Consider the following 57,671-nt stretch of genomic DNA (forward strand, 5'->3'; position numbering starts at 1 on the left):
ATGACATCAAAAACTCTTTTGCTCGCTTCGGTCTCGCTGCTTTTGCTGTCCACGCATGGGGCGGCTTTAGCGCAAGACGTTGCCCCAGCAACGACGGGATCAGAAAAGGTTGATGCTGCCGTTACTGCCAAGGAAGATGACGGCACAGTCGTGGTCGTAAAAGGCTATCGCGCCAGTCTGCGTTCCGCCCAGCAAATCAAACGCAAGTCCGATTCCATCGTGGATGCCGTCGTGGCTGAAGACATCGGCAAGCTGCCGGATGTGAACGCTGCCGAATCGCTGGCACGCCTGCCGGGCATCCAGATCAGTCATGGCAGCGACGAAGGTAGCGGCGTGCTGGTGCGCGGCCTGCCGGATGTCGCCACAACCGTTAACGGCCGTGATATTTCGACGGCCGAACTACGTCGTGTTCAGCTTCAGGATTTCCCGTCGGGCGCCCTGGCTGGGATGGAGGTCTATAAGTCGGGCACGGCCGATCTGCTGGAGCCGGGACTGGCGGGCCTGATCAATGTTCGCACCCGTCGTCCGTTCGATTTCAAGGGCTTTGAAATCGACGGCGCTATTCGCGAGACCTATAACGACCAGAATGACAAGTTCAACACCAACGGCAACCTCCTAATCACCGATCGCTGGAGCACCGGTGTAGGTGAAATCGGCGCCTTGTTGAACGTCTCCTACACGGAGCAGGACTATCGCAACGCCGTACGCTGGGCCACCGGCTACATAGCAACCGGTACCGTGGACGGACAGACCGCGAGGTATCCAGATGCCGTCGGCGTTTATATGGATACGGGCCATCGCTGGCGTCCATCGGCCAATGCTACGCTGCAATGGCGGCCGAATGAACAGGTCGAACTTTATGCCGATCTTTTGTGGCAGGCCTACCGTGCCGAACATGCCAATGACTGGGCGCAGGCGCCCTTATGGAGTGGCACAAAGACCAATGTGGTGTTTGAGGAGGGGACCGATAAGATCTCCAGCATGACGAATACGGGGGGCGAGCCGATCTCTTTCTATCGCTCGACCGGCTATGACCGGACGGACACGCAGCAGATCGCGGTGGGAGGCAGCTACACATCTGGCAGCCTGAAGCTCTCGACGGACCTGGCCTATACAAACAGCGTCTATTCGAACTCATCATGGAGCCTCGATTCGGCGCTCAAGGAATCCTATCCCATCAATGTCAATTACAATGCTGGTGGCGGCGCCGCATGGAGTGTTGTTGGGCTGGATGTCTCAGACCCCGCCAACTATATCTGGCGCGGCTATTATGAGAGTATTTACAAGGTGGGTGGCAACGGCATCCAGTGGCGCGGTGATGCAGTTTACGATACCGGCTGGGGCATCTTCAAGCAAATCAAGGCCGGCCTGCGTTACTCCGATCGCAATGCTTTCCTCGAAAGCAATTCCAGATATGGCTGGACGCTGCCGCTCGCCATCCCGATGAGCGAGGTTCCTGTAGGCGATTTGTTCATGACGCAGGACACCTTCCGTGGCAGTGAGCAGGGCTTCCGCAACTATTTGCAGCCAACCCGTGCAGGCATCGTTGATAATCGCCAAGGCCTGCTTGCCTTGACACGTGAGGCTCTGGCGGAAATGGGGGATACGGGTGGCGTTGCGAACTGGCAGGCCGACTTAATGCCTTATGTGTCAGGGTTCCGAGCGAAGGAAGCCACGCGCACGGGCTATGTTCAGGGACGGTATGAGGGGCATTTCTTCGACTCAGATGTCGATGGTAATATCGGCGTTCGCGTTGTTAATACGATCGGGAAAAACTATGGTATCTCTACCATAACATGGGATGGTGTTACCACCGTTTCTGAAAGCTCCATGAAGCAAAACTATGTAGACGTCCTGCCGAACGTCAGTATGCGCCTGCGACCGAATAACGAGACGCAAATCCGTCTGGGTATCACTAAAACACGGACGCGTCCCGATTTCGGCCAACTGAATTCGACGACAAGCATAGGGGAGAATAAAGGCGAAGACTCAAATCTTTACGCCGCAAAAGGGTCTTCTGGTAACCCGGACCTGAAGCCGCTGACCTCGACCAATTACGATATCACGTGGGAATATTATCCGTCAGCGAATACGTCTTCGAGCGTGGCGGTGTTCTATCATGATCTGTGGGGTTTTATCAGCAATTATCCTGTAACGATTCAAGATCCTACCTACGGCACAATGCTTATTAGTCGTCCGGAAAACGCCGGTAGCGGTAAGATCAAGGGCATTGAGGTTGCGGGCCAGACGTTCCTAGACTTCCTGCCGGGGGCGTGGAACGGTTTTGGTGTTCAGGCCAACCTGACCTATATTGACGCTTACAACGAACTCCCGGAGTCACTGGGTGGTCAAGGGCAGATGGTGAAGATACCGGGCGTATCAAACTGGAGCTATAATCTGGCTCTGTTCTACGAGAAAGACAAGATTTCCACGCGTCTGTCGTACAACGGCCGTTCGCGCTGGATCAATTCTTACGATAACCGCAGCGGTGGCTGGGAAGGCGAAGGCACCGAAGCCGTCAATCGTCTGGACTTTTCGTTCAGCTATTCGCCCAGCGATGCCTATACCATCAACTTCGATGCCTCTAACATCCTGGCGGAGCCTTTCCATAACTTCCACGAATATGAAACCGGCTCGAGGTTCGTTCGCGATATCCGCGACGAAGGCCGCTACTACGGTCTGTCGGTGCGTTTCAAGTACCAATAGCACGCATGATGAAGCCGTGGGTGGTTGACAAGCCACCCACGGACTTCTTTCATCCTTGCTCGCCACGTTTTTTCAATCTCCTAGCCAAGAGAATTTCATGACCAGAAAACTGCCCGTACTGGCGGTCGCCGCACTTGCCCTCACATGGTGCCTCGGCGCGCACGCAGGCACCTTGAGCGCCACAGGCGCCCTGAAGGCCGATCAGCCGGGAGCGCCGATCAACCGCTATATCTATGGCCAGTTTTCCGAGCATCTCGGTCGTGGCATTTATGACGGCGTCTGGGTAGGGGAGGACTCCAAGATTCCTAATGTCCGCGGTATCCGCACGGATGTCGTCACGGCGCTGAAAGACATCAAGGTGCCGGTTATCCGCTGGCCGGGCGGTTGTTTCGCCGACGAATACCGCTGGCGCGACGGCGTAGGACCGCGCGACAAGCGTCCTTCGCGCAAGAACAACTGGTGGGGCGGCTCTCCTGAAAGCAACCAGTTCGGCACCCATGAGTTCATGGACTTTGCCGAGCAGATCGGCGCCGATCCCTATGTGTCGATCAATGTCGGCTCGTCCGACCCGACCGAAATGCGCGAATGGATCGAATATATGACCTCGCCCGGCGATGATACGCTGGCGCAGGAACGGCGCGCCAATGGCCGCGACAAGCCCTTCAAGGTGCCGGTGATCGGCATTGGCAACGAAAGCTGGGGCTGTGGCGGCGAAATGACGCCGGAATATTATGCCAATGAGTACCGCCGCTTCTCCGCCTTCTTCCACAAGAATGATGACAATCCGGCTATCCGCGTCGCGTCGGGCTCCAATGCTGATGACACCAACTGGACCGATGTTGTGATGAAGGCGGCGGCCCGTCGCATGGACGCTATCAGCCTGCACTACTACACCCTGCCGACCGGTGACTGGGGCAAGAAGGGCGCTGCCACAGGCTTCAGCCAGCAGGACTGGGTGGATACGTTTGCCAATACGCTGAAGATGGACAAGATCATCGACGATCACTCAGCCATCATGGACAAGTACGATCCGGAGAAGCGTGTCGGTCTCTATGTCGATGAATGGGGCACGTGGTATGACGTCGAAAAAGGCACCAATCCGGGGCACCTCTACCAGCTCAACACCCTGCGTGATGGCGTGCTCGCGGCGGCCAATTTCAACATCTTCCACCACCACGCCGACCGTGTCCGCCTGACGGCGATCGCCCAGACGATCAACGTCCTGCAGGCCATGATCCTGACGGAGGGCGACAAGATCGCCCTGACGCCGACCTACTATGCCTACAAGATGTACGTGCCGTTCCAGGATTCGACATCCCTGCCGCTTGATATCACGGCGCCTGAGTTTACCCTGGGGGGCAAGACCATCCCGGCCTTCAACGCTTCGGCGGCGCGCGGCAAAGACGGCAAGATCTATATCGGTCTGGCGAGCATGACCCCGAAAGACGAGGTCGCGCTGACGATTAATCTCGGCACCCTCAAGGCGAAGTCTGTCTCGGGACAAGTTCTCACCGCGGAAAGGCTGGATGCGGCGAACCCGATCGGCGCGCCCGGCGTCGTTGTTCCGGTCGATTTCAAGAAGGCGAAAATCACAGGCGGTAATCTTGTGCTGACGCTGCCCGCCAAGTCTGTCGTGGTTCTCACGCTTGAATAGGTTGGCCGACTGAAATTTGGCGAACCTTGCCGAATACCGCCGGGGTCACTCCCTGATCTCGGCGGAAAGACGTCTCGTGTGTGTCGGGCGGGATTCCGCCCACCTTGACCTCTTCCATCCTGTGCACCGATAGGGGCGCAAGCCTGCTTCCTCAGGCACGTTCCGCTATCGGTGCTTTTTTTGGCGCTCTTTTACAACGTATTTTGGTTGGTCCTCATGCTTGCTGCCTCCGTTATGGCTCGCCATGTCCCCGTGCCTTTGACCCGCGTTTATGGGCGCCTCTTGTGGGGCCTCCGCCGGGCAGGGATACTGGCTGTTCTCGTCGCTGGCGGCGCCACATCGGTGATGGCGCAGGTGTGTCCCACCGTCACCGCCGCACAGGATATCGACGTGCGACCCGACTATACCCGCATGGGCAAGCCGTTCGAGGGATGGGGCACGGCGCTGGCCTGGTTCGCCAATGTGACGGGCGGCTATCCTGATCCGGTGAGAAACCGGCTTGCTGATCTTCTCTATGGCGAGCAGGGACTGCGCTGGAACATTGCCCGTTACAATATCGGCGGGGGCAATGCGCCGGATATACAGCCCTATCTGCGCAAGGGCGCCGATCTTCCCGGTTTCTGGCGCAGGCCCGCAGGCGCCACCGGTCAGGACTGGTGGCGGCCCGACGAGGCGGCGATGTGGGACTGGTCCGCCGATGCCCGCCAGCGCTGGTGGCTCGACGCCATTCATGATCGTGTTGACAACAAAGTGCTTATTCTGGAGGCGTTTTCCAACTCGCCGCCCTATTTCATGACGCAAAGCGGTTTGGTGTCCGGCAATGACAACAGGCTGGACAACAATATCAAACCCGGCGCTTCCAGCGCTTTTGCTGACTACCTTGTCCGCGTGACCGCCAGGCTTGAACAGAGCCACGGCGTCCATTTCAGAACCCTGTCGCCGGTGAATGAGCCGGCGACGCCTTACTGGCACGCCAAGAATACGCAGGAGGGCTCGCACTGGACGCCCGAAGCGCAGCAGGAGGTCATTGTCGCGACCGCAAAGGCCCTGGGGAAGGCTGGCCTAAAAACGCGGGTTGCGGCGATGGATGAAACCGATTCCCTGACCTTTATCCGGAACTGGCAAGCCTATACGCCTGAGACCAGAGCCTTGATCGGTCAGCTTAATGTCCATAGCTATGATACGTTCGGACAGACCGGTGTGCGGGACATTGCATCGTCATCCAACATACGCCTGTGGATGTCGGAAAACGATCTGTCACCGCAAAATGTGCGCCAGGACTTCGACGATATGCGTCCGCCCCTGGCGCTGGCGGAACGCATTACGCTTGACCTGAAGAAGTTGAAGCCCGTGGCGTGGGTGTTCTGGCAGGCTGTTGAGAATGTGTCGCCCGATCCACAGCACAGCTCCAACTGGGGCCTGATCAAAATGGATTATTCCGTGCCCGATGAGGGCGAGCACACCCTCACGATTTCGCGTAAATATTACGCCATGGCCAATTTCAGCCGCCATATCCGGCCGGGTTATCGTCTGTTCGAGGTTGCGGATATGGACACGACAGGCGCGGTATCGCCGGACGGCAAGACCGTGGTGTTTGTCCACGTCAATGCTGGCCCCTATGCCAGAAACCTGAAACTGCCCAGCCAAAATCTGCCCAGCATGAAAGTCGGGCAGGCCCATCACGTCGAGCTCTATGTAACGGATGCGGCGCATGAGGCGGCGCGCCTGTGTGGAGACAATCTGACAGCTTCGGGGATGTCGGTGCAGGTGCCGCCGCAATCCATTTCAACCCTCGTCATTACGCAGGCGCCGTCCTGATCCCTTGAACAGAAACCATAAAAAGGAAACGCCATGAAATCTCGCAACACGCTACGTCACATACTGACGTGCGCAACGGTTCTGGGCACCCTGCCCATTTTGTCCGCGACCGCCGTCATGGCGCAGGCCCCTGCGCCGGCGCTTGCCGAATGGCAGCAGCCGGACGTGGTCGCCGTGAACCGCGAACCGATGAAGGCCACCTTCTTCAACTATGAAACCCGCGAACTGGCGCTGAAAGGCGACATGGCGGCGTCCACGCATTATCTCTCGCTCGACGGAACCTGGGCCTTTGCCTATTCCAAAGGCGTCGATAACCGCCCGAAAGACTTCTATCAGGCGGGATATAATACCTCGGCATGGGGCCGTATTCAGGTGCCGGGCATGATTCAGGCGCAAGGTCATGGCGCTTATGGCCTGCCGGAATTCTGGAACATCAAGTATCCGTTCCCCACGGATGAGCCGCGCGTGCCGGGTGATATGATCGAGATCGGTTCCTATAAGCGCGACTTCGAGGTGCCGGCCGATTGGCAGGCAAAAGATATCTTCCTGCACATCGGCGCGGCGGGCGCCGCCTATTACATCTGGATCAATGGCGAGAAGGTCGGCTATTCCGAGGACTCGAAACTGCCTTCGGAGTTCAACGTCGGCAAGTTCGTAAAAGCTGGCAAGAACACGATCGCCATAGAAGTCTACCGTTACGCCGACGGCTCCTATCTGGAAGATCAGGATTTCTGGCGTCTGTCGGGCATCGAGCGCAGCGTCTATGTCTATGCCGAGCCTCAGGCGCGTTTGCGCGACTATACCGTGACGACGCTACTCGATAAGACAACCTATAGCGACGGTCTGTTCACACTGGACGCCGAGTTCGCCGGCAAGCCCGCCAAAGGACAGGTGACGGCCACGGTCTATGACGGCGATACAGCGGTTTTGACCACGCAATCCGCCATCAGGGGCGGCGCCTCGGCGGTCCTGAAGGGCACGATCAAAGACGTCAGGCCCTGGTCGGCTGAGACCCCGAACCTGTACCGTCTGGTGATCGAGTACAAGGACGCCAAGGGCAAGCTGATATCGGCCACCTCACGCAAGATCGGCTTCCGAACGGTTGAGATCGCCGACGGTGAAGTGCGGGTCAATGGCAAGCGCATCATGATCAAGGGCGTCAACCGCCATGAGCATGACCCCGATACCTATCGCGTCATCTCCGAAGACCTGATGCGCAAGGATATTGAGCTGATGAAGCAGGCGAATGTCAACGCCGTGCGGACCTCTCATTACCCGAACGATCCGCGCTGGTACGACCTGGCGGACGAATATGGCCTCTATGTCTACGATGAGGCCGATATCGAATCTCACGAATATATGGATACGGCCGACAGGCTGGGCAGCCCGAAGCGCGAAGAGATTCAACTCGGTTATAAGCCGCACTGGGAAAAGGCGCATCTTGACCGTATCTCGCGTATGGTCGAGCGCGACAAGAATGCGCCCTCGATCATCATCTGGTCGCTGGGCAATGAGGCCGGCACGGGGCCGAACTTCGAGAACGCGGCGAAATGGATCCGGAAGAACGATCCAAACCGTCTGATCAGCTATCTGGGGCAGGGCACGCTGGTCGAACGCCATGCTCCGAACGCTTACGTCGATATCTATGCGCCGATGTACGACGATATCGAAAAAATGGTCGACTGGGCCGAGGACCCGACGCGCACTCAGCCGATGATCCAATGCGAATACGCGCACGCCATGGGCAACAGCCTCGGCAATCTCGAAGACTACTGGCAGGTTATCCGTTCGTACAAAAAACTGCAGGGCGGCTTCATCTGGGATTGGGTCGATCAGACCGTCCACGCCAAAGACGACAAGGGCCGGCCCTATTGGGCGTCTGGCTTTGACGTCAACCCGGCGCGTGGCGACAACAGCGTGGTTGGCGATGGTGTGGTCAATGCCGATCGCGTGCCCGATCCGGAATACTGGGAATTGCAGAAAGTCTATTCCCCGGTCGTCTTTGAAGGCGATCCGACGACGGGTCAGATAACGGTCGTCAATCGCTACGATTTCAAGGACCTGTCGGATTTCGATTTTGAGTGGGTTTTGACCAACGACGGCAATCTGGTCACATCGGGCACCGTCGATGCCGCCAGCGTCAAGGCCGGTACATCCGAGGCCGTGCCGATCACTTTGCCGATGCTGAAGGTCGCACCTGGAGCGGAGCAAATCGTCACCCTGCGTGCCAAGGCAAAGGCAGGCGCTATCAAGGGCGTGGCGGCCGGAACGGTGCTCGGTTTCTCACAGTTCATCACGCATAAAGCCGAAGCCGAACCGGCGCAGGGCGTGGCGGTGAAGCCGGTAAAATCAGGCGATGACATCGAACTGAGAACCGCCACGGCGACGCTTGAGGTCGACGTCAAGACGGGGCTTGTGACCTACAGCGCCGGGGGCAAGACCTTGCTCAAGGGCGGCGCGCCGAACTTCTGGCGCGGCCTGACCGACAATGACGAGGGCTCGGGCGTGGAGAAGTCGCACAGAATCTGGAAGACCTTTACCGAACAACGTCAGGTCCGCTCGGTGGACGTCAGCGCAAACTCGGTGAAGGTGCTTTATAATTTCGGCACCGGCGCCGTCCATTGGTCCACGACCTATCGCATGACGCCGGACGGGGCTCTGAACGTGACCTCGACCTTTACGCCGTTGCGCGATGACCTGCCCGATCCGTTGCGTCTGGGCCTGCGCTTCGATACCGATCCTGCCTTGAGCGATATCGAATGGTATGGCCGCGGTCCGCAGGAATCCTATATAGATCGCCAGACCGGCTATGCCATCGGCCTCTATACGGGCAAGGTCGCCGATCAGTATCACGACTATAGCCGCCCGCAGGAAAGCGGCAACAAGACCGATGTCCGTTGGGTGAGCCTCAGCGACACGGCTGGGCAGGGCGTCAGGGTCACGGGCGATCAGCCCCTCTCGGTCAACGCCCTGGCGTTTCCCTATGAGGATCTCTATATCCGCCCGCGCGGCACCTGGAAGTCATCCGAAATCCATCCTCATGGCGATGGTTCCCTGCTGATCGATCTGGTGCAGACCGGCGTTGGCGGGGACACTGGCTGGAGCCTGGATGGCCGCCCGCATGCCAAATATCGCGTCCGTATGGAGCCGCAGACCTACAGTTTCACCGTGCGGCCGCAATGAGCGCTCACCAGAAAACAGCGTAAAGCGCGATCAGAATAAGGATGACGCCCAGCGCCATCAGGTTAAACAGCCGGGACGTTCTGAACGTTCCGGCTGTTAGCTGCCAACCGGGAAAAAGTTGCTTATCCGGAAGCAGTTTTGACACGCCGACGCAGACGGCGAGGGTGATCCAGAACACCCAGCCGACGCGGTTGAGGAACGGCATGAAGGGTACATGCTGGGTAAGAAACTGCCAGTCCATGCCGCACCATTGCGGATGCTGGTGCAGGTGATTGGCGGTGAAAAAGAAGGCGGACATGGTGACGCCGCTTATGATCCCTGCAAGAGCGCCCGCAGGTGAACATCCGCGCCAGAAGAGGCCGAGAAGGAAGATCACCACAATGCCCGGTGCGAAAAATCCCGTCAGGTTCTGGCCAAACTGGAAAACCTGATCGAAATCGCCGAGCAAGGGTTTGGCGACCATAACCGCGATCAATAGGGCGCCGACCGCCGTGGTCCTGCCCACAATCATGAGTTGCCGGTCGGTCAGGGCGGGAAACGCCGGCTGGACGAGATCGAGCGTGACGATCGTGGCGATGGAATTGATCTTGGAGGCGGATGAAGCCACGATGGCCGCGATGAGCGCGGCGAACACCAGACCAAGCAATCCGGGCGGCAGCAAACTCATCATCGTGGGGTAGGCCATATCCCCTCTGGCCAGACCGGGCGCCAGAAGAATGGCGGTCATGCCCGGAAGAACCACGATCAACGGCATAAGCAATTTCAGATAGGCCGAAAAGGCGATGCCTTTCTGGGCCTCGGTCAGGGACTTGGCCGCCAGCGCCCGCTGGACGATGTACTGGTTGAAGCCGAAATAGGACAGGTTCAGTATCCACATGCCGCCGATCAGGACAGCGATGCCGGGCAGGTCCTGATAATAGGGGCTTTCCTTTGGAAGGATCATTCTGAAATGATCGGGATGCCGGCTCATCAGATGACCAAACCCCTGTAAGGCGCCGTCAAGGCTCCAGTCTCCGCTGATCGTGCAGAGTGTCATGGCAAGGATGACCAGACCGCCTGCAATAAGGATGGCCACTTGCACCACATCCGTCTGGGCCGAGGCTCTCAGCCCGCCCCTGATCTGATAAAGCAGGGCAAATACGCCCAGCCCGACAAGCGCCGTAACGGTGTCGATCCCGGTGATCGTGGAGACGGCCGTGCCGCCCAGCCACAGAATTCCGGTCAGGTTGATCAGGACATATTGGCAAAGCCAGAAAACGGCCATGAGATTTTTAACGCCGGAACCAAACCTGAGCTGAAGAAAGCCCGGCATGGTCATGACGCCGGTGTGGAAGAAAACCGGCAGGATATATTTGCCAACCAGGATCAGGGTGAGGGCGGCCATCCACTCATAGGAGGCGACAGCCAGTCCGATCCGGTAGCCTGACCCCGACATGCCGATGATTTGTTCGGCCGAGATATTGGCGGCGATGATGGAGGTGCCGACCGCCCAGAAGGGCAGTTGATGACTGGCAAAGAAATAGCGCCCGGTCGTCATGGCTTCAGCGGGCTTAGCGCGCGAAACACTTTGCGCCAGAATAAAGATGACGGCCATGTAGACCACCACGATGCCGATATCCAGGCTCGACAGGGATTCCAGTGTGTGAGCTTGCGGCATCAGGGCGTTCATCAGGCGGTTGGGGCAGGTTGAAAAGCTTATATTTGCTATGAGGTTCGGCTTAACGTTATACTGGAATACAGATAGCGGGATACTGACTCATGGCTGAGAGTGTAGCGGAAAATAAAAAAAATCAGGCGCGGAATGTACCCAGCGAAGGCATTTTCTTTCAGGGACGTTTGCACGGTGCGCTGGCGCATCGTCTGGCGGTCGACATCCTGAAAGGCAACTATAAACCTGGCGATATACTGCCTCATCAGATCGATTCGGTTGAGAGCCTCAATTCAACGCGCACGCCTTATCGTGAGGCTATACGCATACTGGCGGCAAAGGGGCTGGTGGAGAGCCGCCCCAAGCGCGGAACTCAGGTCTGCGAGCGGTCGCGCTGGAACCTGCTCGATCCCGAAGTCATGGGGTGGATGTTTGAAACGACGCCGACGGATGCCTTCATCAAGGCGCTTTTTGAGTTGCGGCTGATCAATGAACCCGCCGCCGCCGAGCTGGCGGCGGAAAGGCGTACGCCAGAACAACTGAGCCAGATGTACGCGTCTTTGATGATCATGAAGGAAGAAACCCTTCATACCGAACGTGGCCGTATTGCGGACCTTGAGTTTCACAAGCAACTCTTGCTGGGCACACAAAATGAACTCCTGATCTCCCTGAACAGTTCCATAGGCTCAGCGATCGCCTGGTCGACAAAGTTCAAGTCCTCCGATCCGATTGGCTCGCGCGACAGTTGGCCCGATCATCTGAGAGTGTATGAGGCTGTGGCCGACAGGGATAGCCGTGCGGCGCGTTTTAGTATGGAAGCCCTTGTACGCACAGCGCTTGAGGATACGCGCCGATCACAAGGCTGGAAGACGGCCTCGTTGTCGCTCGAGGCGCATACGTAAGCAGGCTATCCAGTTGACGCACCTGATCTGTCAAATCAACATCCGCCAGAGCCAATTCAAGCTTTGGATACGAGCAACAGGCGGCGTTGGCTGAACTCGGCCAAGAGGCACTGAACAAACCTCTTTTAATTGTAAGATAAATGGGTCAGAATTTCTCGTACCACCTTTATAAGGTAAAGGAGGACATGATCTCGGGACGGTCTTTGGCGACAAGTGGTCATTGTCCCGAACGTTGAGCCGATTAGCCCGACATCCAGCTCTATTCCGGTAATGTTCTGGATGGCGCGGTCTTGCTGCATCGGTGCTAAATCTAGTCAAATAAGCTGACCAAACAATTCAGCACACCATAAAAACAGGGACGAATTCCGAAAGAAAATGACATCCGTAATGAAAGTGTGTGTTGTGGCGAGCGCCCTGACCTTGTCGAGCCAGGGACTGTATGCGCCCGCCCACGCCGAGACAACGCGTTGGACGGCAGCCAGGGCCAATAGCTGGTATGGTCAGCAGCGCTGGCTGGTTGGGTCGAATTTCCTGCCGACCGACGCGATCAACCAGTTCGAGATGTGGCAGTCAGATACCTTCAATCCGGCCGAGATCGACAAGGAATTCGGCTACGCCGAAGGGATCGGCATGAACACCATGCGCATTTTTCTGCATGATCAGCTTTGGCAGCAAGATCCGGAAGGGTTCAAGGCGCGCATCAATGTTGTGCTCGATCTTGCCGCCAGGCACCATATCAAGCCGATGCTCGTTCTGTTCGAACTCATGCTGGGACCCAAATCCCAAACTGGGGACGCAGCACGCGCCTGTGCCGGGTGTGCACAATTCCGGCTGGGTGCAATCGCCAGGCAGTGCCGGACTGATGGACGAAGCCGGTTGGGGCAAGTATGAAGCCTACGTCAAGGGCATTGTCGGTGCCTTCGCCAAGGACGACCGCATCCTGGCGTGGGATGTCTGGAACGAGCCGGATAACCGCGGCGGCGGTAACTATGACCAGTTGCCTGAGGATGTGAAGACGGCTCAGGTCGCGAAGTTGCTGCCGCAGGTTTTTGCCTGGACGCGCGCACAGAACCCCGACCAGCCGCTGACCTCCGGTGTCTGGCACAATGATGACTGGTCGCCCAAGGGTAGCCTCAATGCCGTGGAGCGCGTACAGATTGACCAGTCAGACGTCATCAGCTTCCACAGCTATGACTGGCCGGAACGCCTGGAGGCGCGCATCAAGTCACTGCAACCCTATGGTCGTCCTCTGATCATGACGGAATACATGGCGCGCGGCAACGGATCGACCTTTGACTCCGCCCTGCCCATGGCGCGCAAATACAATGTCGGCGTTATCAACTGGGGCTTTGTGCTGGGCAAGAGCCAGACCAACATGCCGTGGGATTCGTGGGAACGGCCTTACACCAAGACGCCGCCGACCCTGTGGTTTCACGACATCTTCTATCCGGATGGCAAGCCCTATCGTCCGGCTGAAACCCAGCAAATCAAAGCAATGACCATCGAGGCAGAAAAAGCCTTCAAGACGAAATAAAGAGAGCTGGGAGATAGAAGACCTTCCGCTTTTTAGGTGGTGCGGGCGCATATCCCGACCGGCTCGATAAAGGCCGGGTGAGTACCTTTCACGACCTAGGCGTGACCGCCGTGACTTGGTTTGGCGCTGCGAGCCTTTCCAATAGAGGCGCCTGGGATGCGCCATCAGTTCACATAACGACGTCGTGGATCGTAAGCGCGGCCTCAAAACCGTCAGAAAGATTGCGCAGAGAGACTTTCCCACCGTGTAGCTGTGCGATCTGCTCGGCCATGGCCAGGCCCAAGCCGGTGCCGTTAGGCGCAAAGGCTGGGTTTGGTGGTGGTTGTCGGGCGCTGTCGCCGCGCATAAACGGTTGGGTTAAAGACGCGATCTGCGTTTCTGGAACACCGTGACCATGATCGCGCACGCGGATTTGCCACCCGTTCGGCGTTTGTTGACAGGTGAGCTCAATGGGCGCCGCGCCGTAGTGAAGGGCGTTCTCGACCAGGTTGATCAGGGCGCGGCGAAGCGCCTCCGGCCTTGCGTGCAGGGTTCCATTCGGCACCGGCGCCGCGATGATCACACCTGCTTGGCCATAGTCTGCCAAAACAGGTGTGAAAAGCTCTGGCAAGCTGACCTTGATAACAGGCTCAGCCCCAAACCCGCGCGCGTACATCAGAAATTGCGACATAATAGCTTCGATGCGGTCGATCTGGCGCTGGGCGCTTGCTGTCAGGGCCTCGTCGTCGCATGTCATCATCTCGAAGGCCAGTTTTAGCTTGGCCAGGGGCGTGCGCACATCGTGCGAGATACCGGCCAGGATCAAGCTGCGCTCGGCGTCGGCCCTGGCAAGCCGGGCTGTCATATTATTGAAGCTGCGCGACAGGTCGGCAATCTCCAGAGGGCCGTCTTCTCGCAAGGGCGGCGCCGGCGCCGCCAGACGGTAGCGCTCGGTTGCGTCGCGCAACGCATTAAGCGGCCGCAGCAGACGATGGCTGAGCAACGCCGCCGCCACCAGGGCCAGCCCGAAGGTCGAAGCCGCCCCAGCCAGCAAAAGGCCGGTCGGGCCGAGGAGGGGGGGGGATTTGACGCTGATCCAGTAAGGGCTACCGCCCAGCCAGACATGTATCCACAGCTTGCGGCTGTGATCGGTCCGCCACGAGAGATCGGTCTTATCTCCCATGGCTTTCACAAGGGCCCGCATGAAGACCCGCTCCACCATGCGCGGCGGCGGGCCCGTGTCGTCGGGTGGTCGTTCGCCGGTCCATATTTCGACATAGGAGGATTTTGCCATGTGCCCGATCAGGCGTTGCCGGTCTGTTTCCGGCACCTCGGACAGGGTTTCGGACATCGAGGCCACGTTTTCGGCCATGATGCCGGCCACGCGCTGCAACTCCGGCCGCAGCACCAAAAGGGTGAAGAGCACAATGCTGAGAATCTGCGCCACGCCAACGATCAGGGCGGTCAGGGCCACGGTCTGGCCCCACAGACTGTCGGGGCGAAGTCTTGACCACAGGCTTTTCATCTGTCCGCCTTTGCAAACACATAGCCGTGGCCCCAGACGGTCTTGATCCATTCCGGATTGGCCGGATCGGTTTCGATCAGGCGTCGCAACCGTACGATCTGAACATCGACGGCACGATCGGTCACGTCAGCGTCGCGGCCCATCGCCAGGTCGATGATCTGCGCGCGCGACAGGGGCCGTCCGGCGTGTTGCAGCAGCACCTTCAGCAGGGCGAATTCACGCGTGCTAAGGTCTATGGCCTCGCCGCTGCGGGTGAATTGCATGCGGCCGAGATCGAGCACAAACGGTCCAAAAATCACCCGACCTTCGCCGCTGTCGAGGTGGGCCACGGCAGGTCTGCGGCGCTGGATGGCGGTGATGCGCGCCAAGAGTTCGCGCGGCACAAAGGGTTTAGGCAGATAGTCGTCCGCCCCCATCTCAAGTCCCAGAATACGGTCGATCGGGTCGCCTTTAGCGGTTAGCATGATGATCGGCGTATCGAAGCCGGCAGCGCGCAGACGGCGGCAAACGCTCAGTCCATCCTCGTCAGGCATCATCAGGTCAAGGATCAGGACATCGGCCGGCTCACGGGCGAGCGCGCGATCAAGGCTTTTGCTATCAGGCACGGTGCGGACGTTGAAACCGTTTTCGCTCAGATATCGCTGGAGCAATCCGCGCATCTCCGCATCGTCGTCAAGCACGATCAGGCGGGCGGGGGAAGTCGTCATGCGCAGGGGTCCTCAATGGTCAGCCGCGACTTTAGCGTAAGGGAGAGCTTCCGACATTTGCGAATATGTTACAAGGCGTTACAGGTGGCCGGTCTCGCACCATTGTGTAACATCTCGTGGGTTTTGCGTCGTTTTTGCGTAACCTGCTGACCCTAGCCTCGTTTGTGTCATCCACGACAGACAAGGAGAGAATAAAATGAAAAAGGCATTGATCGGGGCTTCAGCCGCCCTTCTGGCTACGCTGATATTTGCCGATACCGCTGCTGCCGCCACCGGCCACGTCCGTGCCCGAGGCGCTAATGGCGTTGCGGCAGCGGGGACGAAAAACGGTAACAGCTATGTCCGCGCGCGCGGCGCCAGGACCAATGCCGATGGCAGCGCAACGGCCACCAGCGGCGGCGCCTTTAAGACCAATACCGGCGCCTACGGCACGCGCGGTTCGACCACCACGGTCAATCCTGACGGCTCGGCCAGCCATTCCGGCAGTGCCTACACCACGGGTGCCAGGGGCACGGCCAGCACGTCGGGCGGCTTTACCCGCAATGCCGACGGGACCGTGTCCGGTGCCCGCAACACCGACGTCACAAATGCTGCCACCGGCAATAGCTATAGCGGTAGCACCAGTTATGACAGCGCGACCGGCGCGACTCATAGCGGCACCTGCAGGGATGCCTCCGGCGCCACCATCGCTTGCCCCACGCGATAGGCGCCCTTGCCCCTTGCGTGTTTCCCCCTCACGCAAGGGGCCCATTTTTAGTCCGGAGTTTCTCGATGAAGATCGTCATTTTCGCGCTTCCAGCGCTTTTTCTGGTCACCAGCGCCGTCGCCGCGCCCGCCGCAACAAAGGTGCAGATCGAGCAGATGCTAAGCCGTGCCTTGGAAGCGGACACCAACCATGACGGCATGCTGACGCGCGCCGAGTGGCAGACCTGGCGCTCGGCCCAGTTTGCCCGTTTCGATCGCAACGGGGATGGCTATCTGACGGATGCCGACGTGCCGGCCATGGCCGCAGGCCAGATGGCGCCTAAAATGCAGGCAGCAAGAGCCGCGTTTGACACCAATCACGACCAGCGTCTCAGCCGTGACGAGTTTGTCAGGGGGCCGATGCGGGTGTTCGACCAGATCGACCTGGATCATAACGGGGTCATTGATGGTCACGAAATTGCACGAGCGAAGGGGCGCTGATCATGGGACATAATCTATATGACGGCGCCTTTATCTGGGTGACCCTGGCCTTTGTTGCGCTGGAAGCGCTCTACATCGCTTTTGTGCGCAAGGAAGCCTATGACGTGCGCCAGACCGTCGCGTCTCTGGGTGTCGCCGTCGGCAACACACTGTTGCGGCCGCTTACCGCGCTGTTGGTCATGACTGTCTTGCCTTTTGCGGCCCGGTTCGCCCCATAGCATCTGTCCATGACCGATCTCTGGGTCTGGATCGCGGGCTTTATCGGCTTCGAGTTCCTTTATTACTGGATGCACCGCTACAGCCACACCATTCGCTGGCTGTGGGCCTCACATGCCGTTCATCACTCTGCCAACAGTTTCAACCTGCCGGCGGCGGTGCGGCTCGGCTGGACCAATGCGCTCTCCGGCGAATGGCTGATGTTCCTGCCTATGGTCCTGCTCGGTTTTCCGCCCTTGATGGTGGTCCTCCTGCTGACGGGCAACCTCATCTATCAGTTCTTCCTGCATACTGAACTGTCGCCGAAATGGGGCGTGCTGGAACATGTTCTGAATACGCCGGCGCATCACCGCATCCACCACGCTTCCAACCCGCAATATCTCGACCGCAATTTCGGCGGCGTGCTGATTGTCTTCGATAAGTGGTTTGGCACCTTTGCCGTCGATGATCACAGCGAGCCCGTCGTCTTTGGCCTGACGACCCCCATCCACTCGTACAATCCCTTCGTCATTTCTCTGCGCGAATGGGGGCGCATGTTGGGTGATGTCACACGCTCTAAATCCCTGGTAGAGGCCGCCGGCAATTTGTTTGGCCGTCCGAAATGACGCACACATCCATAGGAAAGGAAAATCCGATGAAACCTATTTTGGCTGCTCTTATTGCCGTATCGCTGGTCGTCACGGCTGGCGGCGTTACGGCCGGTCCGCTGCGTGACCGTATGAACGCCAAGTTTCAGGACAGGCTTCAGGCCAAACAGGCAGAAGAAGGACGGCCCATCGATGTGCAGTCGATCCTGCCGGGGGCGCGCAAACAGACCCTGTCCTATGGACCGGACGCGCGTCAGGCGATCGACGTTTATACGCCGCCCAATACGCAGGACGCGCCGGTGATCGTCATGGTGCATGGTGGTGCGTGGAAGGTCGGCGACAAGGCCAATGCGGCCGTCGTGGAAAACAAGCTCAAATACTGGCTACCCAAGGGATATGTTTTTGTCAGCGTCAATTATCGCATGCTGCCCGATATCATGGCCTATGAACAGGCCAGTGATGTGGCTGAGGCCCTTCGCTATGTCCAGTTCCACGCCGGCGGCTGGGGCGCCCGGTCGGACCGCCTTATCCTGATGGGGCACTCGGCCGGCGCTCATATCGTGGCGCTTTTGTCATCCAACCCTGCCCTGGTCGGGCAGAGATGGGCGGGCACCATCGTGCTGGATTCCGCCGTGATGAGTGTGCCCGAGCTTATGTCACACCGTCATCTCGCCTTCTATGACGAGGCTTTCGGTGCCGACAAGGCCTACTGGTTGAAGGCTTCGCCGATCGAGCAGTGGACAGCCGACGCTGTGCCAATGCTGGCCGTGTGTTCGACGAAGCGCAAGGACAAGCCCTGTGATGAGGCGAAGGCGTTTCAGACCAGGGTGACGCGTGCCGGACACGCCATGCCGCTCCTGCCGCAGGACCTGACACATGAAGAGATCAATCGTAGCCTTGGCCTGTCGTCGGCCTATACAGCGGCCGTCGATCGCTTCATGGCAAGCCAACTCAAATAAAATTGCGGTTATCCTTTACACCGCAAAGCCAGCGTGATGTTGGTGACAGGCCTTATTCTGAGGGTAATTTGACCGATAGAGCTTTACCCTGGTAGGTGACGAACGTGCCTTTTGTCTTTTCAGTCTCGGCAATCCCTGTGCCCTGAGTTGCCCCGACCACGACGACGTGGAATATCCGCGTCTTTGGCATATTCGGATAGGTGCCGATTCTGGCACCAATTCTAAGCATCCCCTTGGCATCTTCCAGACGCAGGGGAATTTCTGCGCGCTCGCCCTTTCTCCAACCTTGACCGTCTCCGGCATCGTCATAGAGCGTAAATTCGCCATTGCTGCCGCGGTAAACGCGGATCTCAAGGGGGCCTCCGGCGTTTTCGCCCGAATACTGCACGTTTGGTCCCATGGGCAAAATCGTGCCGGTGGCGACATGAAGCGGGATCTGGTCAATCGGGGCAGCGACTTCAAGCGTTTGCCCCCCCTCCCTCAGTTCCCCCGTCCAGAAGTCATACCAATTTGTTCCTTTTGGGAGATAAACTGGTCGCGATGTGGCCCCCGCTTTAACAACCGGGCTGACCAGAAGGCCACGTCCGAAGCTATATTGGTCGGGGATTTTCAGCACGGCCTCATCTTGCGGAAAATCCATCGACAAGGGGCGCATCATCGTCCCGGACTTATGCGTGACATCCCAGGACAGAGCGTAAATATAGGGAAGCAACCGGTAGCGCAACTTAACGGTGTCGATGAGCTGCGGCTGAACGGCTTCAGGGAAAGCCCATATCTCTTTGCCGGCGCCACTTCCATGAATGCGGAACATAGGATTGAAGGCTCCGAATTGCAGCCAGCGTGTGAATAACTCTGTATAGCCGGGGGAATCGCGGTGCTCGAAAAAGAAGCCGCCCAGATCGACCGACCAGTAGGGAATGCCACTGATCGAGAAGTTGAGTGCGGCGGGCACCTGAGCGGATAAAACCTCCCATGTCCCGCCTACGTCGCCAGACCAGGTAATCGCCGCGTTGCGCTGTTGCCCCAGATAGGCCGAACGCGTCAGTATGATTGGGCGCTTTTGGGGGAAATCACGCAGGGCGCCTTCATAAACGGCGGTCGTGTGCATCAAAGGATAGGCGTTGAAGACGGTTTCCCCCATGCCTTTGGCCGTCGGGACGGTTTTGAACTCGCCCCACTCACCACCAAGTTCCGCTTCACTGCCATCAAGCCACCAGCCATCAAAGCCCTTGCTGCCGATGCCCTGGGAAATCTGTTGCCAATATAGCTTTCTGGCGTCCGGATTAAAGGGATCGTACCAGCGCGCCTTCCCGACAGGCCAGACATTATTATAGACCTTGGGGTAGAGACCCCCGACCTTTTCCATTTCGACCTGGGTGTCCGTGCCGACGTCAAATTTCGGCCAGACCGAAATGATCGCATGAAGATTCATATCATGCAGGTCACGCATCAGGTCTTCAGGTTTAGGGAATCGATTTGGATCAAAATTCTGACTGCCCCACTGGTTGGGTGCCCAATACTGCCAGTCCTGCACGACCGCATCCAGCGGAATGCCGCTGTTTCGATAGTGTGTCGCCACCTCGAGTAATTCGGCCTGCGAGGCATAGCGTTCCTTGGACTGGAACAGCCCCCATGTCCACAGCGCCATCATCGGGACTTGTCCGGTAATCGTGCGGTATTCGCCAACGACCGTATCCAGGGCGGGGCCATAGATAAAGTGATAATCTATGCCTTTGCCAGACTCCGTTCGAAACGCAATTGAGTCATCGGCTTGGGGTATGCCCACGTCGACGTCGGTAATCGCCGGATTGTGCCACAAAATTCCGTATCCGGCGCTGGATACCAGAATGGGCAGGCCGACTTCAGTATTCATTTACTGCAGGTGGACCGTTGTGCCTTTGTAGTCCATCAGGCCTTGTTGGTGCTGACCAAGACCATAAAAGGCCTCATTGGGGCCGACACGGAACTGTGCCGATATCGCCGCTGTATCCGTGGACGTTGGAACCGTGCGACCGGCAGACATGTCGGCTAGAATGATCTTTCCGTCGAGCGTCTGGAACGTGATATTGCCTGTTTTTGCATCAACGACCACCTTAAATTTACGTGTCGATAGGGTCGGGTTCGTCTGACTCAATACCAACTGCCAGGGAACGGATTGGGGGGAAGATGTGATTTCTGGCGCAAAGCCTCCCTCCCAGTTATCGCGTGAAGATATCTTCACGCGCACGGAATTATCACCCCAGATTTCCAACTGGAGAACACCTTGCGGAACAAGAAATACGGCGCCGGAAGGCGTCTTTCTTATAAGCGTTACCTTAGCCTGAGCGTCGCCTGTTACGAGGCCGTCAGCCGACATGACGCGGGCGGCGGCAACAGGCCCAAAGGACAAGGCCGCAAGTGCCGCACATGAAACGGCCAATAGGTTTTTCCCGGCGTACTTGAAGAGCTTCATTGTCAAAGTGTCCTTTGTCGGGGGCTATGTCGTCCCGCGCATTTGGGTAGATTTAGGCGTCAAGATGGGATGTTTTTATAGGCGGTAAGGAGAGAGTGGCGGCCATGCTTGCAGACCATGGCCGCCTGGATGGACTAAGATTTGCAGATCGAAGGCGCAGGCTCTTTGGGTGGGGGCGTCGTTGGTACGAACGTCGTGGGGGACAAAGCTTGCCATTCGAGCACGCCAAATGCCGCATAGGATTTTCCGTCGGTAGAGGCATCCATAACCGCGCGAAGACAGCGAGTTGTTATGGGTTTGAAGTGCGTTTCAGACACACCATCCGCTCTAGGGGTTGTGGGGTGTGTTTCAGAGACAGGCTTCCATCCGGTCTTGTCCCAGTATTCAAGATGCCAGGCCGTTGGGAGGGCAACACCGGTGCCCGCGCCAGTGGGCTGGTCTCCCCAAAAGAAGAGGCGTGAGCCGTCAAGCGTCACGGGCTTATCCCACTGATACTGTATCCAACCCTTTTGAGTGTCGTTCCGGCCCGTCCAGTTACCCCACATGTCGGGAGGCAGAGGCGCCTCAGGCAGCTTGCCGTCGTTCAAAGCCCGCAGGCGAAACTGGACAGGGACTGGCGCATTGGAGGCCGTGATACGCGCACTGAGGGCGACGTTATGTGTCGGTGTCGGGTCAACGGGCGGGCGTGTTTGGATGACCTTCTGGATGGCGGGCGGCGAAACGGTATCGTCCCAGAATACTTCGTCAATGGCGACACTCCGACGGAAATGGCTGCCGTCTTTCGCGTCGCCATTGTGGTAGGCGAGGTACCACTTGTCCTCGTACGGAACGAGGCCGCCATGGGAGGTAGCGGACGTCACCGGGTCCAGGAAAACGCCGCGATAGGTCCACGGGCCAAGCGGTGATGTCGCGGTGCCATAGGCCTGGCAGGCATGATATACCGCCTCCGTACACAATGAGCTTGGCCCCGCATTATTGGCGGCATAGCTCATATAGTAGGTGCCCTTGCGCTTGAAGATCCAGGGCGCTTCGAAAAATCCGGTCAGGCCTTTGACGTCGATCGGATCGCCCTTGGGCGTCTTCATATCCTGTTCGAGTTCGACGCCTTTAAGTCTGCCAAATGTGCCCCAATAGATATAAACGCGCCCGTCGTCATCAATCAGAACGGTCGGATCGATATTCTCAATCTGGTTCCTTACCGGCGTTGTCTGGGACAGAATTGGGCCTTCGGGGTGTATGTCCAGATAGGGGCCAAGCGGCGTATCGGCGACGGCCACGCCGATGCCCATACAGTTGCGCGCCTTGCAGTTCTTTTCTCGAACCGGCGCGTAAAGATAAAATCGCTTATCCCGCCCCTGTACAATCTGTGAGGCCCAAGCGCCGTCCTCGTCTGCCCAGCCAAACACTTTTTCTGGCCGTAGTATGTCAGGATACAGCTTCCAGTTTTTTGACGCCGGGTCGTCCGTTTCAAAGATTTGATAGGTGTACATGACAAAGCCGCCGCCATTGATCGGGGCTTCATCCCGCCCGGCTATAATGTAAAACTTACCGTTGGCCACCAGGGGAGCGGGGTCGGCTGAATAGCGGCTGCCATCGGCGATAATCGTATTGTACTTTGGGTGAATGACAAGCGGCGCCGGCGGATGGTCAGGGTAGGGCGGCAAGATGACCGGCGATGGGGGCGGGGGTGGGGGCGTGCGCACCAGATCAGAGTCCGGGAAGTCAGCATGGGGATCAATAACAACGGAAATTTCGCCGGAATTATCGTTCAAAACATCATCATTGATACCGAACTGCAGTTTGACGGCGCCCGTTGGCACCACACCCTTCCAGTCTTTTCCAACCGGGAAGGGTTTGCTGATTATACGCCCCTTTGCATCGACAAACACGCCGATCAGCTCATTCAAAAAGGCAGGAAAGTCGAGCGGATCTACATATTTACTGGGGAAGAATTGCCCGGAACCGCCGGGATAATCATCCGCGGTGTAGTCCTGCTGTCCCTCTGGCCCGATCATCGTGCCGCCCGGGAAGGTCTGGGTTCCGCCGGTCGCGGTGATATGGATCTTGTTGCCGGACTTCAGGGCCAGTGCCTCTGCCGCGGCCGGTGCTGAGCCATCGCCAATCCCGATAGGATAGTCAGGATTGACACGGCTATCCCAGGCCTTTGACGTACCGGGAATCTGGAAGGTTATAGTTTGCGCATTTGCTGTTCCGAACAAAAGGGCAGCACCTGCGACGGCCGCCAGAAGAACGGCTTTTTTGTGGATCATCATTCTTTCCCCTTGTAAATCAGTAGGTGGCTCTACGGATTACTTTTCAAAGACCATGAGTTCAGTCAGGCCTGTACGACCCGGTGCATCATGTTTGAAGATGACGCCGACCTTGCTGGTTTTTACGGGTGTCACCTGAACGGTATTCATCATGCCCTGGGTCGGTTGTTTCGGCGTCATTGACAGCATATCCATCGGCTTCCATTCCGTACCGGTCCAGTAGATCAAGGCATAACCAAGGGGCGAGCGAACGCCGCCACCATCGCCGAACAGATACATGTCGACACGGCCGACCGTCTTTTCGGTGCCGAAGTCAATCTGCACCCAGTCCGTGTCATTGGGAGACTGAAAGGCCGTCCAACGGTTCCTGGAATTGGAGGAGAAGAACACCTTACCGTCATTGACCTCTTCGACGCGGTCAAAGGGCGACGTGAAGGAGGCGCTCGCCTTCGGGTATGCCTGGTTGCCCGGGTTGTAGGCCAGGTCATCGATTTCTGCCGTAGCCGCGGATAAGGGCAGTGCGGCGTGCCCCCAGGCCTCAACTTCCGACAGGCCGGTGAAGGCACCTGGACTGTGAACAAAGGTGAAGCGGAATTTTTCAGCCGAGACGGGTGTGTCAAAACGCGTGATGTTGGGTGTGTGACCTTGCGGTGCCTTGGGTTCGCGGTCCGACTTAGCGATCTTCACCCAATGTCCGTCCTTCCAATACTCGATATCATAGCTCTTGGGCGCCTTCAGCTTGGCCCCGTCATCCAGGAAATAGAGCTTGAGAGATGTCACGGGGCGCTCGGCGCCAAAATTGAGAACTAGCGTATCAGATGTGTTGGGTGAACCTTCCGTGGTCCATCTGTTGGGTGGCGCATCCATATACCAGGCAACCCCATCATTGAGACGCTGAAGCGCGGTCTTTGGGTCGCTGTAAGAGGCTGTGAAGTGCGGGAAATAGGTGCCGTCATTATTCACAGCGAAATTGATCGTGTTATCAATAGCCCTGGCTGGCACCGGGGCGCCCAGGGGCGCTTCCAGCTTCTGAAGGGTCGGTGAGGTTTTGACAATTTTGCCGTCAACCATCAGGCTCAGGCCCTGGCCCTTATTATAACGCGTCCCGTCCTTGTCCCAGATAATGGAGACCGTGTGGCCATGGTAAGAAATGTCATCCATGGCAAAATAAGCCCACGCATCTGGAATAAGTGGATTGACCTCCAGAACATCATCAGCGCGTGGTCGCAGTCCGGCCAGCCCCGTGACCACCAGATCGACATAGGAGGAATGGAAATATTCCTCGCTGTGGCCGGCAACGATCTGCCACTTGCCAGTATCAGGATGGTTCGCCTCGGCGATAAAGGGGCGACCGTCCTTGAACTGTGAGGTGGTGAAGGATTTCAGGACCTGGAAATAGTCACCCTTTGAGACGACTGACTGTTTGTAATTATTGAGAAGATTAGCCATTGCCTCCAGCGTTTGAGCCGTCGCATAGGGCCACGCCGTGCCACTCCATTCGCAGCAATGCTCGCTTATGCGGAACAGAGGGTCGTGGCGCTCCACTGAGGTCAGGCCATACTTGGCAAAGAAATCGTCCGGATCGTTGACCGTCTTCCATGCCGATTCATAGCCCTCGTCGGGCAGGTTGAACTGCCAGGGTACAAGGCCGATCAATTCGCGACCATGCTCATTTCCGGCGTATTTTCCGGTTTGGTAAGTTAAGGTGCCGGCCTTGATGCCATCCTTTTCGTCATTGGCGAACATATGGAAGAAGAATTTCCGCTTGGGATCCCACAACCTTGTCTGCACCTGAACCTTAAGGGCGGCAGCCTTGTCGGCATAGAGCTTGGCCGTCTGTGTGTCGCCGGTAAGCGCTGCCGCTTTTGAAATCGCAAGGGCATTGCCGTACATATAAGCATTCAGCGTTGGCCGGTAGCCTTCGGCGCCACGGAACCAATCGTCCGTCTGACGGGAGTTGATGTTGGTCTCCATCCCGTCCTGCATGCCATTCCAGACGAACATTTGCGCCTTGGCGTCGAAACGCTCGGCTGTCCAGCCTTCATAGTCCTTTTTCATATCGGGCAGTAGGGCGCTGATGAAGCTCTTGTCGCCCCAGGCCTCATAAAGACCCCACATGCTGGCGCCAAACCAGTTGCTATAGGCGCGCGGTTGAGCGCCCGGCACATTGTACCAGTAATGTGCGTAGTTGCGTGCGACGCGTTGATCTTTCAGCCATCTGATATCGGAAAACTGCAGGCCGAGCGGGCAACTGATCGCGCCATAGGTGCCCGACCAGCCAGGACGATCAATGAACTCCGTGATAGAATAGCCGTGCTCCGGTGATCCGTAGACGAAGTGTTTCGTCATCATGTCAAAGCGGTAATAATAGACCGCATTGATGTCGGCGTCAGGCGTTTCCAGCATCGGCACGTTTTGCTTGTACCAGTCCCAGTCGCGGTTATCGAGGAAGGTCATCTTGTCAAGAATGGCCTGTTTTGGCAAAACGCCATTGCCTTGCGGGGCGCGAGCCACGGTCCGCACCTCGTCCGCGGTCGCTGAAATAGCCGATGTTAAAGGCATACAAACAGCCAGGGCGGTCGACACGAGAAGGCATAAATTTCGGATCTTGTTCATCAGACTCCCCAACAGGTATAGCTAAAAACCCATGTTATTTTGGTATACGATATACATTGGCTTGGCGCTGTCAATGGTCCGACAAATAAATTATACAATTTCCCCGAACAAAAAAAGTCTCTGACATTACACCCGCCTTTAGGTCTGGCAGGGGGCGTGTAGGGGGAATAGCCGGCAGCTAAATGAGGAGTCGCGGAAGGTGTTGTGGCGTAAAGCGCTCACTACAGCTTTGTCCTTAGCCCAGAACTCAGGCCTCTTTATCGGGCAAGACCGCCTTAAATATCCAAGGTTTGGGGTATACGAGCCAGGCTCGCTTTTAGGCGCCTGCGCGTGGGAAAGGGTGTCATTGAGCGCCTGGCGTCAATGTCGACCAGAAGTGCGGATGTCATGTATTTTTCGATGGCCAGCCCTCTGACACTGTACGCGTCTTCACTGGGCGATGGCTTTATGGGTGATGTTGCGTCCATGCTGAACAAACCATGCTGAGCGCTCCGAGCACACCGGCCTTTTCACGCAGGTGTGCAGGACGCACAAAGCGCTCACACGCCGAGTGTTCGGATAGGGCCTCAATATATCCCCCCATTAGGCGGTGGAGTTCGTCACGGGCCGCCGTAAGCACGGGTTCGTTCAGGCCTACGCCACCTCCGACCAGAATGCGTTGGGGGGCGGAGATCAGCGTCAAGTTGTAAAATAGCTGAGCCAGATAGCCGCCGATAACGCCCCACAACGGATCGTCAGACGCGAGGTCTTCCCCAGCTTTCCCGGTTCTCGCCTGAATGGCTGGGCCGCATATGAGCCCCTCCAGGCAATCGCCGTGGAAGGGGCAATGTCCGATATACGGATCCGCGGACAGATCACGCTTGATCAGGATATGCCCGGCTTCGGGGTGAAGGAGGCCGTGCACAGGCTTGCCATTCGAAATAACCCCAACCCCGACACCGGTGCCTACGGTCACATAAGCGAAATTTTCCAGTCCTTGGGCGCCGCCCCAACGATGCTCGCCGAGCGCCGCGCCATTAACGTCGGTATCAAGGACGATCTGCGTCTGTGGAAAAGCGGCCTTGAGAGGGCCCAGCAGGTCAAAATGACTCCAGCCCGGCTTTGGCGTTTTTAGGAAGGTTCCATAGTCTGGATCGCGTAACGACACGTTGATCGGGCCGAAGCTGGCGATACCTATCCCTGCGAAGTCGCCCTGTTGGCTTTGATGTGAACGCAGTGTTTCGATCACGTTCTGCCACGTCGAGTGCGGATCACGTGTCGGAATACGGATCATCTCTGAGTGGTCATTCAGGCCTGTACCCGTGATAATATTGACCTTGGTGCCGCCGAGCTCAATGCCCACAAATTTCGACATGGCCTCAAACTCCCTTCATATACCAATTGACCGCGTAGGGGGCCAGGATCGTGCCTTCGTTTCCGATGATCAGGGTGCCTGGCACTGTGACACTTACCGGTGTCTGGCTAAAGTTGGCATGGCAGATAAACGTGCCGGTCTCCAAAGGTCTCTCAAGGTGCAGGATAGAGGGATGCGCCGGTTCCATAACGCGCATGCCAGGCGCGAACGGTAAAATCGCTAACCTCTGAGCGAGCTCCGCCAGAAAGATATACATCTGGCCCTGCGGGGTGGTCCGGTCGTTCCGGGCTGTAGCCTTCTCCCAATCCATAGTGGGGCGATGCAACCAACGTAACTCATCCTTGAGCGTGCCGTCGTTCCTGAAGTCCTCGAAATTCTCAAGCGCAATTTCATCACCCATATAAAGCAAGGGCACGCCTTCAAGGGCATAGGTCACGCCGTAAAGAAGTTTCAGGCGATCGATCGCCAGCGCATCGTCGAGCCCGCCACAAAGACTCGCGGCCATGCCGCAGCCGGACGCCGGAAAGCCAGGCGGGGCTTGAAAGGCCATGCCCTTTGCATAACTATCTTTACCGGCAAAAAAATCAGACCAGTGTTGCAGGCGCTCTTGCGGCGCCGAGTCTGACAGGGCGAGCCATATAATGTCATCATGGCATCGGACATAGTTCAGCCACTGACCGTGGTCGGGCTTCTCGGCGGCGGTTGTTATCACCTTGGTCAGAATGTCGACCTTTTGGTCGGCCAGCGCGCCCCAAAGGGCGGTCATGACGCCATTATTGTAGGCCAGATCGCACTCTCTGTCCTTCGGTGTTCCGAAGAACGGCACGACGGAGGCCTGGCTCTCAATCGCTTCGGCGAGGAGGAAGACTGATGGTGCTACGATCGATAATAAGGCTCTGAAGGCTCTCAATAGGTCGTGGGTTTCGGGCAGATTACGGCTGACGGTGCCCAGGCGCTTCCAAAGATAGGCCGTCGAATCGAGTTCTAAAGCCTTCGACGCCCGCGTTTGCCAGATCAAACAGGCAGTCCAGCATCTCGACGAAGACCCGTGGGTTGGCATAGTTCAAGTCCCACTGGAAAGGATAGAACGTCGTCCAGACGTAGCCGCCCGCGCGCTCGTCAAAGGTAAAGCTGCCTGGAGCGGTTTCTGGGAACACATCCTGCAGATTGACTTCCCACGCATCGACCTCGGATTTTGACGATAATACGATATAAAAGTCCTGATAGTTTGGGTCCCCGGCGAGTTGTTTTTGCGCCCAGGCATGCTCCTTCGCCGTGTGATTGAGCACCATGTCGAGCACCAGTGACATGTCGCGTTGTCGCAAGGCGCCGGCCAGCCCTTTCAGGTCGTCGAAGCTCCCAAGACGGGGATCTACATCGCGATAGTCGGCGACGGCGAAGCCGCCATCACTGTCACCGTCGCGGGGTTTTAGAAGCGGTAGGGGATGAAATATACCGACGTTTAACGCTTGCAAATAGTCCAGGTGCGCCGCGCTGCCTGACAGGGTGCCGCCAAAGCGGTCAATATAGGCGCAATAGGCCGGGCGTCCGGATTTTAGATACCAGTTGGGCGGACGCGTTTGGTCCAGGGCCTTAAGTTCGTCCGGACGGGCCCGCAAAGCCTTGGCGGTCCGGGTCGCAATCTCCGTCATCGAATTTTTGAATTCGGGGTGGCTACCATATAGGCGGTGCAATGCGTCCGTGGCCTGTCCCCAATAGGATTCGGATAGCGGTGGCAGGTCCGGAAACGGTAGCCTGTGATGCGACATGATCGTCTGCAATTGTGTCGTAAGCATTTATCCGTCGTTTCCTTGCTGCGATAGAAGACTCTTTTAGGGCATTGGTGTGGGCGCGCGACCTGTCCGAGTTCTTGGCGGGCATTATGTAAGCCTATACAAACGATTGCAACAAAATCTTATCTTGAGGTAAGCGTGTTTGGCGTATTCATCGCCTGTTGGGGCGTGTTTGTGGTGAAATCGTGGCATTATGGCCACAATACGCCCCGTCACCCTCCTGTTTGGCGGAAAAATCTTGCAAACGATTGTATTGGGTGGGATGCTGGTGTCAGCGGCGCTTTTGTGGCGGCCGACGATAATAACCGTGGCGATTTATGACCGCGTTACAGGAAGGATTTAGGCTATGATGAGTACCCTGCACCGCCAGCGGATGGGTTTGATGGTCGGCGTTTCCGTCGTCAGTCTTATAGGTTTCCCGGTATCCGCTGCCTACGCGCAAGCGGCGGCCAATACTGACGGCGTGACGGAGGTCGTGGTGACCGGTGTCGCCAAAGGCACGAACAAGCTCAATACGTCGACTTCGGTCAGTTCTCTCCAGGTTGACGAAATTCAGAAATTTGCACCGCGCTCTGCAGCAGAGGTTTTCCGCAACGTTCCCGGCATAAGATCGGAATCGACGGGCGGGGAAGGCAACGCCAATATCGCCGTTCGCGGGCTGCCGGTTGCCGCCGGCGGTGCAAAATTTCTACAGATCCACGAAGACGGATTGCCGGTCCTGGAATTTGGCGATATCGCCTTTGCTAACGCCGATATTTTCCTGCGCACGGACCTGAACATCGCGCGGGTGGAAGCGATCCGAGGCGGGACGGCTTCGACCCTCGCCTCTAATTCACCCGGCGGCATCATCAACATTCTATCGAAGACCGGTACAACGGAGGGTGGCACGCTCGCGGTGACCCAGGGCCTGGATTTTGGGCAGACGCGTGGCGATTTCGAGTACGGTGGAAAGCTTGCCGAAGGGTGGCGCTTCCATGTGGGTGGCTTCTATCGTTCCGGCGAGGGGCCGCGCGAGACGGGGTATACCGCCAACAAGGGGGGGCAGATCAAGGCCAATGCGACGCGCGACTTTTCCAATGGTTATGTCACAGTGGGCCTCAAGTACCTTAATGATAAGGCGGCCGGCTATCTGCCTATGCCCATGCAGGTGACGGGGACGAACGGCGACCCGAACTGGTCGTCGGCGCCCGGCCTAAACATCAGGTCTGGCTCCATCCTCTCCAAAAACATGCTGGCCGATAAGGGGCTCGACGGTCAGAACAGATATCATGTCACGGATATGCGTAATGGTATGCATCCCGATAGTCTCGTCTTCAACACGGAACTGAACGTCGACCTGGCGGGCGGTTGGACCATCAATGACAAGTTCCGTGTGGCCCGCACCAAGGGCGATTTTGCTTCGCTGTTTCCGGCTGAGGTCGGCACGGCCTCGGCCATCGCTACGAGCGCGGGAGGCACAAGCCTGGTCGTTGCCAATGGCTCGGGTGTGGGCTCGGCCTATACCGGCCTGGCCATGCGTGTCCACACCTTCAACGTTATCCTCAACAATCTCGATAACGCCACCAACGACCTGCGTCTGATGAACAGCTTTGATGTCGCCGGATCGAAACTGAACCTGACCATGGGGCTTTATAACTCCACCCAGACCATTAATATGGACTGGGTGTGGAACACCTACCTGATGGAGTTGTCCGGAGACAATGCCCGTTTGCTCAACGCCTATAACGGCACGACCAATCTGTCGCAGGATGGCTTGCTGGCCTATGGTCAACCTCTGTGGGGGAACTGCTGTACCCGTCATTATGACACGAAGTATGATATCGCGGCGCCCTATGCCATTGTAAGCGCGGCTTGGGACAAGCTGACCCTAGAAGCGTCTCTGCGCTATGATCATGGAACGGCCAAGGGCTCCTATGCTGGAAATACCCAGCGTGCCAATTTTGACGTCAATGGCGATGGCGTTATCTCTGGACCTGAACAAAGCGTAACCGTCATCGATTACGCCAATTCGAAGCCGGTCGACTACAGCTGGAACTATCTCAGCTACTCCTTAGGCGCTAACTACCGTCTCGATGAGAGCCTTTCGGTGTTTGCACGCGCCTCAAGCGGGGCACGGGTGAATGCCGATCGCTTGCTATTCGGGAAGGTCAATGCGGATGGCTCGGTATCACGTGAAGACGCCATTGATTTCGTCAAGCAATACGAAGCCGGGATTAAGTATCGCGCCAACGGGATTGGCCTCTATGTCACGGCCTTCAAGGCTGAGACGGAGGAGCAGAACTACGAGGCGACGACGCAACGCTTCATCGACCGTCTTTACGAAGCCAAGGGCGTTGAACTGGAAGCGTCTTATCGCCGTGGCCGGTTCTCAGTGAACGGCGGCGCGACCTATACCGACGCCAAGATCGTCAGAGATCCCTTAAATCCCACGCAAGTTGGCAACACGCCTCGTCGTCAGGCGAAATGGGTTTATCAGCTAACGCCGACATACAAGATAGGCAAGGCGGACTTGGGCGCGAACTTTGTTGGCACAACCAAGGCCTATACTTCAGATGACAATCAGCTCGTCATGCCCGCCTACGTTCAGACCAATCTCTTTGTGGACTACGCCCTCACGGACAAGCTGAGCTTGTCGCTTAACGTGAACAACGCGTTTGATGTGGTAGGCATTACCGAAGCCGAAGAAGGAAGCATTACGAACAATGCGGTCAACTACATCCGCGCCCGAGCCATCAACGGACGCACCTCGACAGCCACGCTGAAGTACAAGTTCTGACGTGACCGGTCTTTAGTCATAGCGACGCGAAATCCCTCTCCCCTTCGCGTATAAGCTTGTGACTTGCTGAGGCGGGGACGATCACAAGCCGTTCCCGCCAATTTTTAGGGTCAATGACGTAAACCTGAGGAATGACGCCCGATGAAAAATGCTGCCGCTGCTCGGCCGGTGAACCTCGTCTTGATCACCTGGCTGACCTATCTCATGTTCATGATGTTCGCGATGACCACAGACGCCGTCGGGGTCATTATTCCCCAGATCATTAAAGACTATGGTCTGAGTATGACGCAGGCGGGCGCCTTCCATTATGCCACAATGGCTGGCATTGCCCTGGCCGGGCTGGGACTTGGATTTCTGGCGGATCGAATGGGGCGTAAGTGGACGATCATTCTGGGTTTGGCGATGTTTGCGCTCAATGCCTTCCTGTTCGCTTTGGGTAATGATTTTCTTTTTTTTACCAGCTTGTTGTTTGTCTCTGGCCTGTCAATTGGGGTGTTCAAGACAGGGGCCCTGGCCTTGATTGGCGATATCTCAACCTCGACGCAAAGCCATACTCGCGTCATGAATAGGGTTGAAGGTTTTTTTGGCGTCGGGGCCATTATCGGGCCATTGATCGTGACCCAATTGCTGCTGAGCGGGGCGTCATGGAAGTGGCTCTATGTGATTGCGGGCCTGTTATGCAGCCTGCTGATCCTGGCCGCGTTCACTGTCAAGTATCCCTCTACGCACCAGCCATCGCAAGAGACCGTCAATCTCAAGGCTTCACTGGCCATGCTTAAAGACCCCTATGCCATGGCGTTCTCAGGCCTTGCTATGCTTTATGTCGGGGTGGAGACGGCCATATATGTCTGGATGCCGACCTTGCTTGCCGGGTATCAGGGGCCGGCGATGTGGCTGGCGCTTTATGCGCTTTCCGTATTTTTCGTCTTGCGCGCGGCTGGCCGTTTCCTTGGCTCATGGATGTTGGCCCGTTTGTCGTGGACGGTTGTCTTGGCCCTGTGCTCAGGGGCTATCCTGATCTGCTTTGTGCTGGCCTTGTTCGGCGGTCAGGCGTTGGCGGTCTATGTTTTGCCGCTCTCGGGCTTGTTTATGTCGGTCATTTATCCAACCCTAAACTCCAAGGGCATCTCTGGCTTCAAAAAGGCTCAGCATGGTGCAGCCGGCGGAATCATCCTGTTCTTCACCTGCATCAGTGCCGTGATCGCCCCCCTGGCTATGGGAGCGATCAGCGATGTCTTTGGTCAAGCTAAGTATGGATTTGTGCTTGCGACCTCTCTTGCCGCACTTTTGTTTGTAGCCTTGTTGTTCAACCTGATCCGCGACCCCAGCGCCGAACGGCTTAAGGCCCTGGATGTCAGCGAATATTAGGTTGAGGCCCTAACAATCAAGCTGGCGGGGATAACGGCTGAGGATGTCTTGCCTCCGCCCAATCTCTGGAAAAGCAGGTCGACCATTATCTGTGCACCCATGCGCAGATCCTGTTTGATCGTGGTGAGGGGGGGCGTCATCGATTTCGCCATGGCCACGTCATCGAACCCGCAGATCGCGACATCGTCTGGCACCTTGCGCCCTCCCTCAGTAAGGGCAGTAATGGCGGCCAGGGCAATCACGTCCGAGGCGCAGAAAATGGCATCGAACTTGCGCCGCGAGGTCAAAAGATCGCGCACGGTCCGATAGGCGGAGTCATAGGTGAAGTGTGCTTCGACGATCTGGCCGGGACGAAGCGGCGCCCCGGCCTCGGTGAGCGCCAGTTTATAGCCTTGCAGACGACTTGAGACTTCCGGCACTTGAGTAGGACCTAAGAATAAAATCTGTGTGCGACCACGGCCGAGCAGATGTTCGGTGGCTAGGCGTCCGCCATAGATATTATCGACGCCCACCGAGCAATAGGTCTGATCAGAAAGACGTTCCCCCCACACCACCATGGGCGGATATTTATCCGCCAGAGCATTGATCTGTGCGTGTTGATCCGATTGCCCCAGGACCAGCATGGCGTCAAAACGATGTGATTGAACCAGATCCTTTAACCAGCCCTCGCGCGGCGCGGGGTTCTTCGACATCAAAAGGTCGTAGCCGCGTTTAAACACCGCTTCCGACAGATGACCGATCAGCTCCAGCAAAAAGGGGTCTGTCACCTGCTGGCCGGTTTCGTGACCCATGGGCAGTACGAGCCCGATTGTCCGCGTGGTCTGTAGACGCAAATTTCGGGCCGCTTGATTAACGACATAGCCATTCTCTTCGGCAATAGCCGTGATTTTTTCCCTGACACTATGAGGAATCAAAGGGCTGCCGGCCAAGGCGCGGGACACACTTGAGACAGAGACGCCGGCGAGTGCCGCAATATCAGCCATTTTGAGACGGTGAATGGAGGGCTTATCAGGGGGGGGGGATCGACAAGTTGACATCCGAAATCGATTGCAAGTTTCAGGAGACGTTAGCCGATCTAGGCGCCCTTGTCTGAAGTTTTTATATCGCAGTGGGCGCCCCTGAAGATCGCCAGCCTCGGTACGACTGAAAGCATTGACTGTTTTCCTCCCCCGTGAATTAGCACGCTCTAAGGCTTATGAGCTGTCTTTAACGCGACGGCATGGGCAGGCCTATTACCATCGCATCAATCCCCGACAGGGATTTGCCTGTCAGCGCGTATATACAGATGACCCGTGCTTGGATGAAATGAGTTTGGTTGAGGATGACGACGTGGTGATGGTGCCGGAAGGTTATCACCCCGTCAGCACGACTTACGGCTACGATCTTTAACGTCTCAACGTCATGGCAGTGCCAACGAGGTCATGGTTTTTCCTTAATGATCGTGATGACGCCGGATACTCTCAGACACATCTCAACCGAAGGCTTGATGGTGCGCCAAAGACCAGCTAAGGTTTAAGGTTTAAGGTTTAAGGTTAGAGGCCAGAGGTCGAGGGAATCATAGGGTCTTATGTCGTCGCACACGGTTTCTGAGACAACGACCTGTCGTGCGTAGCTTGACCGCTCACGTCGCCAAAACTGTGCACGATGAAGTTGGCCTTGGCGTCTCTGTCGTAAGTGACGTTGAGGCCGCGAATGAACCGTGCCGCGGCAGCGTGCAGTACGCATGCATCCCTATCGATGAAGCTGACACCACCTCAAAGGCCGTCCAGGCGGCAATCCATCGCTGTAGCGGTCTACATAACGCATGCGCGTCTAAAGGCAGTTGGCACAACCTATCGTTAAGGGATTTGTGTAAGCTTTAACATGACCTCGAGGGCGTATGGTTATGTTGAGTAAGCATTTTTCCGGACTTCGACAGTGGCTTGACCCAATGGCGCTCAGCGTCGGCGTTCTCATGTTTGTGGCCTCACTGCTGGCGGGTCTTTTAATTTACAATGAAACGGTCGCTCAACTGGACGGCTTAGTCCAGGCCCGGCTGGTCAATGCCGCGCGATTGGCAGCCGCGATGACGGATGGTGATGCGCATCGTACGCTCGTCAGACCAGAGCAAAAGCAAGGCACGGTTTATGCGCGCCTGCAAGCGCCTTACATGCAACTCCTGCATGCCAATGATGACCTGATCTATGTTTACACCGTTGTGAGCTGCGCCTCAAAGCTATGTTTGGTGATGGATGCTTCGCTGCCCCGGAAGGGCGAGAAAATCGTGGCAAGCGGAGTCATGGAAGTTTATGAACAGCCAAGCAATACATTGGTTTCAGCTATAGGTCGTAGATCGCCCGCTGTTGAGCCGGCTCCTTACACGGATGAGTATGGAACGTTTTTGAGCGCTTATGCGCCCTTTTACACCGCCGACCACCGCTTTGTAGGGGTTGTCGGCGTGGATATGAGCTATCGCCAGTACCTTGCCAAGGTCGCAAACGTTCGCGGTAGTCTTTTGATCGGCCTGGCCATAGCCGGTTTGTTCTCGGCTACCATCGCAATCATCATCACACTCTTGCGACGGGGTAACCAAAGACTGCAAAAGCAGTATCACTCGATCATTACCAATATTTCCGCGGTTATATTTGAGGGTATTGTCGATGATCATCTCACCATGCTTTTCATCAACAACTATATCACGAACCTTACCGGATATAGCCCTGATGACTTGACAGGCAAGCGGCTCAATGGCTTTGCGGCTCTGATTCCAGAAGAAGAGCGCGCGACCGTATGCGCAGGCATTGCCAGCCAGATTGAGCGTAATGGTCGCTTTGACATCGAATGTCGGCTTATGCGTCGTCAGGAGCCTGATCAACCACTTCGTTTTGTCTGGGTCAGCATAAGTGGTGTTCGCAAGAAAACCTCGGCGGTCGGCGCCCCAATTGTCGAGGGATATATGCAAAATATCACCTTGCGTCGCGCCAGTGAGGCCAAGGTCGCCGAAAGTGAGAAGCAGTTTCGAACCTTGGCGGACAGTACGCCAAATCTTCTGTGGATCACCAACCTTTACGGCGACACCACGTTTTTTAACAAGCCCTGGCTCAACTATACCGGCCGGACCATGGATGAGGAAATTGATGATGGCTGGCTGGCCCACATTCATCCGGAAGATAAAGACGCATGCGTTGGAAAATTTGTCGATGCCCTGGCCAATGAGCAGCCTTTTCAGTGCTGGTTCCGGCTAAAGCGGCATGATGGCGAATATCGTTGGATGCTCAGTGATTGCACGCCGCGGTTTACGGGCAGTGGAAGGTGCGACGGCTACATATCGTCGGCTACGGATATTACAGATCGTAAGTTGTTTGAAGCCGAACTGAAGCGCGCCAATTCTCAGATGGAACTGTTCTTCAAGCATTCGCCGGCTGCCATAGCCGTTTTGGATCGGCAGATGTGTTATCTCATGACGTCCGAGCGTTGGCTCCAGGATTATCATCTGGGCGATCAAACGCTGATAGGGCGTAGTTTTTACGACGTGTTCCCCGGGATTCCAAATCGCTGGAGAGACCTGTTCCGCCGGTGTCTGGCGGGAGAAATCATCAGCAATCCGGAAGATCATTTTGAAGGCGCCCGCGGCGCCACGGAATGGATCAAATACGAACTGCATCCCTGGTACGAAGGCAATGAGATCGGCGGCATGATCATGTTCACTGAGCTGATCACGGAACGCAAACAGGTGGACGATGAGCTACGTCAGCACCGTGATCATTTGCAGTTGTTGGTGGAGGGGCAGACCGAGCGGATTCGCAAGGAAGCCGACAAGACACTGCTTCTCCTCAACATCATTACATCGGCCAATAAGGCGCAAGACCTGAAGGCGGCGCTTGAGGCCTGCCTGGATGAGATTTGCGTCTTTACGGGATGGGCTCTTGGGCACTGTTACCTGATAGACGAAGGCGCAGCGCAGTTGATATCAAGCGGTGCCTGGTCCAGAAAGCGCCGGGCTTCCTATCGGCAGATGATCCATCGCGTCAGCGCCGACGCCTTGCCTTTAGCGGAAGTGGAGGCTGTGCCCGTGGCTGTTGTCCTGTCGTGTAAGTCTGCGTGGCTGGAGGGGCACGATATGGTTAACCCATCCCCGCGTACGCAACTTATCCGCAACGAAGGTTTCGAAGGCGTGGCCGCCTTCCCGATCATCGTCGAAAAACGGTTGATAGGCGTTTTTGAGTTCTTCTCGCCCCAGCACATTCCCAAAAATGATGAAACGGCGGCGCTTCTGTTTAATATCGGCCTGCAAATCGGTCGTGTCATAGAGCGGTTCCATCAGGAGGATCATTTACGCCAGGCCAAGATCGAGGCGGAGGCCTCCGTTCAGGCCAAGTCAGAATTCTTGTCCAACATGTCTCATGAATTGCGGACGCCGATGCACGCTATTCTCAACTATGCCATGATGGGGCTGAAGCGTGTGACGCCGGATACGGCCCAAGGTGAGAAGCTGAGCAAATATCTTGGTAACATCCAGATTGCCGGCAACCGCCTGCTTGGTCTGCTCAATAATCTACTGGACCTGGCGAAGATGGAGTTTGGTAAAATGACCTTCTCCCTGGATGTCAACGATCTGAAGACAGTTATTGAACACACACGCATGGAATTGGACTCTCTGTTGCGTGCCAAACATGTGCAGGTCGATATTCGTTATATGACACCGGATACCCAGGCCTTGTTTGATGTCCAACGTCTCATCCAGGTCATGGTGAATCTGTTCTCGAATGCCATCAAATTTACGCCCGAAAATAGCGTGCTGCGTCTGGTGGTCAATGACTCCGAACAAGGCCTGATGTGTACGCTGACGGATGAAGGCCAGGGCATACCGCCAGATGAGCTAGAGCATATCTTCGAGACGTTTATTCAGTCCAGCCAAACCAAATCAGGCGCGGGGGGGACGGGGCTTGGCTTGTCGATCTGCAAGCAGATCATTACCGCGCACGGAGGGCGCATATGGGCAGAGAATGCAGCGCCTGGCGCACGGTTCAGCTTCGTTATTCCGCGCAGCCCCTTAGTCAAGCCTCCGTCGGGACGGTGAATACGCCGAAAGACTTATAAAACCTCACAGGGAGATGGCAAATATGCCTGTATCTGACCCGGCCCCCACAGTTCTCGCCATAGATGATGAAGCGTTCAATCTGGATATTCTTGGCGAGTATCTGGAGGAGGATGGCTACATCGTCAGCCTGGCTGTTGATGGCCGCGATGCACTCGACAAACTGGCTGAAATCGGGCCCGTAGATGTTATTGTCCTGGACCGGATGATGCCGCGGATGGATGGCATGGAATGCCTGCGCCATCTGAAGGCCGATCCACGCTTTTGCGATATTCCTGTTATAATGCAAACAGCCGCCGCTTCGCATGAGCAGATCCGTCAGGGCATAGACGGTGGCGTCTTCTATTACCTGACCAAGCCGTATGAATCAGATGTCTTGCTTAGTCTGGTTCGGGCGGCGATGGCTGAGGCCCGGCTAAAATCCAGCCTGCGTCTTGAAGTTCGCCAGAACCGTCAGGTACTGGGTCTGATGGAGAAAGGGGAGTTTCACTTCAGCACGCTGAAGGAAGCGCAGACCCTGGCTGTATTTCTGGCGAATTGCTTTCCTGAGCCCGAGCGCGTGGTTTACGGCCTTAGCGAGTTGATGGTCAATGCGGTGGAGCATGGCAATCTGGGTATCTCTTACAGTGAAAAAAAGCGGCTTATTATCGAAGGACGCTGGAAGGCTGAGGTTGAGCATCGGCTGACTTTGCCGCAATATGCCCACCGCAGGGCCCATCTGAACTATGATGCAACGCCCGATTACGTATCCATTTCTATTTCTGATGAGGGGGAGGGCTTCGACTTTGCTTCCTATCTGGAACTCTCGCCAGAACGCGCCACGGACCCGAATGGGCGCGGCATAGCAACCGCACGCTTATTGTCCTTTGATTCCCTCGAATATTCGAGGGGAGGGAATACCGTCACGTGCAGTGTGAATACAGCCCGCCGAGCTATATAACCTACACAAATCGTCAGAGACGCTCCCCTATTCTTGACATTTATCAACCCGCAACTCAAATTGTATCAATTTAAGGTACGCGTCTACACATTTGCAACTGAGGGTTAACTTGTGGGAAAGCATTTTTCCGGCATGGTCTTACACGAATAGCAAACCGGTTAAACAGGTTGCCGTGTAGGGGTAGCGTAAAAATGCATGCGAACCAGATGAAATTGCCGACCGTCATAGACATGACCTCGGCACAGGCACTCAAGAACGATATTCTTCTCCACTTCTATAGTGGCGGGCAACTCGATCTGGATGCCTCAGAAGTGGTGCGGTTGGGCACACCTGGCTTGCAGCTTCTTTGGTCAGCCATGGCCACGTTTAGCGCCGCTGGGCTTGGTCTCAAGCTTATCAATCCGTCCTCCGGGCTTTTAGCCGCGTTCGAGGATGCTGGTCTGGATTTTACCAATCGTTTTCAAACCGAAGCAGGAACACACTAAATGGGTAAGCGCGTGCTGGCCGTTGATGACTCGAAGACTATGCGCGACATGGTCAACTTCACACTCAAGAATGCCGGATATGAGGTCCATGAGGCCGAGGATGGTCTGAAGGCGCTTGAACTTGTGAAGACCCAATCCATTGACGTTGTTCTGACCGACATCAACATGCCGAATATGGACGGCGTGTCTCTGGTACGTGCCCTGCGCGCGCAGCCGCAATTCAAGTCGACGCCGATCCTGATCCTGACGACGGAAGGGGGGGAAGACAAAAAGGCCGCTGGCCGTGAAGCCGGCGCCACCGGCTGGATTGTTAAGCCATTCTCACCAGATAAGCTCATCGCCGTTATTAATAAGGTCTGCCCTTAATCATGTCGGTACAGTCATCCGCCTCAACTGAATACGCCCAGTTCCGCGAAACCTTCTTTGCGGAATGCGCAGAGATGTTGACGGATATGGACGCCAAACTGGAGCGCCTGAGCAGCGACGGCCTGGACCCTGAAGAACTTGATGCTGTGTTTCGTGCCGTCCACTCGATCAAGGCCGGGGCGGGGATGTTCAACTATGCCCATCTGGTACAGTTTGCGCACAGTTTTGAAGCCTTGCTTGACCGCATGCGCGATGGCCGGATGCTCATCAATAGTGTGGTGGCCTCTCTGATCATCCGTGCCGGTGATGTGTTGGCCGAGTTGGTAAGTGCGGCACAACAGGACCGTACAGTTGATGTGAATATAGGGCGTGATGTCGCGGATGATTTGCAAGCCTTGTTGTCAGGCGACGGATTAAAGGACACCGGGACTGCGGTGCCGACAGATGAATCGGCTTTGGTTGCACAATCTGACACGCCGCCTCTCCGCGAAATCCGGATCTGCTTCACACCCAAGGCTGAGCTCTTGCGCCATGCGAATGAGCCCCTCTTATTAATCCGGGAGCTCAGAAGTTTAGGGGCGCTTGAGGTGCTCTGTAATGCCGATCGCATACCTGCGTTGGATGCGATTGAGATTGAAGACATATACCTGTCCTGGGTCTTTAGCCTGACCACAACCTATGATGAGGCTGCCGTCCGAGAAGTCTTTGAATTTGTGGAAGACGATGCCGAGATCACAATGACGTCCAGCCTGGTCAGCGACGGCGAGGATGACGGTTTCGGGCTATGGCTGGACACCCCGATCGCGGCTGTTTCTGAGGCATCCGACATTGCCACAACGCCCTCCGACCCCTCCGCCCCACCCAAACCCAGTGAGATGAAAGGCTCAGACGCAAAAGCGTCGGGCCCCAGTTCCATCCGTGTCGATTTGATGCGCGTAGATCGTCTGGTCAATATGGTGGGGGAACTCGTCATATCGCAAGCCATGCTGAGGCAAGAGCTCTCGCAGATAAGCGCCGCCAGTTCCGTTGAGGGGTTGGACGCGCTCGAAGTCTTGACGCGCGAATTGCAGGATTGCGTCATGGCGATCCGTATGCAGCCCGTTCGGTCGGTTTTTTCGCGGATGCCGCGTCTGGTGCGTGAAGTTGCGGGTAAGCTCAACAAGCAGGTGCGCCTGGAAATGCACGGTGAACAGACCGAGCTGGATAAAACCGTGATCGAAGAGCTGTCCGACCCTTTGACGCACATGATCCGCAACAGTGTGGACCATGGTATTGAAATGCCGGATGTACGTCTGGCGGCGGGTAAACCCGCAGAGGGGACCATTACCCTTACCGCAGCCCATGTCGGCAGCAATATTCTTATCCATATCGAGGATGATGGCGCAGGGCTGAACCGTGATCGGCTTTACAGCAAGGCGGTTGACAAAGGCGTTATCGCCGCCGGGGCGCGTTTGAGCGACGATGAAATTACCGACCTGATTTTTGCCCCGGGCTTTTCCACGGCAGCGGTGGTTTCAGATGTGTCAGGCCGCGGCGTGGGCATGGATGTGGTTCGTCGCAATATTCAAAAAATCGGGGGCCGGATTTAGGTCAGCTCGACGGAAGGGCAAGGGACGCGCTTCACCCTGGTCATTCCGCTCACCCTGGCTGTGCTGGACGGTATGCTCGTAAAGGTTGGTTGTGAACGCTACATCCTGCCATTGACCTCGATCATTGAAAGTTTCCGCCCTCAGTCTCACCAGATCCGCGCCTTCGAAGATGGCGGTCGGGTGGCCAATATTCGGGGTGATTTTGTTCGCGTCATCGGGCTCAATCGCCTGTTCGACGCGGCGGATGCCGTTGATGATCCCACCAAAGGGCTGATCGTTCTGGTCGAGAATGCATCGGGCCGCAAGCTGGGCCTGGTGGTCGACGAACTGATAGGCCAGCAGCAGGTCGTCATCAAATCCCTGCAGGAAAACTACACGCCAGTGCCGGGTTTATCGGGCGCCACGATTCTGGGGGACGGAAATGTCGCCCTCATTCTCGACATCGAACAATTAGGTGAAATTGAGGAGCAAGCTGCATGAGTGACGTTCATCAGAAGTATGAAGACACACTGAGTGCCATCAATAACGGTTCCGGCGACCATCATTTGAAACAATTTGTCAGCTTCCGCATTGGCACTGAAGACTACGCGGTTGATATATTGGCGGTCCGAGAGATCAAGGGATGGACCCGAACGACGGTGTTGCCGAACCAGCCGGACTATGTTCGCGGAGTCCTTAATTTGCGTGGCGCAATTGTCCCGGTCTTTGACCTGGGCTGCCGCTTTGGTCAGGGGGCAACCGAAGCAACGCAAAAACACGTCGTCATTATCGTATCCGTCGCGGACCGTCTCATAGGTCTTCTGGTTGATCAGGTCTCTGACATTCTCAGTGTGCAGCCTGATGCCGTTGGTCCTGTGCCTGAAATGGAATCTGGGCGTAACCAAGCCTATCTTGAGGGCATTATAACCGTAAACGAAACCATGGTTGTGCTGCTGTCACTCGATACACTTTTCGACAACATTGTCCTGCCGGATATGAAACCGGTTGAAAAAACAGCGGCTTAAAACACGAAGGAAATCCCATATGTTCTCGCTTAATAATACCAGACTGCGTGGAAAACTGGCCTTGATCGTGGGTTCGTTTTTTGTGCCGATTGCAATATTGGCAGGCCTCTTTATCACCACCAGCCCTCCTGGCACGTGGGGGCGCATGTGGATGATACTTGGCATTTCCGGGGCCGCGACGCTGGTGGCCGCAGGATTGGCGGCGCTCATTGCGGCTGACGTTTCGGGGACACTGACCAAGCTGGCCAACATTATGAAGCGCCTCACGGAAAATGATTTTAACGTCGTTATGCCAGACTCTCAAAGACAGGACGAGATTGGCGAAATCGTGCGTTGTGTTGAAGGGCTGAAGGCCAATGCCGAAGAGCATGTCGGTGTTGTAACGACGGATTTGAAGGGACAGATTGCTGCCATCTCAAAGGTGCAGGCGGTTATTGAATTCGATCTGACGGGCAAGATTTTGACGGCGAATGAGAACTTCCTGTCTGCAGTCGGCTATAGCCTGGATGAGATCAAGGGGCAGCATCATTCGATGTTTGTCGATCCCGACTATCGCAATAGCGCCGATTACCGCTTGTTCTGGGAACGTCTGAGCCGCGGCGAATATGATGCGGGTCAGTATAAGCGCATTGCCCGGGGTGGGCGTGAGGTCTGGCTGCAGGCCAGCTATAATCCGATCCTGGACATGAATGGCAAGCCGTTCAAAGTGGTGAAATATGCCACGGATATCTCCGCCGCGAAGTTGCAGGCGGCCGACTTCGCCGGTCAGTTAGATGCCATCTCAAAGGCACAGGCAGTTATCGAATTCGATCTGACAGGCAAAATTCTGACGGCGAATGAGAACTTCCTCTCTGCAGTCGGCTATAGCCTTGATGAGATCAAGGGGCAGCATCATTCGATGTTTGTCGATCCCGACTATCGCAATAGCGCCGATTACCGCCTGTTCTGGGAACGTCTGAGCCGCGGGGAATATGATGCGGGTCAATATAAGCGCATTGCCCGGGGTGGGCGTCAGGTCTGGCTGCAGGCCAGCTATAATCCGATCATGGATATGAACGGCAAGCCGTTCAAAGTGGTGAAATATGCCACGGATATCTCTGCCGCGAAGTTGCAGGCAGCCGACTTCGCCGGTCAGTTAGATGCCATCTCAAAGGCACAGGCAGTTATCGAATTCGATCTGACAGGCAAGATTCTGACGGCGAATGAGAACTTCCTGTCTACAGTCGGCTATAGCCTGGATGAGATCAAGGGGCAGCATCATTCGATGTTTGTCGATCCCGACTATCGCAATAGCGCCGATTACCGGCTGTTCTGGGAACGTCTGGGTCGTGGCGAATATGATGCGGGTCAATATAAGCGTATTGCCCGGGGTGGGCGTGAGGTCTGGCTGCAGGCCAGCTATAATCCGATCATGGATATGAATGGTAAACCTTTTAAGGTCGTGAAATACGCTTCGGACGTAAGTGCGCAGGTGTCAGCAGCAAGGGCCTTGGAAGACGCCGTCGCTCAGTCGAAGAGTGTTATTGAGAAAGCCAAGGGCAGTGATTTGACGCACCGCGTGGACCTGTCGGGCAAGACGGGCGAAATCGCCGCCATGTGCGAAGGCATCAACGAGCTGCTTGATACGACGACGTCCATTATCAGCGGTGTGATTGAAGCGAGCTCCAACATAAAGCTGGCAACGGCTGAAATATCGTCAGGCACGAACGATCTGTCGCAACGGACAGAACAGCAAGCGTCTGCGCTGCAGGAAACGGCTTCATCGATGGAGGAGATTGCCTCAACGATCCGTCAGAATGCGGACAATGCTCAGGAGGCCAATAAGTTGGCAGCGACTGCCTCCACCGTCGCTAGCAGCGGAGGCCAGGTCGTTTCTCAGGCCGTTGATGCTATGTCGCGCATTGAGGCCTCTTCCCAAAAGATTTCTGACATTATCGGTGTGATCGACGAAATCGCCTTCCAGACCAATCTGCTGGCGCTGAATGCCGCGGTTGAGGCGGCCAGGGCCGGTGACGCCGGCAAGGGCTTTGCGGTTGTTGCCGCCGAGGTTCGCTCATTGGCGCAACGTTCCAGTGGCGCCGCGAAGGATATCAAAACCCTGATTGCCGCCTCTGGCGCGGAAGTCAAGGATGGCGTCAAATTGGTCAATGATGCCGGCGGCGCTCTCAACGAAATCGTGGGCTCGATCAAAAAAGTGGCTGAAATTGTTTCGGAAATCGCCGCTGCCTCGAAAGAGCAGTCGGTGGGCGTGGAAGAGATCAATACGGCCGTCGCGGAAATGGATGAGATGACGCAGCAGAACTCGGCCCTGGTTGAGCAAAACGCGGCCTCATCGCGCATGCTGCAGGATCAGGCCGAAACCATGCACCAGCGCATGGCGGCCTTCAACCTGCCAGGCCAAACCGCTGATGTACAAGCCGGATCTCGTACCGTGACGCCGATCAGATCGGCCGCGCAACCGGTGAGCAAGCCTCAACCCAAGCGTCAGGCCGCGCGCAAGGTCGCCGGTGGCGGCGCGGCGCGCTTGCAGGAGAACCTGCGGTCGACGATTGAAAACGATGCCGATTGGGCTGAGTTTTAGGCTGTGATGTTAAGGCCGCAACACGCTACGGAGTGAAGCGGTCCCTTAAGCCCCTTTTGAAGGTTAGAGATGAAAAGCGCAGAACAAGCCGTTCAGGTGGATCGCGGAGGGGGGGAGTTTGCCTTCACCTCGGATGATTTCCGCTATATCGCTGATCTCTTGTATCGTCATTCCGGCATCGTGCTGGGACCGAGCAAGGAATCGATGGTTTATGCGCGCCTGTCACGTCGGTTGCGCGAACTGGGGATGACACGTTTCGAAGACTATTGCTATCTTCTCGAAAGCGACGCAGGCGGTGATGAGTTCCTGGCGTTCAGTAATGTCATGACCACCAACCTGACGCGCTTTTTCCGTGAACAGCACCATTTTGACTATCTGGCCGATACCGTGGTTCGCACCCAGCGTGAGGCCAGCACCAGTCGCCGGATGCGAATATGGTCGGCCGGTTGCTCGTCTGGAGAAGAGCCCTATTCCATCGCTATGACCCTGTGTGACAACGTCCCCGACCTTGAGCGGTGGGACGCCAAGATACTGGCGACAGACCTGGATACCAACATGGTCATGCGCGGGAGCGATGGGCTTTACCCGGCAGACGTTATGCAGGATGTGCCGGACAGCCGGCGAGATAAATATTTCACGCCAACGAATGAGGGCTTCAAGGCGAATGATCGTCTTCGCCAACTGATTACCTTCAAACCTCTGAACTTGCTGCATCCGTGGCCGGTAAAAGGTCCTTTTGACGTTATATTTTGCCGTAATGTCATGATTTATTTCGACAATCCGACAAAGACGCAACTCGTTCGTCGCTTTGCTAAACTCTTGCGTCCGGACGGCTGGCTGATTGTTGGCCATTCCGAAACACTGCTTGACCAACAAGCCTTGTTCAAGCTGTGCGGGCGCACGATCTATCGCAAGATCGGAGACTGACGCCGTGGCCCGCGCGATTGAAAACAGCACTGTCACCGGGCATGAACAACACTTGGCGCGCACACGCATTAAGGACGTGCGACTGGGTGAACATAATGTCCGTGTTCAGCCAGGCGAATACTTTGTGACGGACACGCCCGGGACGGTGATCATTACGATTCTGGGTAGCTGTGTCGCGGCGTGTATCCGCAATCCGAAAAATGGCTTTGGCGGCATGAACCATTTCATGTTGCCCGAAAGTGAAAGCGGACAATGGGGCGGGGTCTCGTCGCAAATGCGTTATGGAAATCACGCCATGGAAAACCTGATCAATGAAGTTTTGAAATCAGGGTGCTTGCGCCACGACCTTGAAATTAAGCTTTTTGGTGGAGCCAATATGTACGCCGGTCACAATGAGGTAGGCACTCAGAACGCCCGCTTCGCCCAAGCCTACCTAAAGGCTGAAGGGTTGCGTGTCTTGGCGACTGACCTGGGTGGGAACCATGGGCGCCGTATTCATTATTCCCCGCAAACGGGCAGGGTTAAGCGCCTTTTGTTGAACGATAGCCAGGACAAATCAGTTACACGCACAGAGTCTTCGTACAGCACGCGCCTGGTTGCAAAGCCAATCGAAGGCGATATTGAATTGTTTGGTTAGGAGGGACTTATGAGAAGGCCTGTCAGAGTCCTGATTGTCGATGATTCTGCCCTGATGCGGCAGATGCTGAGCGCGATACTGAGTTCAGATCCACGTATCGAGGTCGTGGATACGGCCGCAGATCCGCTTATCGCCAGGGAGAAAATCAAGACGCTCAACCCGGATGTCGTTACTCTGGACGTCGAAATGCCCCGAATGAACGGTCTCGACTTTCTGGCGAAGATTATGACGCTTCGGCCAACGCCCGTGATCATGATTTCGTCTCTGACGGCCGAAGGTACGGATGCAAGCCTACGCGCGCTTGAATTGGGCGCTGTTGATGTCGTTGGCAAACCTACAGGCTTCATCAATGAGGGCATGGAGAACCTGCGGCACGAGATCATAGAAAAGATTTTGGCGGCCGCCTGTAGCCACGTTCAATCAACTGGACGTTCAGGGCATACAGTCAGGCACCCCCGCCTGGAACATGGTCTGGGGTCAGACCGTGTGATCGCGATAGGGGCTTCGACGGGAGGTGTTCCGGCTATTGCCAGTATTCTTGAAGCCATGCCGGCGAACGCTCCCCCCATTCTTATTGTCCAACATATGCCGGAAGCTTTCACACAGCGCTTTGCGTCCAGGCTCGATAATCTTTGCGATATTACGATTCGGGAAGGCAGGGATCGCCAGATTATTCAATCCGGGCATGCCTATATTGCACCGGGCGGCCGCATGATGAGTTTAAAGGGGGACATGACCTTGCAGATCAATGATAGTGAGAAGGTGAATGGATTCAGGCCATCGGTCGATGTCCTGTTTGATTCAATTGCCAAGGTCGTCGGCGCTAAGGCCATTGGTGTGTTGCTTACTGGCATGGGGGACGACGGCGCGCGCGGGCTATTGCGCATGAGGCAATCGGGGGCAGTTACATTTGGGCAGGATCAGGCGAGCAGCATCGTTTACGGCATGCCGCGTGCCGCCATTCAGTTGGGCGCGGTTTGTCAGCAGTTGCCCATTCAGAAGATGGCTGGGGCCATAGTGGGGCTGTGCAGGGTCCAAGGCGTAGACGCCTCGAACGTCTTCAATGAGCCCGTAACATGAGTATTTTTCCCTTTTTCCAACGGTCTAAGGCCTTGCGCTTGCCGCAGTCTGCCGACGTTTCCGTATGCGAAACTCCAGTGGCAAAGCCGGTGTTCGAAGCAGCGTCACAGCCGGAAGGTTCTTCCTTAGGGAAGGCGCACGAATATTTGTGCAACGTGCTTGGGCTAAATGACGTCCAGGCGAAGATACTGGATGTGGTCATCCACGAAATTTCTGATGTTCGCACAGATATAGATGAAAATTTTTCTGAACTTTCAACACGTTTCACCAATCTGGCGCAGACGTCGCGGGATCAAACGAGCCTTATCCGTGAGCTGGCGCAAGGTGTGGAAAACATTCAGATGGGGAGCGTGTCGGTTCCCATCGAACAGGTTGTGGATAGTATGGGGCAGGCCCTGTCCGAATTCGTCGAAAAAATTGTGTTCATATCGTCGCGCAGTGTCAACATGGTGTACACGCTCGACGATGTCATGGCAGAGATCGTACATGTTGAAAACAGTATTAAGGCGATAGACCGGATCAACACGCAAACCAATATACTGGCCATTAATGCCAAAATCGAAGCCGTCCATGCCGGTGACGTTGGTCTAGGCTTCAGCGTTGTGGCAGACGAGGTGCGCGAATTGGCGCGCAATGTCAGTGCTCTCTCGGATGATTTGAAAGCACGTATAGCCTTAGTCTCAAAAGGGCTCAATAAAGGTTATGAGCTGTTGTGCGAAATTGCCGAAGTCGACACGTCCGGGCAAAACCTGACCGTCAACCAAACTATAAATAGTATGATGCGGGCGCTGGTTGATCAAAGCGTCAGTATGAAAACTATGCTGGAAACCAGTACAGAGGCTGCGGTTGCGATTACGAATGACATTTCCTCGGCCGTTGTCATGATGCAGTTCCAGGACCGGGCGACCCAAAGATTGGATACGGCTGTCAAGGCGATCAATACGCTGGTTGACGCCTTGCGGCGGGTTGATATGGAGACCCATGAGACTCTCGATATCACGCATGGAACAGCTTTTGGCCAGACATTGAGTGACGATGTGCTGGACCAATGCACACTGGGCTCTGTCCACGAGAGCCTGTTGAACTCATTGGGACGCCATTCACAGGAATCTCAAGCATCATTTTCAACGACAACGTGTCGTCCCCCGGTTGATGCAGGTGATGTCGATTTGTTCTGAGAGTGATAGCCACTCCCTGTTCGACTACTTGTCATTAATGTATCGCTGTTATTCTGGCCGTTAATAGTTGGCTGTAGGCCGCGCCCCCTTGATGGGAGGCTAACGCAAGGATTTGTCATGCGTTCACAAATTAATGAGTTAAATGGCGTGCTCACAGCCACCCTGTCCGATAGCTTGACATTTGCTGATCATGGGCTTTTCCGCAAACTGCTGGAGGATGTACAGGCCTCGACATGCCTTCAGTGCGTGTTCAATTTATCAGAATTAAAGCTGATCGACTCTTCGGGCTTAGGCATGATGATGATCGCCATCGAAGAATCCAAAAAAAACGGTTGGAAATTGAGCGTTGCCGATGCAAATGGCCCCGTATTGCAGCTCTTGCAGCTATCCCGCCTAGATAAGCTTTTAATGCAGTAGCACGGCACTCAATATGGCTCGCGCGCGTTCCCAAGCGGAAATAACAGACCTACTTCCTGATGACGCCCTCCTCGGTCACTGTCGCCGGCATTATGGTCTGAGTATCGAAAGTGTCTTCCTGTCCGATCCCCCCATCGGCGGAGATCTATGGGGCTTATTGCCCATCGATGAAGGCCGGCTTGCCATTTTTTGTGTTGATGTCTGCGGCCACGGCCCTGAAGTCGCGCCACATACCCGTTACGTATATGATCTGCTGCATTCGGGCGCTGTCGATATTGCAGATCCGGCCGAAGTCCTTCACCTGCTCAATTTACGTTTGCACGGGTTTTTGCCGCGCGGTCGCTTTGTTGCCATTTGGTATAGCGTTATAGATGTCGATAAAAATACCCTCAGTTGGTCGGCATCAACCTTTATGCCGCAGCTTTACCGTGCCGGTGGGGCATCGGGTTTTGCATTTTTGCCCGGTGAAGGCTTTCCATTGGGATTTAGATCAGAAAGCGATTATGTCGTGCATCAACGCCCGTTTTTTTCGGGCGCTACGTTGGTTCTGTACAGTGATGCCCTGGTCGAAACCCCCTTACCGCCGGATTCTGTTTTTACGACACAGAGCTTGCGCACATTTTTGAATGCACAAGCCGAAGACAGTTCAGCGCGGCAGCTTGCCAACGCCGTTATTGAGCGTCTTGATGTTCCAAGGGAACGATTGACCGACGACCTGACTCTAGTGGTTTTGTTCAGATGTTAGAGCCTTCGTCATTCGTGCCATGACGATTGGCACATAAAATCCTCTCCATGCGAATGAAGCCCGAAGAAGATCATTCACAAGGCTTTATAGGCCTAGCTTTCCGGCCGGCTCTGTTGATTTCAGCTTCGCGCGTCTGACGTAGCTGCGCATGGTGGTCAGGCTACGATGGCGGGTGTGTCCCATGATTTCTTCGTCAGAAACACCATTGCGGTAAGCCGTTGTGACAAATCCGGCGCGCAGTCCGTGAGGGCTGACCGGTTCACCAAGCGTTCCCTTAATCCCGGCCAGGGCGGCGCGACGTAACAATATCTGCCGCACCGCATCTTCGCTGAGACGGCGCGCCTCGACACGACCGGCCTTGTTAACCTTTCGGAACACGGGCCCGAAGCTAATTTTTGCCGCGTCTAGCCATAGGCGAAGCGCCCTGACAGGGCAGGTGGCCTCATGTCGCCCATAGACGATGACGACCTCGGCGCCTTTGCCGTCCTTGTCGGTCTTGGATTTCTCCAGCAGCAATTTCACGCCGTCCTCGAACCACGTCAATTTCTCGGCGTCCAGCCCAACCAGCTCAGATCGTCGTAGCGCGCCGGCGAACGCCACCAGCAGCAGCGCTCGATCACGATCACCTGTAAGACTGTCCTCGCATACGCGGCTCAGCGCCTTGAGTTCTGACGTGGTTAGCGCTGCAGCCTTTCGTCCGCGGCTGCCGTGTATCCGGCCGATGCCGCGCAGCGTCTCACGGATCGCCGGATGTTTTGTATCCAGCGGATGGCCCGCGACGCCGGACGCACGAGCAATGGCGGCCACCCGGCGTCGCAGGGTCTGCATGGCGTAGCCTTCACCAGCGGCCGCCAGATATGCGCCAACGACCTCAGGCGTCGCAGGAAGCGCCGTCAGACTGTTGCGTTGACACCAGGCCTCGAAATTCGCCACATCCGACGCATAAGCGCGCAGTGTGGCTGGCGCATCAGCCGCGTCCTGGTAAGCTTGTGATTTCGCCAGAGCCATGGCGACACGCGCGTTTGGTGGTTTCGGATTTGTGCTGTCCATAAGGCTCCTATAGCACATATTACACGCGATAAGTCGCCTTATCACGTGTGATAATAGGTGCTAATGGCTGCCGCAAGCAAGGTTCCACCGACCTGCAATGAGTATAGAACTAACCATTTGGTTTGATAGGCTATTTTTGCAACAGTCTACGAAACCGGCCAGAATGGGAAATTGTGTACCGAACCGCTCTTGTGGGGTCAGTTTGATACCGGATCGGACGATAGCCAATCTTCGCTGCGAAGTCCTTCAACACGAGAAAACTCTCCTAGGTTTCCCGTAACAACAATGAGGCCTCTGCTACGTGCATGGCCCGCAATGAGTACGTCATAACCGCCGATCGGCGTACCTTTACGTTCCAAGAATGCTCGAATGTCTGCTGCATGGGCGGCAGCTTCAGACCCAAACGGGACAACCTCTAGCCGTGCAGCAAACTGTTCGACTTTTGTCCGGTTGAAAGCTGGACGATCAGATTTTTCTGCGCCGTGTAACAATTCCGCCAATATAATCGTCGAGATACAAAGCCCATCCGCCTCCGCGTTAAACCGTTCGCGGATAGACTGTGGCCTGTCTCTGAGCACTCTGATGCATAAATTGGTATCAAGCATATATCGAAGCACTAAAAGCCCTCACGGACTTGTTCGGTTGGTTGGCTGCGCTCTCCAAGATCAATGCCTGGCGCCGAAAAAAAATCGTCCCAGATACTATTCGACGGTACGATAATGCGACGCGCCCCTTCCCTCAGAATAGTCACATCTTTGACCCCTTCCGGAAAAGCCACATCCTTAGGCAAACGAACTGCCTGCGAGCGATTCGAATGAAACAAGGTTGTCCGCGTCATAAAGCACCTCCAAGAAAGCAGCATAGCCCCAAAGCGGGATATGTCAATGGGATATACAAAGCATATCCTATGGTATCCATATGCCGCATAACGCGCAATAATAGTCCTTATCGCGTATGATATTTGGGCAAGCCCTATACTTAGAAGCGCATATTGGAGTTATCGGCAGGTGGGCTACGCCCATCCTTGAAAGTGTCCTGATTGTGGAAAATGCATATCCAGTGTAATTCGCATAACGACGGTATGAAAATTAACGAAGTTTTTATCCGAGAAGCGCAGCCTCAGTATTGAAATGCAACTGTATGCACGACTGGGGAGTACACAATGAAATTTCAAGACCTCCGTATAAGAACAAAACTTCTGGTGCTTATCGCTATGATGAGCCTTGTTACTGCAGGGATTGCTGCCTTCGGCGTCAGCAAGATTAGCTTTCTGAACCAGAATCTTGAAACCGTAGATACGGTCAATAGCGCGGCAACGCTGGGCGCGCGCATGAATCAAAACACGATCATTATGAACCGGTCTGAGTATCGCGTCGCTGCAGACCCTTCGCCTGAAACGATCAAAGCGGCCCGGGCGGTTGCCGATAAGAACATCGCTCAATTCAAGGAGCGTTTGGCGAAATCCGCCGAAACCGCCGATGCGGATGAAAAAAAACAACTCGAAGCGATCGCTGCTCAATATGATCAGTATGTAAGCGGCTTAAACAAAACCTATGACCTCGCAGCACAACTCGGCGGCCAGATATCTTTGTCCGAAGGCCAGCGCACGATCGTCGATCATGTGAAAACCAACCGGGAACAGGCCGATAAACTCCAAGCCGCCGTCAAGGCTTACGTCGATCATGTCGATGCACGTGGCACAAAGACCGCCGATGACGCGAAGACACAAGGCAATGCGGCGATCATGGTCATGATTGGCGTCGCGGTCGGCGGCGTGATGTTTGGCATTGTCATCGGCATGTTGATGGCAAATTTCGGTATCTCCATCCCTTTGAACCGGTCGGTGGACGAGCTTCGTAAGCTTGCCGATGGCCGCCTTGATACGATCGTGACCGGCGCAGATCGCGGGGATGAGTGTGGTGATATCGCCAAGGGCCTGGCGATCTTCCGCGAAAATGCCGTGAAAGCCCGCGACCTCGAGGCCGACGCCGCCAACCAAAAACACCTGGCCGAGGTTAATCGCAAGAAAATGATGATGAAACTGGCAGATGATTTCGAAAAGTCGGTTGGCAGTATTGTGGGCCTTGTCTCGTCTGCTGCCACGGAAATGCAGGCTTCGGCGGCACAACTCAGCGCCACAGCTCAGGAAACCTCCGCCCAGTCGGTCGCCGTCTCGGCCGCTGCGGAAGAGGCCGGCACCAACGTCACCTCGGTCGCGGGCGCTGCGGAAGAACTGGGAGCCTCGGTCGCAGAAATCGGAAGACAGGTTGAGCGCTCGTCACAGATTTCGAATGAAGCGGTCCAGGAAGCCAGTCGCGCGGCCATGGTTGTGAGCGAACTAAGTTCGGTGTCATCAAGCATCGGTAGCGTGGTTGATATGATCAACACTATCGCCAGCCAGACCAATCTTTTGGCGCTCAACGCGACGATAAATCCGCCCGCGCCGGGGAAGCCGGCAAAGGGTTTGCGGTTGTGGCGTCAGAAGTCAAGCAACTGGCCGGCCAAACCAGCCGTGCCACGACGGATATATCTGAGAAAATCGCCCTTATTCAGGAAGCGACAACGCGCGCAGTAAATGCAATTCAAGGTATCAGCGACACCATCGCAGACATCAACAACACGAGCAGCATCATTGCGTCAGCGGTGGACCAACAAGGCGCGGCCACGCGCGAGATCGTCCAGGCGGTCTCCCAGGCGTCGATCGGCACAGCCGAGGTGACATCGAACATCACCGGCGTGGCGCATGCGGCCGAGCAAACAGGGGACGCGGCCTCGCAGGTACTAAATGCATCCGGGGAACTAGCCGGCCAAGCGGAACGACTGCATCAGGAGATGGACAAGTTCCTGACGACGGTCAGAGCCGCGTAATGTCTCGGCGTGCTGGCAAGAAGGTGGCGGGTCTTTCGGGACCCGCTGACTTGACCCTGTTCCCCGTCGATCAAAGCGCCGTACACAGACTGGCACAGATCGTTACGCCCGAGCAGCTTCAACAAAATCGACTGACGAACATCGCCACCATTATGGCGCTCCTTGAGCCTCTCTTTAAGGATATCGACAGAATGGAAAGCCTTGCTGAGGTCCTCGACCCAACGCCACCAGATCTGATCAAGTCCATTACCGAGATGCGAGAGACCGTGGAACAGTTTTACGTCTTGCTGGGAGACAGCTTCAGATGGACCTGAGCGAGCCTTCATTTACAGCCGGCACATTGTTGAAGAACCCTAGGATAAGGACAACAGGACGATTAAGGTGGCCAACGCTCTACCCTGCTGGAATTGAGAAGGAACGTCGCTCATAGGTGAGAAAATACTAAATTCGTAATAATGTTAATGGTTTAGTTTTACAAAGATCCTATTTTCTGAAGCTTTTCAATAACTGGCTTATCGTCACATTCTGCGCGGGTTCGCCGAGCCCCCCTTAAATAGAAACGGTTCCACAAACGCCTTTTCCGATTGTACCGGGCAGAGAAGCTCACCGCGCTACGGCGGGCATAGTCTACTATTCGAGGGCCAGACGCCTACAAAATCTTGGCTGAGGTTCATCCGGCGTTACGCGTAACACGTTGTGAACATCACTATATTTTCTGCCTTATGCGTGAAAATGCGCCGGCACTTGTCATTGCTATCCTGCACGAAAAAATGGATTTGATTACAAGAATTGCGGATCGATTGAGCTGAATAGCACATAATGTTCCATAACTACTATTATGAAATTAACAATAAGCAATTGATTATTAAGAATAAAGATAGATTTGAAAGAATGTATTCGTAGCTCATTGGAACTGAACGTGAGGCAAACTGCCAAACCTAGTTGGCTATAGAGCTTAGCGGAACAACCTACCTATGCGGCACCCTTCCTTTCAAAGTCATGCGCGTCGAGCTCGAACACGTCATGGCCTTGCAAAATATGTCAGAAATTTTGGCCATTGGATCAGTCGAAGGACGCGGTATGCCCCTGGCCAAATACCCGCACCGGCGCAAAGCAAACGAAGGCCTCCACGTATGCGAAGGGTCGTCAGACATAGCCGTCCATCAACGCCGGCTAGGGCAGCGCGTCACGTTCGGCAAAAATGCTTGCCATCTGAGCTGCGTTTTCGGTTCCCCACGTACACAGCGGGACAATTGCGGCGGCCAAGCTGATTCCCAGCGGAGTCAGCGTGTAATCGACGCGTGGCGGCACCTCTTTATAGTCGGTCCTCGCCAACACACGATCCCCCTCAAGGTCCTTCAACTGTTGGATCAATACCTTGTCGCTGACGCCCTGAACCAAGCGTTTGAGCTCGCCATAGCGCTTCGGGCCGTCACGCAAGAAAAAGAGGACTAGTGGCTTCCACCTGCCAGAGATGACGCGAAGCGTAGCGTTGAGCCCGCAGCCAGTGTCGCAAATTTCGGAGGGAGTTGTCATTTTTTTGATACTTACCAAAAAGTGCATACTTGTTGCAAAGTAACCACTTCCCACCTCCATTGCAACACCAATGAAGGATGAACTACATGACCAGACTAAATGGAAAGACCGCCGTGATTACCGGCGGCGCGACCGGCATCGGCCTTGCCGCTGCCAAGCGTTTTATCGAGGAGGGCGCCTTCGTCTTCATCTTCGGTCGGCGGCAGGACGTGCTCGACACCGCTGTAGCCGCTCTTGGCCCCAATGCCCGCTCGGTGAAGGGCTCTGTCTCGGATGAGGCGGACCTCGACCGGCTCTACGCGGCCGCGAAGGCCGAGCGCGGTAGCCTCGACATTGTCTTCGCCAATGCCGGCGCTGGAAGTCAGGCCCGCCTCGGCGCGATCACCGCCGAACACATTGATGAACACTTCGATACCAATGTGAAGGGTACGATCTTTACGGTTCAGAAAGCCTTGCCACTGATGGGCCCGGGCGGATCGATCATCCTGACCGGATCGAGCGCCGGCACAACGGGCGCGCCGGGATTTACCGCCTATAGTGCGAGCAAGGCCGCCGTGCGCAACCTCGCGCGAACCTGGGCGGAGGATCTGAAGGGCACTGGCATCCGGGTCAACGTGCTGTCACCTGGAGCGACGGCGACCGAACTTGCGAAGGCAGCGCTTGGCGCAGAGGGCCAGAAGGCCTTCGCCGCGATGACTCCGCTCCTGCGCATGGCCGATCCGGTGGAGATTGGGGCTGTGGCCGCCTTTCTCGCGTCGTCGGACTCAAGCTTCATGACCGCCAGTGAGGTCGCCGTCGACGGCGGCCTGGCGCAACTCTGACCCATTCCCAACTAAAGGAGACTATGTATGAGCTACGCAATCATCGGCTTTGGCCATGTCGGTCAGGCTCTGGCCAAGGCGTTTGCCCGCAAGGGCATCGACGTATCCGTCGCCACCTCGCACGCCCCGGAAAGCTTCGCGGCCGCAGCGGCCGCCATCGGACCCACCATTGTTCCCAAAACTTTGGCGGAAGCCGTCAAGGCGGACATCATCTTTCTGGCTGTACGTTTCGAGTCGCACCCGGATGTCGCAAAGGCGCTGCCCACCTGGCAGGGCAAGACCATCGTCGATGTAACCAATGCCTATGGCGTGCCCCTGGAGAAACTGGGAGGACAGCCTTCGGCCAAGGTTGTCGCAAATGCATTTCCTGGCGCTAAACTGGTCAAGGGCTTCAATCATCTTGTCGCCAGCCTTCTTGAGCAAGATCCGGCCGTTCATGGTGGAAGGCGCGTCGTGTTCCTGACGAGTGACGATGATGGTGCAGCAAACGAGATCGGTGCACTCGCGGAAAAGCTCGGCTTCGCACCGATCAAACTAGGCGGGGTGTCCGAAGGCGGACTGCTTGTCCAGGCGCACGGAAATAAGTGGGGGCAACTGATCTTTAAGGACCTGGTCAAGTTCGATGGATAAGTGCCAGAGATGATATCAAGCAGTGTTTTGGCAATTCGGGAATGACCGGTTTCAACGGACGGGCGTTGACGATGGTGATTGGATCAGAAGGCTGCGTTTTTAAGGTTGTCGCTCGCCGAACTCGTCAGGATGGCGCCTGTCATGATGCGAAAGAGTTGATCAGCTCGCGGCGCGAATGAGGGTTGGTCAGCCGCCCATCCGAGAGACGTCATCAGGGCAAACAGGTCGTCCCCGTTCATATCTGTGCGCGCCAAACCTCTGGTCTGAGCCCTAAGCAGCAGTTTTGTACTCGCCGCGTGCACCGCTGCACAAGAAACATAAAGAGCGGAGGCTGGGTTCGCACTGGCGGCCGCCATCATATCGACGACGCCCTTATAGCTCTGAGTGAATGCCAGCCATTCGCGAAACCACGCTACGAGGGCTTCGTCAGGTGAGTTCGACGTTTCGAGTTCACCCGCCTTTTGCGTGAGTGCGTCAAGGTTCGTACACACTAGCGCCTCGAACAGCG

General features: G+C 56.1%; 46 protein-coding genes and 4 pseudogenes (1 of these 50 running past the window's edge). 34 read left to right on the forward strand and 16 right to left on the reverse strand.

Features of this window, described 5'->3' with window-relative positions; translation table 11 throughout:
• The 4 genes from ABQ278_RS19380 to ABQ278_RS19395 form a co-directional block, all read left to right on the forward strand.
• Positions 1-2,706, forward strand: a 2,706-nt coding sequence (locus tag ABQ278_RS19380; protein ID WP_349322671.1) for a TonB-dependent receptor, incomplete at its 5' end; no start/stop codon positions are given.
• Positions 2,707-2,803: 97 nt separating this feature from the next.
• Complete coding sequence (locus ABQ278_RS19385; RefSeq protein ID WP_349322672.1) at positions 2,804-4,360, forward strand: alpha-N-arabinofuranosidase; 1,557 nt, start codon at positions 2,804-2,806, stop codon at positions 4,358-4,360.
• 282 nt (positions 4,361-4,642) lie between these two features.
• Positions 4,643-6,178 (forward strand): glycoside hydrolase, encoded by a 1,536-nt coding sequence (locus ABQ278_RS19390; RefSeq protein WP_349322673.1) that lies wholly within the window; start codon positions 4,643-4,645, stop codon positions 6,176-6,178.
• 33 nt (positions 6,179-6,211) lie between these two features.
• Positions 6,212-9,361: a glycoside hydrolase family 2 TIM barrel-domain containing protein gene (locus ABQ278_RS19395; RefSeq protein WP_349322674.1), complete on the forward strand. Its 3,150-nt coding sequence runs from the start codon at positions 6,212-6,214 to the stop codon at positions 9,359-9,361.
• Between the two features lie 4 nt (positions 9,362-9,365).
• Here ABQ278_RS19395 and ABQ278_RS19400 read toward each other — a convergent pair whose 3' ends face one another.
• Entirely contained in the window at positions 9,366-11,018 is a 1,653-nt protein-coding gene (locus tag ABQ278_RS19400) for a sodium:solute symporter family transporter (protein ID WP_349322675.1), read from the reverse strand.
• A 101-nt stretch (positions 11,019-11,119) separates the two neighbouring features.
• On the opposite strand from ABQ278_RS19400, the gene ABQ278_RS19405 reads away from it, so the two are divergent.
• Both ABQ278_RS19405 and ABQ278_RS19410 read left to right on the forward strand, forming a co-directional pair.
• Positions 11,120-11,911, forward strand: coding sequence for an FCD domain-containing protein (locus ABQ278_RS19405; RefSeq protein ID WP_349322676.1), 792 nt, complete (start codon positions 11,120-11,122; stop codon positions 11,909-11,911).
• Between the two features lie 387 nt (positions 11,912-12,298).
• Positions 12,299-13,445 (forward strand): annotated as a pseudogene (locus ABQ278_RS19410) (1,4-beta-xylanase).
• Positions 13,446-13,614: 169 nt separating this feature from the next.
• On the opposite strand, the gene ABQ278_RS19415 reads toward ABQ278_RS19410, so the two are convergent.
• Positions 13,615-14,949 (reverse strand): ATP-binding protein, encoded by a 1,335-nt coding sequence (locus ABQ278_RS19415; protein ID WP_349322677.1) that lies wholly within the window; start codon positions 14,947-14,949, stop codon positions 13,615-13,617.
• Positions 14,946-15,656, reverse strand: a complete 711-nt coding sequence (locus ABQ278_RS19420; protein ID WP_349322678.1) for a response regulator — start codon at positions 15,654-15,656, stop codon at positions 14,946-14,948. Before ABQ278_RS19420 ends, ABQ278_RS19415 begins: the two co-directional genes overlap by 4 nt.
• 196 nt (positions 15,657-15,852) lie before the next feature.
• Here ABQ278_RS19420 and ABQ278_RS19425 point away from each other — a divergent pair, with 196 nt between their 5' ends.
• The 5 genes from ABQ278_RS19425 (at position 15,853) to ABQ278_RS19445 (ending at position 18,603) form a co-directional block, all read left to right on the forward strand.
• Positions 15,853-16,362 (forward strand): hypothetical protein, encoded by a 510-nt coding sequence (locus ABQ278_RS19425; protein WP_349322679.1) that lies wholly within the window; start codon positions 15,853-15,855, stop codon positions 16,360-16,362.
• A 65-nt stretch (positions 16,363-16,427) separates the two neighbouring features.
• On the forward strand, positions 16,428-16,841 hold the full coding sequence (locus ABQ278_RS19430) for an EF-hand domain-containing protein (RefSeq protein WP_349322680.1): 414 nt from the start codon (positions 16,428-16,430) through the stop codon (positions 16,839-16,841).
• Positions 16,842-16,843: 2 nt separating this feature from the next.
• Positions 16,844-17,059 carry a hypothetical protein gene (locus ABQ278_RS19435; RefSeq protein ID WP_349322681.1) on the forward strand — a complete coding sequence of 72 codons (216 nt, stop codon included), beginning with the start codon at positions 16,844-16,846 and terminating at the stop codon, positions 17,057-17,059.
• Between the two features lie 9 nt (positions 17,060-17,068).
• Positions 17,069-17,662, forward strand: a complete 594-nt coding sequence (locus ABQ278_RS19440) for a sterol desaturase family protein (RefSeq protein ID WP_349322682.1) — start codon at positions 17,069-17,071, stop codon at positions 17,660-17,662.
• A 29-nt stretch (positions 17,663-17,691) separates the two neighbouring features.
• Positions 17,692-18,603, forward strand: a complete 912-nt coding sequence (locus tag ABQ278_RS19445; protein WP_349322683.1) for an alpha/beta hydrolase — start codon at positions 17,692-17,694, stop codon at positions 18,601-18,603.
• A 52-nt stretch (positions 18,604-18,655) separates the two neighbouring features.
• Here ABQ278_RS19445 and ABQ278_RS19450 read toward each other — a convergent pair whose 3' ends face one another.
• The 7 genes from ABQ278_RS19450 to ABQ278_RS19480 form a co-directional block, all read right to left on the reverse strand.
• Positions 18,656-20,476 carry a TIM-barrel domain-containing protein gene (locus ABQ278_RS19450; RefSeq protein WP_349322684.1) on the reverse strand — a complete coding sequence of 607 codons (1,821 nt, stop codon included), beginning with the start codon at positions 20,474-20,476 and terminating at the stop codon, positions 18,656-18,658.
• On the reverse strand, positions 20,477-21,055 hold the full coding sequence (locus tag ABQ278_RS19455) for a hypothetical protein (RefSeq protein WP_349322685.1): 579 nt from the start codon (positions 21,053-21,055) through the stop codon (positions 20,477-20,479).
• Between the two features lie 134 nt (positions 21,056-21,189).
• Positions 21,190-23,328 carry a family 43 glycosylhydrolase gene (locus ABQ278_RS19460; RefSeq protein ID WP_349322686.1) on the reverse strand — a complete coding sequence of 713 codons (2,139 nt, stop codon included), beginning with the start codon at positions 23,326-23,328 and terminating at the stop codon, positions 21,190-21,192.
• A 36-nt stretch (positions 23,329-23,364) separates the two neighbouring features.
• Complete coding sequence (locus tag ABQ278_RS19465) at positions 23,365-25,887, reverse strand: MGH1-like glycoside hydrolase domain-containing protein (RefSeq protein ID WP_349322687.1); 2,523 nt, start codon at positions 25,885-25,887, stop codon at positions 23,365-23,367.
• Between the two features lie 499 nt (positions 25,888-26,386).
• Entirely contained in the window at positions 26,387-27,295 is a 909-nt protein-coding gene (locus tag ABQ278_RS19470) for an ROK family protein (RefSeq protein ID WP_349322688.1), read from the reverse strand.
• A gap of 4 nt (positions 27,296-27,299) precedes the next feature.
• On the reverse strand, positions 27,300-28,313 hold the full coding sequence (locus ABQ278_RS19475) for a hypothetical protein (protein ID WP_349322689.1): 1,014 nt from the start codon (positions 28,311-28,313) through the stop codon (positions 27,300-27,302).
• Positions 28,228-29,091 carry an alpha-amylase family glycosyl hydrolase gene (locus ABQ278_RS19480; RefSeq protein ID WP_349322690.1) on the reverse strand — a complete coding sequence of 288 codons (864 nt, stop codon included), beginning with the start codon at positions 29,089-29,091 and terminating at the stop codon, positions 28,228-28,230. The genes ABQ278_RS19475 and ABQ278_RS19480 overlap by 86 nt, the downstream gene beginning before the upstream one ends.
• A gap of 346 nt (positions 29,092-29,437) precedes the next feature.
• Between ABQ278_RS19480 and ABQ278_RS19485 the strand changes: the two genes are divergently transcribed.
• Positions 29,438-31,864: a TonB-dependent receptor domain-containing protein gene (locus ABQ278_RS19485; RefSeq protein ID WP_349323052.1), complete on the forward strand. Its 2,427-nt coding sequence runs from the start codon at positions 29,438-29,440 to the stop codon at positions 31,862-31,864.
• A gap of 141 nt (positions 31,865-32,005) precedes the next feature.
• Positions 32,006-33,232, forward strand: coding sequence for an MFS transporter (locus ABQ278_RS19490; RefSeq protein WP_349322691.1), 1,227 nt, complete (start codon positions 32,006-32,008; stop codon positions 33,230-33,232).
• Here ABQ278_RS19490 and ABQ278_RS19495 read toward each other — a convergent pair.
• Positions 33,229-34,215 carry a LacI family DNA-binding transcriptional regulator gene (locus tag ABQ278_RS19495; protein WP_349322692.1) on the reverse strand — a complete coding sequence of 329 codons (987 nt, stop codon included), beginning with the start codon at positions 34,213-34,215 and terminating at the stop codon, positions 33,229-33,231. The genes ABQ278_RS19490 and ABQ278_RS19495 overlap by 4 nt on opposite strands.
• Positions 34,216-34,456: 241 nt before the next feature.
• On the opposite strand from ABQ278_RS19495, the pseudogene ABQ278_RS19500 reads away from it, so the two are divergent.
• From ABQ278_RS19500 to ABQ278_RS19570, 15 genes and pseudogenes are all read left to right on the forward strand, one after another.
• Positions 34,457-34,618: pseudogene (locus ABQ278_RS19500) on the forward strand (5-deoxy-glucuronate isomerase); the annotation flags it as partial.
• A 499-nt stretch (positions 34,619-35,117) separates the two neighbouring features.
• Positions 35,118-38,291, forward strand: a complete 3,174-nt coding sequence (locus ABQ278_RS19505; RefSeq protein ID WP_349322693.1) for a PAS domain S-box protein — start codon at positions 35,118-35,120, stop codon at positions 38,289-38,291.
• A gap of 43 nt (positions 38,292-38,334) precedes the next feature.
• Positions 38,335-39,249 (forward strand): response regulator, encoded by a 915-nt coding sequence (locus ABQ278_RS19510; protein WP_349322694.1) that lies wholly within the window; start codon positions 38,335-38,337, stop codon positions 39,247-39,249.
• 206 nt (positions 39,250-39,455) lie between these two features.
• A complete protein-coding gene (locus ABQ278_RS19515) occupies positions 39,456-39,734 on the forward strand; it encodes an STAS domain-containing protein (RefSeq protein WP_349322695.1) in 279 nt (92 codons plus the stop codon).
• A complete protein-coding gene (locus tag ABQ278_RS19520) occupies positions 39,735-40,100 on the forward strand; it encodes a response regulator (protein ID WP_349322696.1) in 366 nt (121 codons plus the stop codon).
• Positions 40,101-40,102: 2 nt separating this feature from the next.
• Complete coding sequence (locus ABQ278_RS19525; RefSeq protein ID WP_349322697.1) at positions 40,103-41,689, forward strand: chemotaxis protein CheA; 1,587 nt, start codon at positions 40,103-40,105, stop codon at positions 41,687-41,689.
• Between the two features lie 72 nt (positions 41,690-41,761).
• Complete coding sequence (locus ABQ278_RS19530; protein ID WP_349322698.1) at positions 41,762-42,169, forward strand: chemotaxis protein CheW; 408 nt, start codon at positions 41,762-41,764, stop codon at positions 42,167-42,169.
• On the forward strand, positions 42,166-42,693 hold the full coding sequence (locus tag ABQ278_RS19535; RefSeq protein WP_349322699.1) for a chemotaxis protein CheW: 528 nt from the start codon (positions 42,166-42,168) through the stop codon (positions 42,691-42,693). The genes ABQ278_RS19530 and ABQ278_RS19535 overlap by 4 nt, the downstream gene beginning before the upstream one ends.
• A complete protein-coding gene (locus ABQ278_RS19540; protein ID WP_349322700.1) occupies positions 42,674-45,274 on the forward strand; it encodes a methyl-accepting chemotaxis protein in 2,601 nt (866 codons plus the stop codon). The genes ABQ278_RS19535 and ABQ278_RS19540 overlap by 20 nt, the downstream gene beginning before the upstream one ends.
• 69 nt (positions 45,275-45,343) lie before the next feature.
• Positions 45,344-46,201 carry a protein-glutamate O-methyltransferase gene (locus ABQ278_RS19545; RefSeq protein ID WP_349322701.1) on the forward strand — a complete coding sequence of 286 codons (858 nt, stop codon included), beginning with the start codon at positions 45,344-45,346 and terminating at the stop codon, positions 46,199-46,201.
• Between the two features lie 4 nt (positions 46,202-46,205).
• Positions 46,206-46,838 (forward strand): chemoreceptor glutamine deamidase CheD, encoded by a 633-nt coding sequence (locus tag ABQ278_RS19550; RefSeq protein WP_349322702.1) that lies wholly within the window; start codon positions 46,206-46,208, stop codon positions 46,836-46,838.
• A gap of 9 nt (positions 46,839-46,847) precedes the next feature.
• The gene (locus ABQ278_RS19555) at positions 46,848-47,918 is read left to right on the forward strand and encodes a chemotaxis response regulator protein-glutamate methylesterase (RefSeq protein WP_349322703.1); all 1,071 of its coding nucleotides are present in this window, start codon (positions 46,848-46,850) and stop codon (positions 47,916-47,918) included.
• Positions 47,915-49,096: a methyl-accepting chemotaxis protein gene (locus tag ABQ278_RS19560; RefSeq protein WP_349322704.1), complete on the forward strand. Its 1,182-nt coding sequence runs from the start codon at positions 47,915-47,917 to the stop codon at positions 49,094-49,096. The genes ABQ278_RS19555 and ABQ278_RS19560 overlap by 4 nt, the downstream gene beginning before the upstream one ends.
• A 117-nt stretch (positions 49,097-49,213) precedes the next feature.
• On the forward strand, positions 49,214-49,513 hold the full coding sequence (locus ABQ278_RS19565; RefSeq protein ID WP_349322705.1) for an STAS domain-containing protein: 300 nt from the start codon (positions 49,214-49,216) through the stop codon (positions 49,511-49,513).
• 13 nt (positions 49,514-49,526) lie between these two features.
• On the forward strand, positions 49,527-50,258 hold the full coding sequence (locus ABQ278_RS19570; protein WP_349322706.1) for a PP2C family protein-serine/threonine phosphatase: 732 nt from the start codon (positions 49,527-49,529) through the stop codon (positions 50,256-50,258).
• 84 nt (positions 50,259-50,342) lie between these two features.
• Here the strand turns inward: ABQ278_RS19570 and ABQ278_RS19575 are convergent, their stop codons facing one another.
• The 3 genes from ABQ278_RS19575 to vapB all read right to left on the reverse strand — a co-directional run bounded on the left by ABQ278_RS19575 (position 50,343) and on the right by vapB (position 52,146).
• Positions 50,343-51,308, reverse strand: a complete 966-nt coding sequence (locus tag ABQ278_RS19575) for a site-specific integrase (protein WP_349322707.1) — start codon at positions 51,306-51,308, stop codon at positions 50,343-50,345.
• A gap of 197 nt (positions 51,309-51,505) precedes the next feature.
• Entirely contained in the window at positions 51,506-51,925 is a 420-nt protein-coding gene (locus ABQ278_RS19580) for a type II toxin-antitoxin system VapC family toxin (RefSeq protein ID WP_349322708.1), read from the reverse strand.
• Positions 51,925-52,146 (reverse strand): type II toxin-antitoxin system VapB family antitoxin, encoded by a 222-nt coding sequence (gene vapB / locus ABQ278_RS19585; RefSeq protein ID WP_349322709.1) that lies wholly within the window; start codon positions 52,144-52,146, stop codon positions 51,925-51,927. The genes ABQ278_RS19580 and vapB overlap by 1 nt, the downstream gene beginning before the upstream one ends.
• A gap of 324 nt (positions 52,147-52,470) precedes the next feature.
• Here vapB and ABQ278_RS19590 point away from each other — a divergent pair, with 324 nt between their 5' ends.
• The 4 genes and pseudogenes from ABQ278_RS19590 to ABQ278_RS19605 all read left to right on the forward strand — a co-directional run.
• Complete coding sequence (locus ABQ278_RS19590; protein WP_349322710.1) at positions 52,471-53,883, forward strand: methyl-accepting chemotaxis protein; 1,413 nt, start codon at positions 52,471-52,473, stop codon at positions 53,881-53,883.
• The gene (locus ABQ278_RS19595; protein ID WP_349322711.1) at positions 53,781-54,176 is read left to right on the forward strand and encodes a methyl-accepting chemotaxis protein; all 396 of its coding nucleotides are present in this window, start codon (positions 53,781-53,783) and stop codon (positions 54,174-54,176) included. The genes ABQ278_RS19590 and ABQ278_RS19595 overlap by 103 nt, the downstream gene beginning before the upstream one ends.
• Before the next feature lie 50 nt (positions 54,177-54,226).
• Complete coding sequence (locus ABQ278_RS19600; RefSeq protein WP_349322712.1) at positions 54,227-54,490, forward strand: hypothetical protein; 264 nt, start codon at positions 54,227-54,229, stop codon at positions 54,488-54,490.
• A 336-nt stretch (positions 54,491-54,826) separates the two neighbouring features.
• A pseudogene (locus ABQ278_RS19605) lies at positions 54,827-54,985 on the forward strand (type II toxin-antitoxin system RelE/ParE family toxin); the annotation flags it as partial.
• 364 nt (positions 54,986-55,349) lie between these two features.
• On the opposite strand, the gene ABQ278_RS19610 reads toward ABQ278_RS19605, so the two are convergent.
• Entirely contained in the window at positions 55,350-55,712 is a 363-nt protein-coding gene (locus ABQ278_RS19610; protein WP_349322713.1) for a helix-turn-helix domain-containing protein, read from the reverse strand.
• Positions 55,713-55,798: 86 nt separating this feature from the next.
• On the opposite strand from ABQ278_RS19610, the gene ABQ278_RS19615 reads away from it, so the two are divergent.
• Together ABQ278_RS19615 and ABQ278_RS19620 are read left to right on the forward strand one after the other, a co-directional pair.
• Entirely contained in the window at positions 55,799-56,533 is a 735-nt protein-coding gene (locus tag ABQ278_RS19615; protein ID WP_349322714.1) for an SDR family oxidoreductase, read from the forward strand.
• Between the two features lie 27 nt (positions 56,534-56,560).
• Entirely contained in the window at positions 56,561-57,163 is a 603-nt protein-coding gene (locus tag ABQ278_RS19620; RefSeq protein ID WP_349322715.1) for an NADPH-dependent F420 reductase, read from the forward strand.
• Between the two features lie 83 nt (positions 57,164-57,246).
• Here ABQ278_RS19620 and ABQ278_RS19625 read toward each other — a convergent pair.
• Positions 57,247-57,671 (reverse strand): annotated as a pseudogene (locus ABQ278_RS19625) (TetR family transcriptional regulator); its annotated part runs 37 nt beyond the window's last position; the annotation flags it as partial.

This window comes from Asticcacaulis sp. MM231 (assembly GCF_964186625.1).
GTDB lineage: Bacteria > Pseudomonadota > Alphaproteobacteria > Caulobacterales > Caulobacteraceae > Asticcacaulis.

Excerpts from the sequence above, each read along its gene's own strand:
- ABQ278_RS19385 (WP_349322672.1), top strand. The coding sequence starts at position 2,804 with ATGACCAGAAAACTGCCCGTACTGGCGGTCGCCGCACTTGCCCTCACA.
- ABQ278_RS19395 (WP_349322674.1), top strand. The coding sequence starts at position 6,212 with ATGAAATCTCGCAACACGCTACGTCACATACTGACGTGCGCAACGGTT.
- ABQ278_RS19400 (WP_349322675.1), bottom strand. The coding sequence starts at position 11,018 with ATGCCGCAAGCTCACACACTGGAATCCCTGTCGAGCCTGGATATCGGC.
- ABQ278_RS19405 (WP_349322676.1), top strand. The coding sequence starts at position 11,120 with ATGGCTGAGAGTGTAGCGGAAAATAAAAAAAATCAGGCGCGGAATGTA.
- ABQ278_RS19415 (WP_349322677.1), bottom strand. The coding sequence starts at position 14,949 with ATGAAAAGCCTGTGGTCAAGACTTCGCCCCGACAGTCTGTGGGGCCAG.
- ABQ278_RS19420 (WP_349322678.1), bottom strand. The coding sequence starts at position 15,656 with ATGACGACTTCCCCCGCCCGCCTGATCGTGCTTGACGACGATGCGGAG.
- ABQ278_RS19425 (WP_349322679.1), top strand. The coding sequence starts at position 15,853 with ATGAAAAAGGCATTGATCGGGGCTTCAGCCGCCCTTCTGGCTACGCTG.
- ABQ278_RS19430 (WP_349322680.1), top strand. The coding sequence starts at position 16,428 with ATGAAGATCGTCATTTTCGCGCTTCCAGCGCTTTTTCTGGTCACCAGC.
- ABQ278_RS19435 (WP_349322681.1), top strand. The coding sequence starts at position 16,844 with ATGGGACATAATCTATATGACGGCGCCTTTATCTGGGTGACCCTGGCC.
- ABQ278_RS19440 (WP_349322682.1), top strand. The coding sequence starts at position 17,069 with ATGACCGATCTCTGGGTCTGGATCGCGGGCTTTATCGGCTTCGAGTTC.
- ABQ278_RS19445 (WP_349322683.1), top strand. The coding sequence starts at position 17,692 with ATGAAACCTATTTTGGCTGCTCTTATTGCCGTATCGCTGGTCGTCACG.
- ABQ278_RS19450 (WP_349322684.1), bottom strand. The coding sequence starts at position 20,476 with ATGAATACTGAAGTCGGCCTGCCCATTCTGGTATCCAGCGCCGGATAC.
- ABQ278_RS19455 (WP_349322685.1), bottom strand. The coding sequence starts at position 21,055 with ATGAAGCTCTTCAAGTACGCCGGGAAAAACCTATTGGCCGTTTCATGT.
- ABQ278_RS19460 (WP_349322686.1), bottom strand. The coding sequence starts at position 23,328 with ATGATGATCCACAAAAAAGCCGTTCTTCTGGCGGCCGTCGCAGGTGCT.
- ABQ278_RS19465 (WP_349322687.1), bottom strand. The coding sequence starts at position 25,887 with ATGCCTTTAACATCGGCTATTTCAGCGACCGCGGACGAGGTGCGGACC.
- ABQ278_RS19470 (WP_349322688.1), bottom strand. The coding sequence starts at position 27,295 with ATGTCGAAATTTGTGGGCATTGAGCTCGGCGGCACCAAGGTCAATATT.
- ABQ278_RS19480 (WP_349322690.1), bottom strand. The coding sequence starts at position 29,091 with ATGCTTACGACACAATTGCAGACGATCATGTCGCATCACAGGCTACCG.
- ABQ278_RS19485 (WP_349323052.1), top strand. The coding sequence starts at position 29,438 with ATGAGTACCCTGCACCGCCAGCGGATGGGTTTGATGGTCGGCGTTTCC.
- ABQ278_RS19490 (WP_349322691.1), top strand. The coding sequence starts at position 32,006 with ATGAAAAATGCTGCCGCTGCTCGGCCGGTGAACCTCGTCTTGATCACC.
- ABQ278_RS19495 (WP_349322692.1), bottom strand. The coding sequence starts at position 34,215 with ATGGCTGATATTGCGGCACTCGCCGGCGTCTCTGTCTCAAGTGTGTCC.
- ABQ278_RS19505 (WP_349322693.1), top strand. The coding sequence starts at position 35,118 with ATGTTGAGTAAGCATTTTTCCGGACTTCGACAGTGGCTTGACCCAATG.
- ABQ278_RS19510 (WP_349322694.1), top strand. The coding sequence starts at position 38,335 with ATGCCTGTATCTGACCCGGCCCCCACAGTTCTCGCCATAGATGATGAA.
- ABQ278_RS19515 (WP_349322695.1), top strand. The coding sequence starts at position 39,456 with ATGAAATTGCCGACCGTCATAGACATGACCTCGGCACAGGCACTCAAG.
- ABQ278_RS19520 (WP_349322696.1), top strand. The coding sequence starts at position 39,735 with ATGGGTAAGCGCGTGCTGGCCGTTGATGACTCGAAGACTATGCGCGAC.
- ABQ278_RS19525 (WP_349322697.1), top strand. The coding sequence starts at position 40,103 with ATGTCGGTACAGTCATCCGCCTCAACTGAATACGCCCAGTTCCGCGAA.
- ABQ278_RS19530 (WP_349322698.1), top strand. The coding sequence starts at position 41,762 with ATGCTCGTAAAGGTTGGTTGTGAACGCTACATCCTGCCATTGACCTCG.
- ABQ278_RS19535 (WP_349322699.1), top strand. The coding sequence starts at position 42,166 with ATGAGTGACGTTCATCAGAAGTATGAAGACACACTGAGTGCCATCAAT.
- ABQ278_RS19545 (WP_349322701.1), top strand. The coding sequence starts at position 45,344 with ATGAAAAGCGCAGAACAAGCCGTTCAGGTGGATCGCGGAGGGGGGGAG.
- ABQ278_RS19555 (WP_349322703.1), top strand. The coding sequence starts at position 46,848 with ATGAGAAGGCCTGTCAGAGTCCTGATTGTCGATGATTCTGCCCTGATG.
- ABQ278_RS19560 (WP_349322704.1), top strand. The coding sequence starts at position 47,915 with ATGAGTATTTTTCCCTTTTTCCAACGGTCTAAGGCCTTGCGCTTGCCG.
- ABQ278_RS19565 (WP_349322705.1), top strand. The coding sequence starts at position 49,214 with ATGCGTTCACAAATTAATGAGTTAAATGGCGTGCTCACAGCCACCCTG.
- ABQ278_RS19570 (WP_349322706.1), top strand. The coding sequence starts at position 49,527 with ATGGCTCGCGCGCGTTCCCAAGCGGAAATAACAGACCTACTTCCTGAT.
- ABQ278_RS19575 (WP_349322707.1), bottom strand. The coding sequence starts at position 51,308 with ATGGACAGCACAAATCCGAAACCACCAAACGCGCGTGTCGCCATGGCT.
- vapB (WP_349322709.1), bottom strand. The coding sequence starts at position 52,146 with ATGACGCGGACAACCTTGTTTCATTCGAATCGCTCGCAGGCAGTTCGT.
- ABQ278_RS19590 (WP_349322710.1), top strand. The coding sequence starts at position 52,471 with ATGAAATTTCAAGACCTCCGTATAAGAACAAAACTTCTGGTGCTTATC.
- ABQ278_RS19610 (WP_349322713.1), bottom strand. The coding sequence starts at position 55,712 with ATGACAACTCCCTCCGAAATTTGCGACACTGGCTGCGGGCTCAACGCT.
- ABQ278_RS19615 (WP_349322714.1), top strand. The coding sequence starts at position 55,799 with ATGACCAGACTAAATGGAAAGACCGCCGTGATTACCGGCGGCGCGACC.
- ABQ278_RS19620 (WP_349322715.1), top strand. The coding sequence starts at position 56,561 with ATGAGCTACGCAATCATCGGCTTTGGCCATGTCGGTCAGGCTCTGGCC.